Genomic DNA, 51,241 nt, shown 5'->3' with positions numbered 1-51,241 from the left:
AGACGCAGTGGTTGAGTGGACTCTACTACGCTGATTTCATCAGCTTTTACAGCCCTACTCAACTGTGCGGAGGTGGGACGACAAAATCGCATTCTAACGAATTACCGATCTCTGTCCCACTCTCCAGCCACCTTCACTGCATCTGCTTCTTAATGACTATATTGTAGCCAGAAATAATACTGGCTTGATGCACAGCCCAGTCTGGTTTTTTCGATTTCTTCCTTAGAAATTTTTTGCGCTATTTGTGTCTTTTGTTTATGGTTGAAGAGATTTGTTTTCATAGTGGGCCTCCTTATTATCTGAATATTATTTTTGATTTGTTTTTCCTTACACCTATATGATATAAAAATCCCCGTCCCGCTACCATCGAATAACCTTTCATTTTAAGCTTTAAACTTACATTTTTGTCATCTTAAATAGAAAATTTGACGATTGATAGTTCAGTTGCTCTATTCTCTACAATTTCCTAGAAAAACAGCAAAAAGACCAAGGCATCTACCTTGGTCTTTCATGCGACAACTTTAGTTGTCAAGATTAATCTTCTAGAGACTTAATCTTCTTTTTTCTTTAGTTTTGCTACAAGACTAGCTACTAAGCCTAACAGTCCCATTCCTGCCAGTGCTGCTAGCTGTGCAGAACGGTTCCCTGTGTTTGGCAAACGACCACTGTCGGTTTGACTTGCTTTTCTAGCTTCCGATTTTGTTTCTTCAGCCTTTGTTTTTGCTTCTTCAGCTTTTGCCGGTGCTTGAGCAGGTCTTTCTGTAGCTGGCTGAGTCGGACTTTGACCTTTCTCAACTTCTACAATCCGTGTTTCGCCCTTACCAGTCTCTTCTGGCTTTTGAGGAGTCACATGGTGATTATCAGGTGATGGCTGAGGCGTTTCTTTCTTCGTTCCGACCAGTACGATTCGATCTGTCGGAGCTTGGAGAACTTCTCTTAGTTTCTCTTCTCGCTTACCATCTGGATAAACTTCTGTGAGAACTCGTTCCTGACCATTTTGGCCTGCTTGAGCCACACGCTTTTCTCCTAGTTTGAGCGTCGGATCCTCTTTTTCAACTGTTTGGAAATTGAGCTCTTGTTCGAGGACTTCTAGACTTGGCAGTTCTTCTTGGACAGCAGCTGCAGTTTTCCCAGTCACTGATTTTTCCCTGGTCAATTGGATGCGGTATTCCTTGACCTGCTTACCATTTTCTAAAACAAGGCGCACCAAGACTGGCAAATGGTCATCTCCACTATCCACAACCGTCGAAGCTACTTGGTCACTTTCTGCTACTGTAATCTTCGGACGTTGACCTGTATAAGTCACTTGATAATTCTGACGCTCTTGAGAGAAGTCTGGCAGTTCTTTTCCATCTACCAAAATCTTAGAATTTGTACTTTCCTTAGCCAATTCACTTGGTGCCAAGAAGGTCATTTCCGTCAGAGCAACTCCATTCTTGTCATCTTTTCTTTCCATCCGCCATCTCATCGCTTTCGACTTGACAGCGTTAAAGCTTGCCGTAAGTTCAGTACCCGCCTGGATTTCTTGGTTGATGTTATATGGAACAGCTTCCCAGTTGTCAGGGTTGTTAAACGGATGATTCGGCTCGTAGGCTTGGTAGTTTGAGTAATAGACAGGAGCATCAAAATCCGGTCCAACATAGCGCTCTAAAACAAGTTTAGATGGTGCATCTGTTCCGCTATCGGAAAAGAAGCGCAGTTTGGCTTGAACGGCCGTCCGCTTGACAATCTTGCCTTGATTCTTGAAGATAACACCTGCTGAGACTTCTGGATTCGCTGATGGAGCAGCAGACCAATTGGTCCAACGACGACTGTCATCATGATCCCCATCATTGATATAGTCCACACGGTCATGAGAACCTGGGTCAATATCATTGGTTGCTGAAGCAAAGGCTTGATTGCCATTTTCATCATAATATGGATTGTCTGACACAGACGCGCCTTGCTTATCGATCACTCGGACAGAGAGTTCGACTGGTAGATCACTACCTAGAAGGCGCCCTCGAACAGTGAATTCACCAGCTTTTGCCAGATTTTCAGCCGGAACTGGCTCCCACTCAACAGTTAGGTCTTTGACTTCATAGTCTGATGTACCAGTGAAGTAAACAGGAACCTTGTTTGGCAAGTCTAGGCTTTGACCTAGGTGAAGCAAGCGAGACTGTTTCACCGCTGCTACTGGCTTGCGAGCCAGCAAGTCTTTATCATTTGTAAAGTAGAGACGGTATTCCCCGAGGATATCCCCATTTTCTGCCTTCACGACAACACGGACAGGATCTCCCTCATGGACACCTGGCACGACTGTTGCCAGACCATTATTGCTGACACTAGCAGTTACTGCTGGTACTTTTCCGTCGTTAGCTGGGAGATAATAGTCAGTCAAGCTTGGGTTAAAGTTTGGCAAGTCTTGACCAGCCACTTGGATACGAGTTGCTGCCTCTTTCGCTGCAGCCACTTGTTTAGAGAAGATTTGGACTTCTGTGATCGAGGTTCCCCACTTGTCATCCGCTCTCACCATACGAATCCGAAGGGCATAAGTATCTACTTTATCAAAGTTAAAGTGATTCATTTCCCCAGCTTTGAGCTGATCAGGAGCTTTAAGATTGGTCACCGGTTTCCAGTTGGCATTATCATTGAAGACATGCTCTTCGCTTTCGACAAAGCTAGGATTCTTAGGTGCAGTCGGCACGGTCTTGCCAGCATAATACTCGATCACGTAGGATTTCGGAGCCCCAACCCCGTGATCTTCGTGGAAAGCTACATTCAGATTGTCAACCGCTCGCTTGGTCATAATACCAGAATCTCCAAAGAGAACGCCCACTGAAGCCTCATCTTGACGGTTCCAGTTTGTCCAACGATTGGCTGGTTGGTCAGTGTAAGAAATCACCTTATCATTGACATAAGATACTAGGTCACTTGGATTAGAGTCCGAAGCAAAGGCCAGTGGCAACTCTGAACCTGTCCATTGGTCAGAAATATTGGCTCCATTTTCAGTCTTAGCAGAGACACGGACATGGAGTTTGGTTGTCAACTGAGTGCCTTCTACCTGACCAGTGACTGTGAAGACGCCTTCTTTTTGATATTGACTTGGCGAAATAGAGTCCCATGTGACTTTTGCTGAGGAAACTTGACCATTTGAATGGTAAGTTCGGACACTCTCTAGCAGGTGTGGTGCTTCCGCAAGTGGAGTTGTCACGCTGACTTCCTCTACTGTGACAATGCCTTCCACAGACACCTTAGCACGCGCTTCCTGCTCAATACCTTCAACTTTTCCGACTACTTCAAAAGTGTGGTAGCGATCAAGTTTTTCTTTTTCGACAGCCTGCCAAGTAACCTTGTGAACTTTAGGAAAGCCTTTATCGTACTCAACCGTCACAGTTGTTGGCAGTTTTGGTTCTTGATGCAAGTCTGTTACCACATGGACTGGGCGAACTGCTTGAACCACTTTCTTCTCCGTATTGGCTTGAATCACTAGTTCCACTTGCCCTTCAGCACCGTCATACTCGGCTTTCAAAGTCACATTTCCTGGCTTGTGTAGTTCCAAGCTTCCTTTACGAACGGCAACTTCTCCTTCACCTTTCGTAGAGAAGGCCACCTTATCTGCCTGTAAAACTGCCTGAGTGCCATCTTGATAGTGAGCCAAAACAGTTAATTGGACAGTCTGGTCTTCTTTGAGCTTATCAGCTTCTGCCACTTGGAGATTCAAATGATCAATTTTCGGTGCTTCTTCTAGGAATTGCACTGCATAAGTTTGCAGGGCTCCGCCATCTTTGGGCTGAACATAAATATTTGCGCGCATACCGTTTGAAGCACTGGCTTGAACCACAGTCACATCCGCATTTTCAGCTGTAGCTGCTACTGAAGGGAGCTGCGCTCCATAGGAAAGGCTCTGATAATGGACTGGTTTTTGACTAGTCAGGTCCGATACTGCCTCACCACCCACAGTCACTAGTGGCGTCACAGGTCCAGCGGCTTGCCCTTCTTCAACGAGCAAGGTAGCAGAAATGGTATCGCCTGCTAGATGGCCGGTCATTGGAATACGAGAACCTGCCACAGACAATTTAGCTTGATCTTCTGGCGCGATTTCCCATTTATCTACATCATAATGTTCAACACTGCCGTCAGTTAGAGCAAGCGGAATCGACTTATCTACACTGCTCAAGTCCGTTCCTGGAGCTACTCGTTTAATAACTGGCAATTCTCTTTCAACAGCTAAAACCTCCACACGTGCTTCTACTTGGCGGCCATCTGCCTCTCCTTTGATGGTTACAATACCTGAATGGCTAACGTCTGCTTGTGACCAAGTCACAGGACGTTCTGCACGACTACCGTCACTGTAAACAAAAGGAACTGTCGCGGGCAAGCTTGGAGCTTGTCCCAAAACTGTGCGAACTTGTGGCACTTCCGTACCCAAAACAGTCTTTTCTTTCTGCTCGTCCTTGCCAGTAAAGACCGTCACCTGGTCTGATTTTAATAAACCAGAATGGGCAGTCAGCGTAAATTTACCTGCTTGGTCTGTTGATTTGACAATGGCAACTCCCTTACCGTTAAAGGCTTTGCGGATCCAAGAACCGTCTGCTTGTTCCTTGTAACGTTCACGACTAGCTTGCTCACCATTGTCTACACCGACAAGCTGGCCTTGTCCATGCAACTGGAAGCGAACCAGGTTATTGGCCGTTAGCACGACATTGCCGTCACGGTCAACGATTTCATAGTAGATATAGGTCAAGTCTTTTCCATCTGCTGCGATAGCATGCTCTTCCTTGACCAAGCGTACACCTGCAGGCTGACCTGCAGTGACAATCTTGTCGCGGGCAATCTCTTTACCTTGATCGTCACGGGCTACAGCTTCCAAAGTGCCTGGCTGATAAGCCACTTTCCACTCAAGGTAAAGTTCTTGAGGATTTGCCCCTTCTTGATAGCTGCGACCGTCGCTGGTTTCTTTTTTATTAAATTTCTTGACTCCCAAAGATTGGTTGTTCAAGTACAATTCAACACTAGCAGCATTAGAGTATGCACGGACTGGTATTTTATTTTCAGCATCTGCAACATTGTCTGCCAAGTCTTGATTTTCCCAGTTCCAATGAGGAAGCAGGTGAACCATAGGTTTCTTCTTGGCTGAAACCCACTGACTTTGGTAAAGGTAGTAGTCATTTTTCGGAATGCCCGCCGTGTCCACTATTCCGAAGTAAGAACTTTTCACAGGTGTGTTGTTTTGGTTGTGCCAAGGAGTTGGCTCACCGATATAGTCTGTACCTGTCCATATAAATTGTCCTGCATAGCCCGCATTGTCTCGGTCAAAGGTCCAAGAAGCGGTTGCCGTTTTACCCCAGCCAACACGGTCATTTCCATAGTCAGACTGCTCATAGTTGCGCCAAGACTGATTGCTTCCAACCCATTCTTGCTCTGGATGGAAATAACTGCCACGCGTACGAGTAGCCGAAGAGGTTTCAGAACCATAAATCAACCAGTTTGGATGTTTGGCACGTAAGGCTTTGTAATTATCTTCTGAATAGTTAAAGCCAACTGCATCCAGTTCATCTGCGATCTTTTCATGGCCACCACTACCATCACCAAAGCGGAATTTGTCAGCCCCCATCGTGACATAGCGAGTCTTATCAACTGACTTGATGACCTTGACCAGACGTTTAACAGTCGCTAACGAATGAGCATCGCCATTTGCTTCACCGATTTCATTTCCGATCGACCACATAACGATGGCAGGATTATTTTTTCCTCTTTCAACCATGGTCCGCAGGTCATAGTCAGACCATTTTTCACCCTTTTTAGCTTCTGGGTGAGTCGCATCTTTTTCAAAGAAACGTCCGTAGTCATAAGGCTTCTTGCCTCCATACCAAGTATCAAAAGCCTCTTCTTGGACCATCAGACCCAGCTCTGCCGCAATCTGCAAAGTCTGTTCGCTGGCAGGATTGTGGGTCGTACGAATGGAGTTGACCCCCATTTCTTTCATTTGCTTGAGGCGACGATACTCTGCCTTATAGTTTTCTTCTGCTCCTAGAGCCCCGTGGTCATGGTGCAAGGATACTCCGTGGAACTTGACCTTCTGGCCATTGAGAGAGAAGCCTTCGTTTGGCGTCCAATTGTAATAACGATAGCCAAACAAGTCTTTCTTCGCATCGACTAGCTGCCCATCACGATAGACCCGTGTTACCAATTCATACAAGGCAGGCTTGTCATTGAACACAGTCCATAATTCCGGTTTTTCTACTTCTAAGCTTGCCTGGATGGTACTGCTTTCGTGGGCTTTTATTTTTTGGCTAGCAGTGCGAATAAGGTCTGTAACTGCCTCACCACCACGTCTGACAATCTGATACTCCGCTGTGATTTCATGGTCTTTATCGTCTGTATTGACAATCTTACTCGTCACATGAGTAGCAACCTTACCGTCTTGTTGTTTCTCAAGTTCTGGCGTTAAGATAGTTGTACCATTTTTCTCAACATGAACCTTATCTGTCACTTGCAAAGTCACATCACGGTAGATCCCGCTTCCTGAATACCAACGGCTGCTTGGTTGCTTGTTGACAACGTGCACAGCGATGACATTTTCTCGACCATCTTTGTGGAGGTATTTAGTAATATCGTATGAAAATTGGTTATAACCATTTGGATAATGCCCGACCAGTTGGCCATTGACAAAGACCTGCGAATCCATGTAGACACCATCAAATGTAAGGCGAACATTTTTATCAAGATCTTTTTCGTCTAATTTCAGAGGCTTACGATACCAAGCATCTCCACCATTGAGCTGGCCACCTTCATTCTGTGCAGGCGACTCATAGTCAAAATCAAAGTGGATACTCCAGTCATGGGGCAGGTCTAACTTTTTCCACGATGTGATATCCGTCTCAGCTTGGACAGCTTCCTTAGCATTAGCATTTAATTTAAAGTGCCAATTCTGATTAAAATTCACTTTTCTGTCTTCGATCATTTGGCTCACTTCTTCCTTGGTCGCAGATTTTATCTCAGGCTGCGCAGCTTTCTATTGAGTAGCTTCTTGGCCATTCTCTTTTGCTCCATTTTGAGACGCTGCTGAAATGTCCTCCGTCGCTTTAGCAAGCTGAGGGCTTTCTTCTTTGTTCTCCTCCTGAGAATGCACAACAGGCTCAGCTGCCTGACTTGTCACTGGTTCAGCAGCCACTTCTTCCTCAATGGGCTTTTCCTCCACAGGCTTTTCTGCAGCAACCAACGCAGTTGTCTCCTCGGCATAAACTGGACTTGCTCCTGCAACACTCGCTCCAAATAAAAGGAAGCACGTCCCAATAACTATCGAGCAAACACCAATAGAAAACTTTCTTATGCTATAAACTCTCTTTCGATTCCAATGATCCTTCTTTTTCTTTTAGTAACCGCTTCTATTTTTCAAGGAAGCGCTTTACTTTTTTATAATCGTTTCCCTCCTATTTTATAAAACAAGATAGCTTATCTCAATAAGGCAAGAAGCATTTTTATATTTTTGAGCGTTTTTCCTAAAATTAGGAGAAAAACAAACTTTATCGAACATTCCTATAAAAAAGATGAGTCATTGTCACCCATCCTTTTCCTATAGATTTATCATACAAATAATCCGTACTTAGAGTTTAGCCAGATATTCCTTCACAAGTTTGATGTCCACTTCCTTGCCACCTCGGTCAATATCGCAGATATGCGGCAGCCCATATTTTTCGATAATCAAAGCTGTCGCCCCGCAGAAGGTCCGTCCATGCTTCACCGAATCTCCATTATTGACAAAGCCTTTAATCAGGCTTGAGTGTTTCTTTATGAAGCGCTTGGTGGACCAGGGGATTTTCCCAGCCCCTGCATTTCGAGTAATGAGAATGCAGGGTTCTTCCAACTTTTCCTTGATGGTTTGTGTCGGATAGCCCAGCGATTCTGCAAATCGCTTCCCAACTCCCGTTACTGAATCATAAACTATTATCATTTCCTCTCCCTACTTTCTCAAAAGAAGTACTGCCAGAAAAGCAGCAAAGCCTACAACCGCCACATCCGATATCAGTTGTAAGAGAATTGCCAAATCAGGCATACTGTGAATATAGAGCAAGATACTGATCACCGTCAAGGCCAAGACCACCAGCTTGAGAACTACCGCCACGCCTGGTATCACAAGCAATCCAACCAAGATACAAATAAGACAACCAATCAGAAAAGACTGAAAGCCCAAACTTAGGCCAAAGCCAAATTCCATCCCACCATAACCAATGGTCAAAAAACCAATCACAACTAGGCAAAGACCAAAAATAGCCCTTCCACTCAACATATTTCCACCTTGTTTCATCATTATTTCCTCACTTTCTCATTTGAATGAATGAATTATGATATTCATTTATAACTTCTCAAAAAAAATATTTTTTCCAATTCACTTCCACCAAGACTTTATATCACACAAATCTACCTCCTTATCTGAATGAATATTTTTACAAATTCATTCACACCATCTTCCAAGAAAAGGAAATTCTTATTTAGCAAAAATTCCCTTTAAAAAATATTTCACCAAAGTCTCGATACTCTCAAAATAACCTGGAAAATCCTGCTCTGTCACATGCATGTCAATGTAGTAGAGCAAATCATAAGCCTTCATGATTTGGGCGACTTCCTCCTGTGAAAAGCCCTGCTCCTGCAAGCGCTGGCTGAAAGTCTGAATCAGAAACTGGTGAAAGGCATTAGCCGAGCGGCCAGCATCCTGATTATAGTAGTCGTGCAAGATCTGAGAAATCCCCGGCTTGCTCCACTCAGCCAAAATTTTGTTAGGTGAAATCAATTCAAAAGTGACTGCAAAAAGCTGTTCTACGACTGCCTCTGGCTCACCTTGCCAATCCACGCGCTGCATGGTTTCCTCACGTATGCGGTTATTCTCCGCCACATAGACCTCTAAAAAAATAGCTTCCTTGGACTCATAATACTTATAAAAAGAGCCAACAGCCATGCCAGCACGCTTGGTAATATCTGAAATATTCGTCTTTTTATAGCCTTTCTCAGCAAACACCTGCCTAGCCTCAGCCAATAATTCAGCTTTTTTGTCCATGACTCTCTCCTATCCTGAATGAATTAAATTTTCTGTTCATTCACATTATAACACTTTAAAAATATTTGTCAAGAAAAGCGGAAATCGTACTTTGAAAGGAAGACGACAGTTTGAGATAATAGCTCCTTTGTTAAATAAAAAAACAAGCAAGTTCTCGTTAAACTTGCTTGCGTCTTGGATACATTAGTGTTGTTTACGATTTTTCAAAGCTTCGTTGATTTTCTTAGTTTTGATCATCGAATCGACGGAGATAAGAAACCAAACCAAGAGGTAAATCAAAACAAAGTTTAGCCAGAAGAACCAGCCGAAAAGCATATTTCCCCAGCCATTGCAGATCACAGCCAGACAAACGATGGTCGCTGTCACTACAAAGTGGCAGAAAAGTAGGAAAGGAAATGGAAAGCGATCTGTCGCATCAAAGATATAGCTTGCTACTCCGATTAAGGCGCTGACAAGGAGAACACTGAGAATAGAGCTAGGAGTCAACGAAAATGTTTTTCCTGAGAACAGACCTACCAGCAGAAAGACCAAACTACCTGTTCTCAGACCATCCTGCATACCGATAAGAATTTTTTTAAAGGTCATGATTTTCCTCCTAAATTCCCAAATAGTCCATAAGCAGCTTGACATAGCGGCGACTGACGTCGGTTTTGAGCTGATTGGTCAGCTTAGCAGTCATATTGCCCGAAAAGCTATCCGACAAGGATTCCAGATGATCGATGTTAATGACTGCATGCCGCGACACCTGGATAAAATTGCGACTATTGAGACGATTTTGAAAGCGAGTCAGCGTTTCTGTCGTTGTATAAACGCCCTCGGTGCTGTAAATCATCAGTGTTGTCTGATTGATATCGGCTAAGATAATATCCTCTGTCTTGAGCATGACCAGCTTATCATCCGACTTGATAGGCAGGACGCCACTTGGACCAACCTTGAAGTTTTCCAGATAGTCTAGGACGGTCTTGGCCTCACCAGCTAGCTGATCCGCTCTCACGACCACCAGCGGGTCTTGAGAGGAAATCTGAGCATCTTCTTCAAATCTTGTCTGCAAACCTAAGCCTCCTACTTTCTTTACTTGAAGCTCATCCGTCGATTCAGCAGCCAATTTTGACCTAGCCAGAACAGGGCTGCTACCGTGAGCACTACTCCAACTATATAGTATGTTTCTTGGCTTGTCAAGAGCTTTTGCCATTCGATACGGATACCTAGGAGCTTCTCAAATTCTTGCTGGAGCTGACTCTGGTCCGCAAAAACTTCAGTCAGAGAATCCTTCATCAGGACCTGTCTGAAAAGGGAAGCCATGTAGGTTGAGGGAGTCAGTTTCATGAGATTTTGAGCTAGGCTAGGCAGAGTCCCAATCGGAATATAGGTTCCTACTAGAAAACCAGAAGCCGCACCGATGACCGTCGCGTATTGCCCCAAGGAATTCACTGATTTAAAATAAGGAACAATTAGCGCATTGAGGAGGCTAGCCAGCAAGCTATTGAGCAGCATGAGGCCGACTAGCTGGGGAATCAGTGTCCAGTCAAAGGAAATCTTGTCTGCTAGGATAAAGTAGGTCAGCATGACAGCAAACATGAAGACTTGCATGACAAAGCCAATCACAAGAGCACTGATCAAGTAGCTAAATTGCAAGCCCCATTGCCCCAAATCTGTGATAAAGAGGTCAGCGGTCACCTTTCTTTCTCGGTCTTCAGTTTGTTGTGAAAAAGCTGATAGGGTGGTTGTCAAGGCGGTGACAGCCAGTGTTCCGCTAATCAACCAAAAGTCGAGCAGTTCCGCCGCATGGCTACTGTCTGACCAAGAGCCTTTCATGTTGTTCTTTAGAAAAACTAGATATAAAACAAAGGGAATAATAGCTCCAAAGAGAGAGAGAACCACCCCACTATGATTGCGAAAATAAAGTAAAAAGTTTCGTTTGATCAACATTAACATTTAACGTACCTCTCTTCCTGTCAGAGCCATAAAGGCATCATCCATTGTCCCTGGTTGGAATTCAAATTGTTCAATATAGGAGCCAAGCTGCTTCAGCAAAGCCAATGCTTCTTGGGTCGTATCTGGATAAAAGAAAAACTCATTTTCCTTAGCTTGCTCCCATTCGCAGCGAGTCTGCAAAGCGACCTTCAAGCCCTCTGAATCTGGGGTCAGAATCCGCAAAACATTGCGGGCATAGCGCTCCTTGATCTGGTCAGCAGAGCCTTGCGCAATGACTTGACCATGGTCTACGATGTAAATCTTATCCGCATCATCGGCTTCATTTAGATAGTGGGTGGTCAAAACTACGGTCATCTTTTCCTTCTGCTGCAGGTCTTTGAGCAGCTTCCAGATACTTTCTCTAGTCTGGATATCCAAGCCTGTCGTCGGCTCATCTAGAAAAAGTAAGTCGGGACTGTTGAGCAGCGCACGGGCAATGTCCACCCGACGCTTTTGTCCACCAGAAAGGGTCCCGTAGCGTTGTTTTGCAAAGCTAGCCAGTCCTAGTTGCTCGATCAATTGCTCAATCTTACCAGTTTCCACCTGCTTGTACTGCTTGGCACGGATTCGCAGATTTTCAACTACTGTCAAATTGGCATCTAGCACACTATTTTGAAAGACTACGCCCAGCTTGGTTTGTTCTGCATAAATGATTTGTCCTGATGTCGGCTGCAAAAGCCCAATCAACATCTGAATTGTTGTCGATTTTCCTGCTCCATTTGGCCCTAGAATGGCTGTGAAACTGCCTGACTCAATTTCTAAATTCAGGCCATTTACTGCTACCTTGTCTCCATAAACTTTGGTCAGATTTTTTACTTGGACTAACATGATCTTTTCTCCTGTCTTAACTTCTGAGACTATGATAGCAAGTCTTTTTTAAAAAATCTCGGCTTTTTGGACAAGCGGTAAAATGAGGGAGATGAGAGGTAAAAATCCAGACATCAAAAAATCCCTGACCATCAGGCCAGGGATTTGCTCTTAGCGGGCGACAATCTTGCGGTAACTGCGAGAAGTTAGTAAGAATACTAAAATATAGGTCAGGAGGAAGACGCCGCAAGTTGCAAGTGTTGTCTGGATTAAGAGAGGAAGATTGGTCACTCCCAATAGAGCAACTATCAAGCGCAGCATATGAAAGACTGCTGCTATATGTAGAAAAGCAAAGATGAGAGGTAGGAAGAAAACAGTCAAAATCTGCTTGCGAATGGTACTTCTGGTTTGCTTTTCATCTAAACCAACCTTTTGCAAGATGATAAAGCCATCACGGTCCTCATAGCCTTCAGAGATTTGCTTGTAGTAAATCACAAGAACAGCTCCTAGAAGGAAGATAACTGATAGGAAGACTCCGATGAAGAGCAAGGTTCCAGTAAGTTCCTGATAGCTCTTTTCTGCGCTATGACGATCACTAGCCATTGCGTAGCTACCATCTTGGGCCTGTTCCTGATCCAAAGTGTCCCTCAGTCCCAGCTGGACTTGCTCGACAAATGTCTTACTACCCTTAGTCTCCGAAGCAACTCCAATGTAGTAATAGTGTGCAACATTAAGCCCTACTTCTTTACTATCATTGACCACCATATAGAGGCCCTGTTCCATGGCCACGTCGTTTGGATTAGGGATTTCCCCATGCGTGAAATTCGACGGTAAAAGCTGCTTAATCTTCCAGTCTTTACCATTTACTCGGAGAGGTTTATCCTTATTTAAGGAAACATTTTTTCCATAGACAAGAGTTTCATCATCTGCCAAGTCTATCTTTTTCCCTGTCATTTTTTCATAATCCTGGCGATTGATAACTGTAATCGTGCCGGCAGACTTGGTCAAGATACTTGGATCCGAATCCAGCTCGCTTTGCGCTGGAACCGTGATATCATTTCCAGCTAGTTTCATGATGAAGGCTGATTGATAGAGATAGGTAGTATAGCTTGGCTTCTTCAGACCTGTATCCTGAGCGACCTGCTGAACCTTGTCCAACAGAGCCTCCTTCTGATCGGTCGATTTCGGAAGGACGACGCTGACATTGTAATCCTTTGGATGCAAGGTAGTAATATAATCCTGACCTCCAACATAGATATTGATTGTACCGACCAGAGTCACCAGGAGCATAGTAGATAGAATGGAGATAGTTGCCAATCCTGCTGCATTTTTACGCATCCGCGAGATAAGATTGGAAACGGAAATGAAATTCTGCGTTTTGTAATAGTAGCCTTTGCGCTTTTTGAGAAATTGCAATAGTGTAATCGAACCGGCATTAAAAAGCAGATAGGTTGCTAGGATAACCATGATCACAGCTACAAAGAAATTGCCGATAGCAGCGACAGGTTTGGTAACGGTCAAAGCCATGTAATAAGCCACTCCCATGAGCAAGAGCCCCAGCAAGGTTTGCACCCAAAGGAAGCGTCCCTTCTTCTCGCCTGCTTTCTTTTCTTTCATTAGGTTAAGAGAGCTATAGCGTAGAAGGCGGGTCGAGTTGAGCAACAAAATCACCGCAAAAGCGACACCCAGACTGGCCAGAGTCATCCAAACATTCTGCCATTGGAAGGTCGAGGCAAGAACGGCCGGCATTCCCATCAATTTCAAAAGAACGGCGTAGAGCATCTTATCTAAAGCTAGACCAGACAAGATACCTAGACCAACTGTAGCTAGATAAAAGACACAGAGTTCAAAGAAGGTCATAAGCAGCAGGTGACGCTTTTCCATCCCCAGCACGCTATAAACACCGAGCTCCCGCGAACGGTTCTTCATGACAAAGCTATTGGCATAGGTGATAAGGATGAGCACCGCAATCTGAATGACCTGGATACCAAATTGCAAGGTCATGCGAGCTGCTGTACCACCATAAGAGGTCTCCATATTTGGACTGTGAGCCAGTGAGACAAAACTATACAGAATCGCTGTCGCCAGTACCGTCGCCAAGGCAAATGGATAATACAAACTGCGATTTTTGATCAGATTTGATAAAGCCAGTTTACTCGTTAGTTTGAACATAGTTGCCCACCTCACTTGCCATAACTGTCAGAGTATCAGAAATCTCTTGGAACATCTGCCGCTCGGTCTTGTTGCCGCGGAAAATTTGATTGTAAAGAATCCCGTCCTTGATAAAAAGTACCCGTTTAGCGCGACTAGCCGCTGAAGTCGAGTGGGTCACCATGAGAATGGTCTGGCCGCGGTCGTTGATATCGTCAAAGACATCTAGGAGAGCAGCCGAAGACTTAGAATCCAGCGCTCCTGTTGGCTCATCCGCCAGCAAAATCTCAGGCTCAGTGATAATAACGCGGGCTACCGCCACCCGCTGCTTTTGACCACCAGAAATTTCATATGGAAACTTCTCTTGGAGTTTATTTATCCCCAGCTCATTGCAGGTTGTGACCAGCTTTTGCATCATCTCGGTAATGGGACGGCGAGATAGAACCAGAGGCAGGAGAATATTATCCTTGACCGACAGGGTATCTAGCAGGTTGAAATCCTGAAAGACAAAGCCTAGCTTTTCTCGGCGGAAGCTGGAAGCTTGGCTATTTTTGATAGTTGCCGTGTCAGTTCCATTGAGGAAAACACGGCCTTCGGTCGGCTTGTCCAGCATAGCTAGGATGTTGAGCAGGGTGGATTTCCCAGAGCCTGATTCTCCCATGATGGCGACATACTCGCCTTTTTCTACCGTAAAGTGAATGTCCTTCAGTGCCTCTACTTGGCTACCCTGAAAGCGAGTCTTATAAATCTTTTTCACGTGTTGTACATCTAATAAGGTCATCATGATCTCCTTTTCTATAATTCCATTTTAATACAGAAACAGCTTTATTTCCATATTTTACTAATTTTTAAATGCCAATATTTTTATCTCTGCACTAGATATGCAATCAGTGCGATGATCCAGAGATGGGCTGGGTAAAAGATATAGAAGAAATACTTGCCCCACTTGCCATTATAGCCTCGCTCGCCATTGTAGAGATGGAGGAAGGGCAAGACGGTAATAAAGGCCCAGTCTGAATTGTAGAGCATCATCGAAATGGTGGCCCCCATGGTTGGGTAAATTTCAATGCTCAGACAGAAGAGCAGAAAAGCCAGAACCATGTAAGAGAAAGTTCTAAGAGCAGGCTGATTGCGGAAGATATAGCTAATCAGCATCAAAGGAATAATGGTCATGCCGCCTTCTGTCAAAAAGACTCCCGCCAAACCAATTAAGACTGCCGCTCCAATCCGCAAATAGCGCTTCTCATCCATAACCTCTTTACTATTTTTTGAAAGGTCAAATACAAGATTAAGCACCAGAACGCCACAGGCTAGGCTGAGAAAGATATTATTCTCAAGATGAATCCCCTTGCTATGAAAGAGCATGGTCAGAATGGTATTGCCCAGCTGCATGATAGCCGCCCAGATAAACAAGCGTGCATTGTAGGCCAAGCGATTGCGCGTATGCAGAAAGCCTTCTACTGCGCTAAAAGCAAACCAAGCAGCTACACAGCGGGTCAGCAGGTGAAAAATCCCGTCCCAGCCCGTCGGCAAAAGCCCTGGAATCTTACCAATATGATCAAAGACCATGAAAAAGGCCATGAAAAGCTTGAGTTGGAAAGCATTTAATCCTCTTGTTTTCATTTCATGTCTCCTTGTCTTCTTTATACATCTATCTTACAAAAAAAGAAAGGTCGGTACCATAACCTAACCTTTCAATTTCACTGGCCAACCTTACAAATTTGTAAGAATGCCTTATTCAAATATCATCTTCTTCTCTGAAAAGCTAATCATGACAGTTGTTCCCTGTCCGACCTGCGAAGCGATGCTAATCTGATGCCCTAGCTCATCTGCGATTTTCTTGGACAGATAAAGTCCCAAGCCAGACGATTGCTGGGTCAAACGACCATTATAGCCCGAAAAACCTCGCTCGAAAACCCGCAGCAAATCCGCATCCTGAATGCCCAAACCGCTGTCTTTGATATAAAGCGTATCCTCCTGAAAATAAATCTCAATCCCGCCTTGACTGGTGTATTTCAGACTATTTGACAGCACTTGCTCCAAAATCACGACAAACCATTTCCTGTCTGTGATGATGGTTCGGTCCAGATCATGCAGATTGAGGCTCAAGCCCTTTTGGATAAAGAAAATCGCATACTTCTTGACAATCTCCTTGATCAAGTCTTCAACATTTTCCTTTTTCAAGATCAAATCCTCGTGGAAACTCTCCAGACGAAGATACTGCAAGACGATATTGACATAGGACTCGATCTTGAAGAGCTCTTGCTCCAGCTGGTTCTTGACCTTCTTGTCCTCAATCTCTCCGACCAGCAATGAACTAGCTGCAATAGGCGTCTTAATCTGATGAGCCCAGAGCGTATAATAGTCCATCAGGTCATTTAACTTCTCCCTCTCCTCAATCGCACGGTTCTTCTTGTCCATTTCCAAAAGAGCTAGTTTCTCAAAAAGGAGAGCCTCTAAGGCTGTCTGAGGCCGACCTGAGGCATAAAAGAGCTGGTTACGATATTCCTTATAGGCACTAGCTAGATCCATTCCCAAGAAAAAGCTAGCAAGGAGAAAGGCTAAGAGCAACTGATACTCTAACAGACTGCGCCCATCCTCGAAAATAAAGGCAAACATCCCCATAATCGAAAATACAATCAGCAAGAGCAACAAAATGAAGCGACGGGAGTACAGATGATGCTTCAAAAAGAAAAATTTATCCTGCATGTCCATTGGTCAAACCATACCCTATCCCTTTTTTCGTCTCAATGAAATGCTTCAGACCGTGCTCCTCCAACTTCTTGCGCAGGCGGGCAACATTGACGGACAAGGTATTGTCATCAATAAAGAAATCGCTGTTCCAGAGCTCCTTCATCAAGTCATCACGCGCCACGATGCTACCAGAATGCTCAAATAGCACCCGCAAAATCTGAAATTCATTCTTGGTCAGCGTTACAAGCTCGCCCTCATAAACCAAATCCATGGATTTAAGATTTAAAATCACGCCCTGATATTCCAAAAGACTTTGATCCGTCCCAAACTCATACGAACGCCGCAGCAAGCCTTGAACCTTGGCCAGAAAGACATTATTATCAAAGGGCTTGGTCACATAGTCATCTGCGCCCATATTGATGGCCATGACAATATCCATAGACTGGTCACGCGAAGACAAAAACATAATCGGCACCGTTGAAATCTTCCGAATTTCCTGGCACCAATGGTAGCCGTTAAAGAGAGGCAGGCCAATATCCATCAGCACCAGCTGAGGCTCCTCCTTGACAAATGTTGTCAAAACCTGCATAAAATCCTCAATTGCCACAACCTGATAGCCCCATTGCTCCAGCATTTTTTTGATCATTTGACGGATGACCGCATCATCCTCGACCAGTAAAATCTTGTGCATTTCATTTCCTCACTCATTTTTCTTACTGCTATTATATCAAATTCTCCCTTAAATCACAGAGACTTTTTTGATCTGAGATTCATCTTATTTTCAGAAAGTTTCAAGAAATCCTTCAAGAAGTGTTGATAAAGACAGAGTAAAAAGATAAAATAACACTACATTCAGAATTATCTGAAAATTCATTTTTTATAATAAGGAGATTATTATGCTAGAACAAACTCAGACATCTACCTGGCAGTCCAAACTAAAAGCCCTAGGTCCTGGGATCCTCATGGCCTCTGCTGCTGTTGGCGGCTCTCACATTGTTTCCTCTGCTCAAGCAGGGGCCAAGTATGGCTGGGCTCTGATGGGACTGGTCATCTTGGCCAACCTCTTCAAATATCCCTTCTTTCGCTTCGGTGCTGAGTATACCTTAGAAACTGGTCACAGCTTAGTTGAAGGCTATGCACAAAAAGGAAAAGTCTACTTAGGCATCTTCTTCGTTTTAAATGTCTTCTCCGCTTTAGTCAATACAGCAGGAGTCGGGATTCTCTGTGCTGCTATTATCGCCAGCGCCTTTCCAAACGCCCTTGGACTCAGTATTACTCAATGGTCTCTGATTCTCATCATCCTGATCTGGGCAATGCTACTCTTTGGTGGCTACAAGTTCCTCGATGGCCTTGCCAAATGGATCATGTCCGCTCTAACCTTTGCAACTGTTATTGCAGTCATCGTTGCCATTATCAAGCATCCTGAGTACGGAGCAGACTTCGTTGAAAAGACACCTTGGCAGATGGCTGCCTTGCCTTTCATCGTTTCTCTAATGGGCTGGATGCCAGCTCCAATCGAGATTTCAGCAATCAACTCCCTCTGGACTGCTGAGAAAGGAAAATCTGTCAATATCTCTGTCACAGACGGTCTCTTTGACTTTAATGTTGGCTATATCGGTACGGCCATTCTGGCTATCTTCTTCGTCGCTATGGGCGCTCTCATCCAGTATCCAACTGGTCAAGCAGTTCAAGATGCTGGTGCTGCCTACATCCAGCAATTCGTTGGGATGTACGCATCCGTTCTTGGCGACTGGTCACGGATTCTGATTACTTTCATCGCCTTTCTCTGTATCTTTGGTACGGTTATTACCGTTATCGATGGCTATTCCCGTGTAAATGCTGAATCCCTACGCCTCCTTCTCAATGAAGATAAGACTTCTCAAAAAACTCTGCATATCTGGATGACAGCTACAGCTATTATCGGTGGCGTTATCATCTACTTCTTCCAAGGTAGTGTGGCTCTCATGCTTCGTTTTGCCATGATTGCTTCCTTCCTGACTACTCCATTTTTTGCTCTTCTAAACTATCTTCTCGTTACGAGCGAGAATAAACATCTGAGCAAATGGCTAAAAGGTCTTTCCATCCTTGGTTTGATCTTCCTCTTTGGCTTTGCCTTATTCTTTATCTACGCCATCCTCATCGGTAAGGCTTACTAGATCAAAAGAGCTGGAAATACTGAAGAATATCTTCAGGTTTCCGCTCTTTTCTTTTTCCCTTCCTAACAATCTACGTCCACTTATGCTATACTGGAAGAAGATAGAATATGGAGATAAATATGGGAATAATTTTTGATTACCTAGACCAAGTAGCTTACGACAGTATCTACGACACCCCCTTTAACGAACTGGATATGCTGATGCTGACGGAGATAACTTATCTGCCTTTTGACCAGATTGTGTCTGACCAGATGTCCCCTGATTGTACTTGCCGCTTGTTTGAAGCTGCTGAAAAAGTGCCCCAGGATTTGTCCATGTTGGTGACTAAAAATCGTCTGAAACTCTTGGAAAAAGCAGCCAGCTCCACCCGCTTCAAAAATATCAAACTCATGGGTTATGTCAATGACATTGATCCTGATGTTCAAAAGCAGTTTGCAGCTATGATTTTCAAAATCAAGCCTGATAGCTATGTCCTGACCTTCCGAGGAACCGATGATTCCATTATCGGCTGGAAAGAGGACTTCCACATGACCTATATGGATCAGGTCCCAGCTCAAAAAACAGCGGTCAATTATCTGCGAAAAGCCATGAATGCTCTGCCTGGTCAGTTCATCCTGACAGGTCACTCAAAGGGCGGCAACTTAGCTTCCTACGCTGCTAGTCAAATCGAGCCAGAATACCAAGAGCGGATCCAGAGTATTTACAGCTATGATGCTCCTGGACTGAATCACTCGATCATCACCAGTCAAGGCTACCAAACTATTTCAAACAAGATAAAGCGCTACATTCCACAGGGCTCTATCGTCGGAATGATGCTCGAAACGCCCAAGCAGGCTCAGATTGTCAAAAGTACAGCTATCGGCGGTCTGGCCCAGCACGATACCTTCTCTTGGCAGATTGCTGACCAGACTTTTGTCCTACTGGACAACCTCAATCCAGATAGCCTTCAAATGGATAAAACTCTGAAAAACTGGGTGGATAGCGTTTCTGATGAGGAATTAAAAGACTTTTTCGACCTCTTTTTTGGCCTCATCCTGGATGCTGGTATCAGCTCCATCAATGACCTCACCAAGCTGGAAAATTTCGACAAAATCTTGGCTGTTTTTGAAAATGCCAATGCTCTCACAGACCAAGAGCGGGAAATGCTGACGCGCCTGGCCAAACTACTGGTAGACATGCGCTACCAGTCTTGGAAAGACGACATGAACCTGCTGAAGCCTAGCAAACTTGTTCAAGAGGTTAAGGAAAATCTATCTGAATTGACTAAGAATCTTCCTTTCACAAGCAATGATCCCGCTCAAACAGATGAACCAAATGAGCAATAAGCTATAAATACAGCACTTGTAACTCTCTAATATAAAAGAAAAACACTCCTGTCTAAATCTAGAAAACTAGACTCAGGAGTGTTTTATTCTAACAAATAGGTTAATTTTCTAAAATTGGAAGCAGCATGTAGTATGATGGACAGTCAGTCTCTTGACGGCTTGTTTTTTCTTTGTTAGAATGTAACAAATATATTTACAACTAAGTAGTGATAAAAATCAGAAAGGAAACCATCATGAAATCTATCAAAGGAATCGCCCTTATTGCTGTCAGCATAATCCTGACCATCTATGCTTGGGCTTCAGCTGGGATGACCAACTTTATCGTACCCGGTCTGGCCTTAACTACCCTTTCGCTGACCTTTTTACTTGCGACTCGGAACGCCCTATTGGAAAAATGGTTCCATGGCATCGAAAAGATGTATGCTTATCATAAGTTTACAGCTATCTTTTCCGTCGTCCTGCTTGCTCTCCACAATGTTGCTATGGGTGGCAGCCTCTGGGGCTCTCATCTGGCGGCCCAGCTTGGGAATGTCGGCATCTATCTATTTGTCAGCATTGTTCTGGTGGCCTATCTTGGCAAGCACATCAAATATGAGGCTTGGCGCTGGATTCACCGTTTTGTGTATCTGGCTTATATCTTTGGTCTCTTCCACGCCTATATGCTGATGGGCGGTCGACTCCTGACACCGACCTTGCTAGGCTTCGTAGTCGGATTCTACGCTATCATCGGTTTAGCTTCTGGCTTTTACATCATCTTCCTCTATCAAAGTTTGGCCTTTCGCCATCTGGGAAAAATTCTGCAGGTCAAACGACTGAACCACGACACCGTGGAGTTGAAGATCCAGCTTAGTCAAAAGCTAGACTATCAGTATGGTCAGTTTGCCTTTGTCAAGATTTTCCAAGAAGGATTCGAAAAAGCGCCACATCCTTTCTCTATCTCTGGTGGCCATGACAATATCGTCTACTTTACCATCAAGAACTCTGGTGATCACACTAAAAAAATTTATGACAAAATCCAAGAGGGAACCAAGGTCTCTATTGACCGAGCTTATGGTCACATGATTCTTGACCAAGGGCAGGAAAAACAAATCTGGATTGCTGGCGGGATTGGCATTACGCCCTTCATCTCCTATATCCGTGAAAATCCTAATCTGAATCGTCCAATCAGCTTCTACTACGCTTATACTGGAGCAGAAAATGCTGTTTACCTAGACCTCCTCACAGACTACGCGGCCAAGAATCCGCAGTTTAACTTTCATTTGGTTGATAGTAAGGTCTCTGGCTATTTGGACTTCAAGAATTATCCTTTGGACGACAAAACCACCGTCTTCATGTGCGGACCTGTCAAGATGATGGATAAACTAGCCAACGAATTTAAAAAGACCAATCCTAAAGCAGATCTGGTCTATGAAGGTTTTAAGTTTAAATAAGAATTGGCATATCTTAGAACAATTATACAACACTGCCTCCTTATCCTCATTGCCATCAAATCGCTAGCCTAAACGATCTAGGAACTTCTAAATAAGCTAGATGAAAAGCAACTCAGTGAAGAATCTTCTTTTCTAATCTTATTACAGCAAAAGAATTTGGGACAAAAAGATTTCAATTTTTAAAAATCTCAATTATTAAGCCCTTCAAATCTATAATTAAATGCGAAAAGCGAACAAAGCAGAATTCTGATTACCAGAAAACTAGTTTTGTTCGCTTTTTATATTTGAGGTCGGACTTTTGTCCCAGACTCTTTTCATTAAATAAGATAGACAACAATATTAGCAATTAAAAGCATAAGCTACAAATGTCTCTACCCAATCAAACTTCCATTTGGGACTTTCTCGTCCACAGTTAGGAGAGTCAGTTGGTCGCCGTACTCGGCTGATAGAATCATACCTTGGCTGATGCGGCCCATCATTTTGCGCGGCTTGAGGTTGGCTACGATTTGGACTTTTTTACCGACCAGTTCTTGCTCGTTTGGATAGTATTTAGCAATACCAGAGAGGATTTGGCGGTCTTCGCCGTCTCCTGCATCCAAGCGGAATTGGAGCAGCTTATCAGAGCCTTCAACCTTAGAAACTTCTTTGACTTCTGCGACACGGATTTCCACCTTATCGAAGTCGTCAAACTTGATTTCTTTGCGGTTAAGTTTGAGCTCGACTTCTTCTGGCTTCCATTCTTTTTCAACCGCAGGTTTGTTGCCTTCCATTTGTTCTTTGATATAGGCAATTTCTTCTTCCATATCGAGACGCGGGAAGATTGGCGTCCCTTTTTCTACAACTGTCAGACCTGCCGGGAGCTGGTCAATTGCTAGATTTTCCAGTGAAACTGCTTGAGGCAAGCCGAGTTGACTGAGGACAGCCTTGCTGGTTTCCATCATGAAAGGCTCAATCATATGCGCCACAACACGAAGGCTGGCTGCCAAGTGGCTCATGACTGCTGCCAGTTCTTTGACCTTAGCTTCATCCTTGGCCAAAACCCAAGGAGCGGTTTCATCGATGTATTTATTGGTGCGGGAGATGAGCGTCCAGACTGCTTCTAGGGCGCGTGGGTAGTCCACTGCATCCATGTGTTTGTAGTAGTCAGCGATGGATTCAGCTGCCACTTGAGCCAGAGCTCCGTCAAAGTCTGTCACATTTTCTTCATAGGCTGGCACCTGACCGTCAAAGTACTTGTTAATCATAGAAACAGTACGGTTGAGCAAGTTGCCTAGGTCATTAGCTAACTCATAGTTGATACGACCCACATAGTCCTCAGGTGTGAATGTTCCATCAGATCCCACCGGAAGACTGCGCATGAGGTAATAACGCAGAGCATCCAAACCATAACGCTCTACCAGCATTTCCGGATAGACCACATTGCCCTTAGACTTGGACATCTTGCCATCCTTCATGACAAACCAGCCGTGAGCAATCAAGCGGTCGGGCAGCTTAATATCCAGCATCATGAGCAGAATTGGCCAGTAGATAGAGTGGAAACGCAGAATGTCCTTGCCCACCATGTGGAAGACTGTTCCATTCCAGAATTTATCGTAGTTAGCATGATCATCTTGACCGTAGCCAAGGGCTGTCGCATAGTTGAGAAGAGCATCAATCCAAACATAGACAACGTGTTTAGGATTGGATGGCACAGGCACGCCCCAGGTAAAGGTCGTCCGAGATACGGCCAAGTCTTCCAAACCAGGTTCAATAAAGTTTCTCAACATTTCATTGAGACGGCCGTCTGGCGTAATGAAGTCGGGCTGTGATTTGAAAAATTCTACCAAGCGATCTTGGTACTTGCTTAGACGAAGGAAGTAAGACTCTTCTGATACCCATTCCACTTCGTGTCCAGATGGAGCGATTCCGCCCGTCACATTTCCTGCTTCGTCACGGAAAACTTCTGCCAGCTGGCTTTCGGTGAAAAATTCCTCATCAGATACAGAATACCAACCTGAATATTCACCTAAATAGATATCATCTTGAGCTAAGAGTTTTTCAAAGACATCCGCTACAACCTTTTCGTGGTAGTCATCAGTTGTCCGGATAAATTTATCGTAAGAAATATCCAAGAGCTGCCAGAGTTCCTTGACGCCAACCGCCATGCCATCGACATATGCTTGCGGACTGATACCAGCTTCCTCAGCTTTTTGCTGGATTTTTTGACCGTGCTCATCAAGACCAGTCAGATAGAAAACATCGTAGCCCATGAGGCGCTTGTAGCGAGCCAAAACGTCACAGGCAATGGTCGTATAGGCAGACCCGATATGGAGCTTGCCAGACGGGTAATAAATAGGTGTCGTAATATAAAACGGTTGTTTTGTAGTCATTTTTTAATCCTTTCAAGGCTAATGAAACCTTTTTTGATAACACTTCATTATATCATATTTCCTAGCGATTGAAAGAGAGGACTCTTCCATCCTCTAACCTTTTTTATAGCCTTACAATCACTTTGCTATAAATCAACTCTATCTTTTGGTATAATAAACTCAGGAAATTTCTACTAGAAAAGGACATTTTATGAAACTCATCTCTTGGAACATTGACTCTCTAAACGCTGCCTTGACCAGTGATTCTGCCCGCGCTCAGCTCTCTCAGGCTGTCCTTCAGACCTTGCAAGCAGAAAATGCGGATATCATCGCTATTCAGGAAACAAAGCTATCTGCTAAAGGCCCGACTAAAAAACACCTTGAAATTTTAGAAGAGCTCTTCCCAGACTATGAAAACACTTGGCGCTCCTCTCAAGAGCCAGCTCGCAAGGGCTATGCAGGAACCATGTTCCTCTACAAAAAAGAACTGACGCCAACCATGACCTTCCCAGAAATCGGCGCTCCATCAACCATGGATGTCGAAGGCCGCATCATTACACTGGAGTTTGATGACTTCTTCGTCACTCAGGTCTACACACCCAATGCTGGCGATGGTCTCAAACGCTTGGAAGAACGTCAGGTCTGGGATGTCAAATACGCTGAATACTTGGCAGCACTGGATGAACAAAAACCAGTCCTCGCAACTGGTGATTACAATGTAGCCCACAAGGAAATCGACTTGGCCAATCCTGCCAGCAACCGCCGTTCACCAGGCTTTACCGATGAAGAACGTGCCGGCTTCACCAACCTGCTGGCTAAAGGCTTTACCGATACCTTCCGCCACTTGCACGGCGATATCCCTAACCAATACACTTGGTGGGCGCAACGCAGCAAAACCTCTAAAATCAACAATACTGGCTGGAGAATCGACTACTGGCTGACCAGCAACCGCATAGCTGACAAGGTAACCAAGTCTGATATGATCGACTCTGGTGCACGTCAAGACCATACGCCGATTGTCATGGAAATTGAACTTTAAGGAGGAATCCGATGGACTATCAAGCTGTCATTCCTGAATTTGTGGTTTCTGACATCGAACAATCACGCCACTTCTACTGCGACTTACTGGGCTTCTCTGTCGAATACGAGCGTCCCGAAGAGAAATTTCTCTTCCTCTCACTTGAAGACTGTCAGCTCATGTTAGAAGAAGGCAGCGCAGAAGAATTAGCACAACTGACCTATCCTTTCGGGCGCGGTGTCAATATTTCCTTTGGCATTGAGGATGTTCCTCAGCTCCACCAAAAACTGCTGTCAGCTGACTATCCCATCCATCGTCAACTGACAAAAAGAGAATTTCGCGTAGGAAATAGCTTTATTTATCCTCATGAATTTGCGGTTTTGGATCCAGATGGATATTTTCTACGATTTAGTGAATAAGAAGAGTCTGGGACAAAAGTCCGACCTCAAATATAAAAAGCGAACAAAACTAGTTTTCTGGTAAACAGAATTCTGCTTTGTTCGCTTTTCGCATTTAATTATAGATTTGAAGGGCTTAATAATTAAGATTTTTAAAAATTGAAATCTTTTTGTCCCAGACTCCTCAATTGTCTTTGGATTGTCGAGCAAGACGCAGTGGTTGAGTGGGCTCTACTAGGCTGATTTCATCAGCTTTTACAGCCCTACTCAACTGTGCGGAGGTGGGACGACGAAATCGAATTCTAACCAATTACCGATTTCTGTCTCACTCTCTATTTACAAGTAAATTTATCAAATCCATCTATACTATCAGAGAGTATTTTGTAGTGGAAAGTGTCCAAAATTCTGCTCCGTCAGTGCAGGATTGCCCAGCTGATAGACCTTGTCAGCCTGCTGGGTCAAACTGTCCCATGGCTCCTTGCCAATACGGCTGACCAGTTCAACTTTTCCCTTAAGCTTGGACAAATGCTGGCGTCCCTGCTCAGAAAATCCTAAGATATGGATTCCTGATGGAAGCTCTTCTTGTCTAGCTCCGACTAGGATATAGGTCAGCAGACGTCGGACCCTAGCCTTGGTGTAGCGCTTGGTCGCCACCTGCTCAACCAGCTCTTCCATGGTCACACTGTTTTTTAAGGCCTCTCTAATCCGAACAGCCAACTCCTGATTGACCTGATAGTAGTCCGTCAAATCCTGACAGGTCACTATCTGGTAACGAAGGTAAGGAAAGAGATCTGACCAAGTCACCTTGGGTGTAGTCTCAAGCAGCTTATAGCTTGGAGTAAATTTTTTGAGAAAGTCTGGCTGATCCAGATTCTGGCGAAGAGCAGTTGCGGAGGCGAATTCTTGATTAGCTGATAAGGAATGGTAGCCGGCTCCCTGACGTTGAATTGGACACAGTTTTATATCCTTTCCCGCCGTAGCCTTGGCATAAGCTAAGCCCAAGATATGGTTGGGCGTAGAGCCTGAGAAATTGAGCCCAGCAAATTCCTGCCACATGGCCTGAGTCTTCTGAGGATAGGATAGGGAGTCAGGCAGGTCAGCCAGATAAGCCTCCATCTGCTCAGCCTTTTGACCATAGACCCTCGAAATACCCTCATAGTCCAGCACTTCCTCGGTCCCAAAAGTCAGCTGTTCGACTCCTAGCCTCTCTAAGATGTCCACTGCCCCCATAGCGAAAAAGTCTGCCGCCTGAACGCTGACCAAGAAAGGCAGCTCAAGAACCAGATCCGCTCCAGCTTCCAAAGCCATCTGTGCCCGAGTCCACTTGTCCACGATAGCCGGCTCCCCTCGCTGAACAAAATTACCACTCATAGCGATAATTTTCAGACCAGAAGCCTGCTCCAGCAGATATTTGTGCCCATTATGAAAAGGATTAAACTCTGCGATAATACCAGTGATTGTCATCTCATTTCTCCGCCACAAAGAACCAGCGTCTACTTGTTTCTGTCGGCTCCTTATCCTCAAAGTCCGCGTAAACCTTGACATTCTTAAAGCCAGCCTGCTCCAGCAAGATATCATAGGTCAGAATCTCATAGGTCCGCTCCTCATGCACCTCGTCATGGCGCGTGAAGCGCCCATCTTCGTCTTGGACAAAGAAGGTCAGCTCATGCACGATGGAATGAGGCGGTTCGTCCGCATAAGAATCCCAGACCATGGCAAAGGTTTCAGCATTTTCATGATAAGAATAGCCTGGAAAAGCCTCGTCAATCTGGTAAATCGAGTGCACATCAAAGATAAAGCGGCCGCCCTCATTTAGATGCTGGTAAACCTCAGTAAATACTTGACCGACATCGACTTCGTCCTCCATATAGCAAATCGAGTCCGAATAGCAAGTCACCAAATCAAACTGACCGACGCCACTCAAATCCAGCATATTGCCCTGGATAAAAGGAATGTCCAAACCAGCCTCTTTGCTACGTTTCTCTGCCAAATCCAACATTTCCTGACTCAAGTCCAACCCCGTCACATCAAAACCTGCCTGCTTAAAATAAATAGACTGAATGCCCGTTCCACAGGCTAGCTCCAGCAGCTTTTTCTTATCCTTTGGAAAATGCCGCAGGCTGAAATCCGTCCACTTCTCATACAAAGAATCATCCATAATCGCATCGTAAACCGACGCGAAGGTTTCATAAGTTGCCATACTTTTCCTTTCAAAAATAGCCCAGCCAGCAGGCTGACTGAGCCGAATTTTGCTTTCTTGCCTCAGGGCAAAAAATCACTTGTTTTTTTCTTCCAATAAGGCTGCAACATCTACACCAGTTGCTTCGTGCCAAAGTTTTTCCAGATTGTAATGCGCCCGCATTTCCTCAGAAAAGACATGGACAACGATGCCGCCCAAGTCAAGGAGAACCCAGCCACCAGCTGCGTCTCCCTCAACATGACCAGCAGAAACTCCAGCCGCAGCAGCTTTCTCACGGATATTTTCAGCTACCGCATCCAGCTGACGACTGTTCATAGAGCTGACGATGACAAAGTAATCTGTTACAGTAGTCAGACCTTGCAAGTCCAACGCCACAATATCTTCTGCACGCTTTTCATCGGCCGCCTTCACGACCAGTTCCAATAATTCTTGTTCTTTCATAGTTCCTCTTTAATTTTCTTTTATTTCCTTCAGATATTCTACAAAGGCATTGTAAGTCTCCAGGGTCTGCGGGTAGATAGGGATTCCCTTGTGAGCCAAATGCTCCACCGTCCTTGCTGTTTCATAGGCCACAGCTTGATTGAGCGACTGCTGAGCCAGCTCCCTAGCCTTGTCCACTCCCGGAAAATCCCGGTTGTGCTCAATATAGTCGGCGACATAGACGACCTTGTCCAGCTCAGACATGGTGCCACTGCCCACTGTATGAATCTCGATGGCTCGGAGAATCTCTGCATCTTCGATGCCTAGGTCTTCCTGAATCTTGTAAATGCCCACCATGCCATGCCAGACGTTATTCCCCCAGTTTTTCAGGTCAGGATCCAGCTGGTATTTGTCAATCAAGGCCAGAAATTCCTCATCCGAGACCTTTTTCGCATAGTCGTGTAGAAGCCCTGCCAGACCCGCTTTTTCGACGTCAAGACCGAAGCGCTCCGCTAATTCACGGGCAGCTTTTTCCACACCTAAACAATGTCGCAGGCGTTTCTCGGGCATGACTGTTTCCATCTTAGCCAGTAAGGCCTCACGGCTCATGCTGATATAGCTTTCATAGGTCATAGATAAAGCCCTTCTTTCTCAATATAGTCTAAGACTGGCTGAGGTAACAGGAAATTAGGAGTCCGTCCCTGAACCAGAAAATCCCGTACCATACTGGATGAGATGTCCATGAGAGGCACATCTACCCAGATAACTGGATAGGAAGTTCCCGCCTTGTAGCGCGGCCGCTGAACACCGACAAACTGAACTAGCTCAACCAGCTCATCAATCCGGTACCACTTGGGCAGATAGTCCACCATATCTGCACCGATGATAAAATAATAGTCCGTATCTGGATGTTGCTCTGTCAGCAGCTTCATAGTGTCGTAGGTGTAGGAAATTCCCTTGCGCTCCAGCTCAATGGTTTCAATCCCTAGGCCTTCAATGCCCTCGATAGCCAGCTCCAGCATCTTCAGCCGATGCTTTTCATCGATGGTCTCTTTCTTATCCACATGGGGCGGCTCGTACTCTGGCATGAGCAGGACCTGATCCAAGCCTAACTGTTGGCGGACCTGATCCGCTACGACCAAATGAGCATGGTGGACAGGGTTGAAATTCCCACCTAAAATGCCAATCTGCTTGCGTTTTTTATCTTTAGCTTCTGGTTCTAATTCCACCTTGGTAAAGGGGGTCAGTAATTCAATAGCCATAGGCTGATATCTCCACAGAAATTTTTCCTTAAATTTGTTTCACTTTAACAGAGAGTTTGCGATTTTCCTTCTTACTAGACTGCTTGTAGAGAATCAAGATCCGGCCAATCTTCTGCACCGTATCCACTCCGATTTCTTCTTCCAAAATCTCAGCAACTTCATGGATATTCTCATCTGTATTCTGCAAGAGCGTAACCTTGATCAGTTCTCGCGCATCCAGTGCCTGACGAATGCTGGTTTTAATCTGGTCATTGAGACCGTTTTTTCCAATCTGAACGATGGGCTTGAGTGAGTGGGCCTGACTGTTGAGAAAGGCTCTTTGTTTACTTGTTAATGCCATAGTTTTCCTTATTCTTTTAAAAATAGCAGAGCTTATACTCAAAGAGTATTAGTCTTGCCCGCACATGAGATTTCTTTCCAAATCAAATGAATACCGTTTCTTTTGAAAATCTTGGACATAGTACCTCATCTTTGTTTTCCCTTTTTGAATAATGCTATGTCCTTCCGCTTCCAGCAGCCCTCTTTGTACTTCAAGGCCTCCAGGATACTTCGCATTGACTTCCCCGCCTGACTTGAGCACTCGCCAATAGGGGATTTTGGCATCTTCCTCAGACCAAGCGACAATCAAAGCAGCAATACCTGAAAAAAATGGAGCACTATTATCCTGTCCAAAGTGAGTACGCAAATCAGCCAAGGTAACCACTTTGCCGTATGGTATTTGCTGAATAGCTTCCACATATTTTTCTGGTGTGATAAAAGTTGACTGGGTCATACATCCTACCTTTCTTAGATAATCGCCTTGCGCAAGACCACGTCCACTCCTTTTGGAGCCCAAGCCGCAACCTTGGCTCTGTCATTGACGCGAATCCAACCCAGACCAGAGAAGACGATATCTGTCTTGTCCTTGATGGTAAATTCATGCTTGACCAAGGCTGGAAATTCTTCCTTTTCCTTGCCAACTGGCGGCACTAAGAGACTGCCGACATGCTTGTCATAAAAGCCGCTAGCACCTTCCAACTTGGTCCGGTGGAGCTTAAGCTCATTGTCAAAATAAGCTGTGAAGCCCTGCTTGTCACCTGCCACAAAGTCAAAGCGACCTAAACCACCCAAAAAGAGAGTTTGCTCTGGATTGAGCTGATAGGTTTTGGGCTTGATTTCCTTTTTGGGGCTGACATATTTGAGATTCTTAGCAGAAAGATAGTGAGCCATTTGATGACGATGGATGATGCCTGGTGTATCATAGATATGACTGCCATCCGCCAAAGGAATCTCGATTTTATCCAGAGTCGTGCCTGGGAAGCGCGAAGTCGTAATGACATCCTTATCACCCGTAATTTCCTGAATGATGGCGTTAATCAGAGTGGACTTGCCCACATTGGTCACGCCAACCACATACACATCACGTCCCTTGCGGCAATGCTCAATCTTATCAATCAAGTCCTTAATAGCCTGCTTGTTTTGAGCAGAGGTTAGGACCACATCGACTGGACGCAGGCCTTCTTCGTGAGCCCGCTCCGTCAGCCATTGGGTCACCTTGCTATCCTTGACCGACTTAGGCAGAATGTCCTTTTTATTCCCAACCAAGAGCACATCATTTCCTGCGACAAAACGAGGCAGGCCGGGGATGACCGAGCCATTGAAGTCAAAAATATCGACAACATTGACGACCAAAGCGTCGCTATCTCCAACCTCATGCAGAAGCCGCAGAAAGTCATCATCCGTCAGCTGAACATCGCTGATTTCATTATAATGGCGCAGGCGGAAACAGCGCTGGCAATAGAGTTCGCCTGTCTCCAAGCCTTTTTCTAGAGCCGACTGGGGCGTATAGCCTAACTGGCTCTTGTCTTCTGTCTGAATAGTGGCTCCACAGCCGATACAGAGAAGTTCTTCCATTCTTTCTTAAATTCCTTTTTTGTATTGAATTGGGCCGTATTTTTCAGTGATTTTCTTGAGCACACGGCGTTCACGCGCCCGATTGATCTGGGTCTTGATAGAGTCATGCTCGACCAGCGGTTTGACCAAAATCGAACGAATCCCAGCCCGATGCGCTGCCCGAATATCCGTCATGAGCTGATCGCCCACCATGACCACTTCATTTTTTTCAAAATGAAAAAGCTTGAGCGCTCGGTCAATGCCCCAAGTGAAAGGCTTCATAGCCCAGTAGATATAGTCAATTTCAAACTTTTCAACAGCCCGCTTGACCCGTTTTTGATTGTTATTGGACACCACGATAATCCGAATGCCTGCATCTCGCAAATCATGAAGCCACTTCTTCATCTCTGGGGTTCCATCAGGATTATTCCAAGCAATCAAGGTGTTATCCAAATCCACCAAAACCGCCTTGATGCCCTGTCTTTTCAAACTCTCTACTGTCAAATCGTAAACCGCCTCGACCGCAAAGTCGGGCATGTAATCTTCAATCGCCACATCTCTCTCCAAAAATCGTATTCGCACTATTATAGCATAAAATGGGCTTTTTGGCACCTATAACCCCATTTCTTCCAAGAGCCATTGGGAGATTTTCCCTTCTCTATTCTCCAAATAAACGAAAACAGCTTCCCAAGCGGGAAGCTTCATTTTAAAATGGGCAAAATTCATGCTCATAAGACCACTATCTATTTTTTTCACTCTCTAACTTTTTTTCATAAAGTTTTTGAAGTTTAGAAATAATACCGGTAGCACCCTCTGCTTCATCTTTTTTTATGTGAAGAACCTTAGAAAATTTCTGAAAATCCTTCTCCTTAATACCTGGTGCAATGCGAATGTCAACAGATTCCCATTCACTATCTTTCTCTTCGTAACCTACTAAAGCAACTAAAAATGATTTCCCCTCTATATGACCACCTGAAAAAAAATACGCTGTAGCACTAAAAAGACCATCGTGATATTGAGGATTAGCTTCTGCAAACAGTATAACATCTTCTTTCTTAAGTTCTCCATCAACACTAGATAAGGGTTGCTCATCTTCAATCTGTAAGCTCATTTCTACTGGAAATAACCAAAAGGATTGGTTATAACTTGAATCTGGACTCATAATTTTGCCATAGCTATTCACAAACTCTGCGACTCCTCCCAAAAGGAACAAAGAGAAATAACTAACTATAAATAGTAAAGTACATTTTTTTTCGAAATATACGTTACAGATTAAGGAAGAAATAATTAAAAATAATACAAAGAAAATAATTGTATGAGGGTGAAAAAATGTTCTTATGAGATTCTCATATGCAATCTCCCACAGTTTTTGATGATATAAGTTTAGAAATTCTTCCACTATAACTCTCCTAACTCTTAGAATTTTTAGTCCGAGCACAAGCACTTTCCTTGATTTTTGAATACTCATAGATTATTGCTCGCTAGTCACATCATTATATCATCTTTCATACTTTTTAGCACCTATAGCTTCAAAGCTTACAAAAAAGGCAAAAGATGCTATAGTAGATATAAGAATAATTCTCTTGGAGGTGCCTATGGCAAGCAAGGATCGAGAAATGAAAACTGTTTCTCCCTTTTTGCAAAAAATCATCAACTGGTCGTCCATCATCGGAGCTGTGGGGACAGTGGCCTTTTGCATCTGGGCCTACTATGCAGGGATTCTCCAGTCCAAGGAAACCTTGTCTGCCTTTATCAAACAAGCAGGCGTCTGGGGACCACCTCTTTTTATCTTCCTGCAAATCTTGCAGACTGTCGTGCCCATTATCCCTGGTGCCTTGACCTCTGTTGCAGGCATCTTTATCTACGGGCATATCGTCGGCACCATCTACAACTATGTCGGCATCGTCATCGGCTGCGCCATCATCTTCTATCTGGCTCGCACCTACGGACCAGCCTTTGTCCAGTCCGTCGTCAGCAAGCGGACCTATGACAAGTATGTGGGCTGGCTGGATGAGGGCAATCGCTTTGAGCGTTTCTTTATCTTTATGATGATTTGGCCCATCAGTCCCGCTGATTTCCTCTGTATGCTAGCCGCCTTGACCAAGATGACCTTCAAAAAGTATATGCTGATTATCGTGCTCTGCAAACCCATCACCCTCATCATCTACACTTACGGACTGACCTATATTATTGATTTCTTCTGGAAATGGCTCGCAAAATAAGAACCACAGGCATTAAAAATCGCTCAAGCTATCAAGCTTGGGCGATTTGTTTATTCTGAAGATGCTGATGTTGCGGGGTGATCGGCAGATGATGCTGACGGTGTCGGAGCTGGCGTAGATGCAGGCGCAGAACTTGCTGGCGGTTCACTGCTAGCGCTCGGCTCAGGAGCGGTCGGTGTCGAACTACTATAGTTAGCACCGCCATAATTGCTCTCCGTTGGTTGATTGTAAATCGGCTGCTCGTCATGCTGATAAGTTGTTGAAGAGCTAGAATTAGAAGAGCGCAAGCTTCGGCCTCCCATCAGATCTTCATACAGTACGGCATTGGTTTTCAGAGTCTTAACTGAAGACAAGCCCAACGTTTTCCGAATCAGATTTTGCATTTCCAGCAAATGATCAGACGTAACCAGCTGATAGCTACCGCCATCAGCCAAGGTAGCATCTTCCCCGCGCAACTGTTCAGACTGAATGCTTCTAAAGGCGTCTTTGTAGCCCAATAACTGAGGGATACTTCCCGCATCCAACGCTACATTGGTCTGCATATTCTTGCTGACTGCTCGCAAAATAGCTTGATAATGACTGATACTATTAAGGCTGAGCACCTTCTCAACGACCTTTCGGATCACCTCACGCTGACGTTTCTGACGACCGTAGTCACCCTCTGGATCCTGATAACGCATGCGGGCATAGACCAGAGCTTGGTCTCCATTGATCAAATGCTTGCCTGGCTCGACAGTTGCAGTATATTCCGGTTCATTTTCTTCGATGGAAATCGGGAAATCAAAAGTATTGTTGACTTCAATACCGCCAACTGCATCGACTAGCTGAACCAGTCCTTGCATATTGATCATCACATAGCGGTCAATATGGATATTCATCATTTTCTCAATGGTCGCGATGGCCAATTCTGCACCGCCATAAGCATAGGCTGCATTGAGTTTTGCTTCTGTCGTTTCGCCATTTTCATCGATTTGAGTCAGAATATCCCGCTCCAAACTCATCATGACCGTCTTTTTAGTCTGAGGATTGACAGATAGGAGGAGCATGGAGTCGCTATTTCCCTTCCAGGTATCAGACCGCGAGCCGCTTCCTGTATCTACCCCCATCAGCAAAATCGTCAAGGGCTTGGTTTCCGCAATAACGTTCGTCTCATTCCCAAACCCCTTGTAAGTATGGGACAAGGCGTCCGTTGACTGATTGTAAATAGTCCAAGCATAGCCTCCTACTCCAATAGCTGTGACAAGCAACAGGCTCAAAAACATTCGTACAATTTTTTTAAACATATTTCATCAATCTATCAGTTTTCCCATCAGGTAAACATCTAGAAATATCCCTTCTCTTAAATAGGCCCCTCTTTTTTGCAGGCCTTCGATTTCAAATCCTAATTCTTTATAGAGATGAACAGCTCGTTCATTTCGAACCTGAACAGTTAGTTCCAAACGGCGAAGACTACTTCCATTTTCTGCCCAGTCCACAGCTTCTTCTAGCAAGATACGACCGAGGCCTTGATTCCAAAAGGCTTTTTTGACAACGATAAAGACTTGCCCAATGTGGCGAATCCGCTCATGAAAATCCGCTGTGATACTGACAATCCCAGCGATTTCATTATCAAGCAAGGCTAAGAGATAAAACTGATTATCCGACTCAGCTTGGCACTGAATGAACTGAGTCATCTGATCTTCATCCATCAAAATCCCAGCCTCATCCAAAGTCATGTAGTCTGACTCGGCTCCGACTTGATTTAAAAAGCGAATCAAGTCAGCGGCATCCGTCTTTTCTGCCTCCCGCAAGGCCAATTCAAACTCAGCCATGTAGCAATTCCTCCAGCAGTTCCTGAGAACGACGCCCTTGACTTTCAAAGACTAGCTCGCGGCCATCTTCTTTCTTTAGAAGGGTCAGCTTCAGATAATCATCTGGTAAACTCTCACCTAGCAATTCTCCCCACTCGATGACCGTAACTCCCTCACCAAAGAGAAAATCATCCAAATCAATCGAATCTGGATCTTCACCAATCCGATAGACATCTAAATGATACAGTGGCAATCGTCCTTCATACTCCCGAACAATCGTATAGGTCGGACTTTTGATCATCTGCTTGATGCCCAGACCTTGGGCTAAGCCCTTGGTAAAAGTTGTCTTGCCCGCACCCAAGTCTCCTGTCAAAACCAAAACATCTTGCTCCTTAAGCAAGCTTCCGAGACGCTGCCCCCATTTGATTAATTCTTCTTCATTATGACTAAACATTCTTTTATTATACCAGAAGATTTGCGTTTGCGCTCAATTTTCTAATAGAGGAAGCAAAATGTTTGAAAAAAATTAGATAGACCTCCAAATCTTTTATCGAAAACAAGCCACTCACTTCTATCAAAAAGAAACTAAGATCATTCACAAATATTTTTCTCGCATAAAAAAGAAGCTGGAAGATTTCCAACTTCTTAATACTGATTCTTAAGAAAGAGCCAGGCTGATAAAGTTAAGGATGAAGAGCAGGTTTAAGATCCAAATCATTGGATGCACATCCTTAGCTTGACCTTTGATAACTTTCACAAGAGCATACATGATAAATCCTGCTGCAATCCCGTTCGTGATACTGTAAGTGAAGCCCATGAAGATAGAGGTGAAGAAAGCTGGGACAGCTTCTGCCATATCATCCCACTGGATATTTTTCAGACTGCCAAGCATCATGATCCCAACAACAATCAAGATTGGTGCAGTTGCTGCTGTTGGAACGATTGCCAAAAGTGGACTAAAGAAGCTAGATACCGCAAAGCAGACCGCTACAACCAAAGCTGTCAAACCAGTCCGTCCGCCAGCTCCGATACCAGCTGCAGACTCTACATAAGTAGTAACGTTAGATGTTCCGGCGATTGCACCGATAGTCGTACCGATTAAGTCTGAGTACAAAGCCTTGTCCAAACCTTCTGACTCATGGTTTTCACCAGAGCTTGCGACGATACCCACTTTTTCACCAGTTCCGATCAAGGTACCGATAGTATCAAAAATATCAGTCAGAGAGAAGGCTAGGATAGCCATAAATGTTTGAGGCAGACGAGCCGTATCAGCAAAGAGAGCTCCCAAACCTTCTGGACCAACTGCCACCCCGAACACTTGTCCAAGTTCTTTCAGAGCTGTTGACAGATTGTGCTGACCGAAGTCAATCGCAGACAGGTTTACCAAGCCAACAGCAATCGCTACGACTGTTGTTGTAAAGATAGACAAGATAATGCCGCCTTTGATGCCCTTGATTACAAAGAAAACTGTAATCGCTAGACCAAGTAAAGCGAGTAAAACTGCTGGATTATTAAAATCAACTAATCCCGGAGTTGCAGCTGAGTTTGCTGTAATAGCAGCTTTGGCTTGGTCAGCTCCCTTACCGGCTACTACATAGTTGCCTGGATCGATTGAAAACTTCAACAGTCCGGCATTTTTAATCCCTACATAAGCTAGGAAGACACCGATACCAGCGGAAATAGCTGAACGCAAAGCTGATGGAATAGACTCGATAATAGCCTTCCGAATCTTGGTCAGGGTAATGAAGAGTGAGATCAGACCACAGATGAAGACCATACCCAGAGCCTCTTGCCAAGTATAGCCCAGACTAAAGACAACCGTGAACGTAAAGAAAGCATTGAGACCCATACCCGGCGCCTGTGCGTAAGGGAGGTTGGCATAAAAGGCCATCATGAGTGTTCCAGCAACAGAACCGATGATCGTAGCCAGAAAGACACCTTGAGCTGGCATACCCGTTTGCGACAGCATGGCTGGATTGACAAAGAGGATGTAGCTCATAGCAAAGAAAGTTGTTAACCCAGCGAGAACTTCCGTACGAACATCCGTACCGTGCTCTTTGAGTTTAAATAATTTATCCATTATAGATAATCTCCTAAATTGTTTTATGGCAACTGTATAAAAGAGAACTCCTTATTTTCTTTAAAACAGTGCTGCTTATTCGTTATTTACGAACAATACTATGATTATACTCAAAAACATTCACTTTTTCAAGTCCATTGCTCCAAAAATTACTTTAAAGTGTCTTATTTTTTATTCTCTCTGCTTAAAAAGAGCAAAGTCATGATTTGGATAAAGGTAAATCCAAGGATAAATACCAGACGATCCTTCTGAAAGGTCTCCAGTAGCTTTTGGACAACTAGCTGGGGCCGCGTCACCAGATCCCAGGAGTTGAGGCGGTCATAACGGCCGATATAAATGGCTAGACTCGACAGATAAGACAGAGCCGCAACTGCAAGCATATCCAACCACCAAGTCCACTTCCAGCGCTCACGCAAAATATTCCAGCTTTCAATCCCGCAGTAAATGCCAAATAAAATGCTCGGCACAAAAGCCATAAATAGGCGCATGCTAACAGGGTTCCACAGAGTATCTCCCACCCAAGTCATGTGCACCAAGTCTGTCAGCATATAAAAAGTATTAGGATAAAAGGCCAGCCAAACCACCAACAAAAGTGGATAAAGCCATTTCTGCTTCTTAGATATCGTCGTTAAGACAGCAGCGTCATAGGCAATTAAGGCCAGAATCATATTCCAAATCAGGTCTGGCCCCTGAGCCGTAATCCCCTGAATATACACGACAAATGCAATCAGTAGGAAAAAAATGTGAATTAAAATTGGTTTACGCATACAAGATCCTCCCCTTTACTTTAACTCTCTTCGCTCATAGACTATCAGCAGACATCTTTCGTCTTAGCTATTGAGAAAACATTATACCACAACTTGTGGCATTTATTCTTAATTCTGTTATAATAGTCTTTACAATACTTCGCGAGACTGTATGAGGAAAAAGAATGACAAAAAAAGTAATTGCCGTAGATTTGGACGGAACCTTGCTCAATTCTGAGAGTAAGATTTCTGATTTTACCAAAGAAACTATCCAAAAAATATCGGCTAAAGGACACAAGGTCATCATCACCACTGGCCGCCCTTACCGCATGGCTCTGGACTTCTATAAGGAATTAGAGCTGAATACTCCCATGATAAACTTCAACGGTTCTCTGACCCATATCCCTGAGAAAAGGTGGGAATTTGAGCAATCCTTGACCGTAGACAAGTCTTTCTTGCTGGATATGGTCCAACGAAAAGAAGAAATCGAAGCTGACTTCATCGCTGGAGAATACCGCAAGAAATTTTACATCACCAATACCAACGAAGAAATCGCAGATCCCAAGCTCTTTGGCATTGATAATTTTAAGCCAGAAAATCAATTTCAGGCCCAGCTGGTCACTAAAAATCCAAATGCTATCTTGCTGCAAACACATGCCACAGACAAATACGCTCTAGCCGAAGAGATGAATGCCTTTTACCAGCATGAACTCTCCATCAATACCTGGGGCGGTCCTCTCAATATCCTTGAGTGCGGCCCTAAAGGTGTTAACAAAGCCTTCGCCCTCCAGTACCTGCTCAATATCCTCAATGTCGATCGCAAGGACCTGATTGCTTTTGGTGACGAGCACAATGATACTGAAATGCTGGAATTTGCGGGAACAGGCTATGCCATGAAAAACGCCAGTGAAACCCTGCTGCCTTATGCTGACCAACAGCTTGAACTCACTAATGACCAAGACGGTGTAGCTCACAAGCTAACTGAGCTCTACTTATAGAAATCAAAACAAATCAAACAAACACAATTTGAACCGCACCTCAACTGCCAGACTCTTTCTGTCTAACTGTTGAGATGCGGTTCATTTTTTAAGGTAAATTTTTCTACTTAACCAACGCTTCTATTCTACTTTTCCACCTTCGACAACGAGGTCATCCGCTTTTGCAGCATCACCGTAGGTTGGGTGAAGAGTTTTTTCATAAGCTTTGTGGAAGAAGTTTTCCTTGCCCAATTTTTCAATGTCTTTATTGATGAAATCAAGCAACTCTTTGTTTCCTTTTTGGACTGCTGGTGCGATAGTATCTGGGTCACCGAGAGAAGAAATCCCCACTTCATACCCTTTATTTTCAAGAGCCCAAGCTAATACTTCGGTATTGTCAGTTGAAAAGGCATCTCCACGTCCATCCAAGAGAGCTTGATAAGCGTCACTGTATTGGTCATATTTTTGAAGTTTGACTTCTGGGTGATTTTTCTCAAAGTATGTTTCAGCAGTGGTTCCCTTGGTTACAATCAAGGTCTTGCCTTCAAGCTGTTTAACATCTGTAATGACAGCTTTCTTAGGAGATACAACACCCAGTGAAACCTTCATATATGGAAGGGCAAAGTCAACTTGTTTCTTACGCTCGTCTGTGACGGTAAAGTTGGCAAGGGTGATGTCCACCTTGTTAGAAATCAAGTATTCCGCACGGTTAGCAGCATCAACAGAAACGTATTTCACCTTAACACCGAGGTCTTTAGCCAACTGATTTCCCAGTTCGATGTCATAACCTTGGTAAGAACCGTCGTTGTCTACATAACCAAAAGGTTTCTTGTCTCCAAATACAGCAATTCGAAGTTCACCACTTTTTTTGATTTCATCAATGGTGCGAGCTTTGGCGGTAGTTTTGCCAGATGAAGAAGTAGCATTTCCGCCTGAGCCACAAGCTGTGACAAAGATAAGGGCAAAGGCAAGTGCCAAAACAGTTAAGAGTGATTTGAGTAGTTTCATAAGAATCTCCTTTATAAATATGAGCCAAATTGGCTGAAGTCAAAAACGTTTAAAAATTCTTGTGCTCGTTTGGTTTGTGGATTGGTAAAGAAAGAATGAGCCGTTCCTTCTTCAGCAATCTTCCCTTGGTCGAGGAAGATAATCCGATCTGCAATGGCTTGGGCAAACTGCATTTCGTGGGTCACCAAGATCATGGTACGACCTTCTTGAGCTAGGTCGTTGATGAGTTCAAGGACCTCACGTACCATTTCGGGGTCCAGAGAAGCTGTCACCTCGTCAAAAAGGATAATTTCTGGATGCATGAGCAGGGCACGAACAATGGCAACCCGTTGCTTCTGTCCACCAGACAATTGGCGAGCGAAGCTGTGTTGTTTATCGAGCAGTCCGACGCGTTCCAATAATTGTAGGGCTTCTTCCGTCACTTCTTTCTTATCCCGTCCTTGTGCTTTGATAGGACCTAAGATAAGGTTCTGCAAAACGTCCAGATGGGGAAAGAGTTCATAACTTTGAAAGACCATGCCAATCTTTTGACGAACCAAGTGAAAGTCTTTCTGGTTTCCAATAATGGACTGGCCATCCAGAAGAATATCTCCACCCTGAATGGTTTCCAAGCCATTGAGACAGCGAAGGAGGGTGCTTTTCCCACAACCAGATGGTCCTAGAATAACCACTACTTCCCCTTTTTTGATTTCTAGGGAAAGTCCTTGGAGGATGGGATTGTCTCCGAAGGATTTTTTTAGATCCTTGATTTCTAATATGGTATCAGACATTTAGTTCCTCCAGTGTTTTTCTAAGTGAGTGGATAGCTTGGAAATAGGGAAGCAAACTGCGAAATACAGAACCAGTATGGTGCCGTAAATCCAAAAGGAGGCGGTTGGAATGGTCAAACGATTGCTATCGATGATTTGCTGCCCTACTTTTGTGACTTCAACAACCCCAATCAAAACAACTAGAGAAGTCGTTTTAATCATCCGAGTGACCAAGTTGATGGCCTGCGGAAGCAGTCTTCTCAAGACCTGCGGGATGATGATATGGTAGTAAAGTTGGAAGGTCGTTAAGCCCAGCGCCTGTCCGCTTTCAAACTGATGTTTAGGAAGGGAAGTGATAGCTCCGCGCACCAAATCTCCCATCTCGGCCGTTCCCCAAAGGGTAAAAACGATAACGGCAGATGTTTCTCCCGATATATTGATATTAAAGTTTCGAGCCAAACCGAAATAAACAATGAAGAGCAGCACCAGCTGGGGCATGATGCGGATAAATTCTAGATAAAAGCGTGTCAAAAAACGAACGACTCTAGAATGAGAGGTCATGATGATTCCCATGACCGTACCGAAAATCATGGATAAGAGAACAGAGAGGATGGAAATACCAATCGTAACTCCCAATCCCTGTATAATCCGCAAAAGATTATTTCCCTGAAAGAGTACTTGTATTCCCGAATCCTGCATGGCGGAGCCTCCTTTCTATCCAACTGAAGAACAATGATATAGGTAGGAGCATGATAAGATAGGCCACTACCAACATAGCCAGTGCAATGTCTGTCTCATAGTAAAGCCCAATCAAGTCCTTGGCAACATACATGAGGTCGGCTAGAGCAACTGCAGAAAAAACTGAGGTTTCCTTTATCAAGAAAATTACATTGGCACTGAAGGACGGCAGAGCCACTGCTGTGGCTTGTGGCAAGACCACGTAGCGAAAAACTTGAACGGGTGTCAGACCGATCGCTAAGCCAATCTCATGCTGGGTTTGACTAACTGCTTCTAGCCCGCTTCGGAAGGATTCTGCCATATAAGAGCCTCCTAAAAAGATGAGACCAAGGGTGGCGCAGACCTCTGAGGAAAGGACAATCCCAATCCGAGGAAGCCCGAAGTAGAGAAAGAAGAGTTGGATCAAAAGAGGCGTATTTCGCGACAATTCAATATAAGCTGTGGCTAGCTGTGCCAAAACAGGGATACGATAATGCCGGATAATACTAACAAGTAAACCAACTAGAAAAGCTCCCAAAATGCCCCAAATTGCGATATGAAGGGTTAGAAAAAATGCCTTTTGATATAATGGTAGATATTGTTCAACAATGGACCAATCCAAAAGAGAACCTCCCATCTAGGAATAATACAGCTATTGTAGCACTAAAAGACATGTTTGGATAATATGTATTTTCTATCACAATGATAAAAAATATTTATCGTCTCTATTACAATCTGAAACTTCCAGACAAAATTTTTGAAAATGACATGAAAAAGAGTTAAGATGTTCCTGTAAATCAAAAAAGTAAACGTTTACTTTTATCAAGGAGGACATTTTATGTCATACAAAACAAGCAATGCCGAAGGCCCTGTGGATTTTATCAATACCTATGATCTAGAGCCTATGGCGCAGCAAGTCATTCCTAAAGCTGCTTTTGGCTACATCGCGAGTGGAGCTGAGGACACGTTCACTTTACGCGAGAACATTCGAGCTTTTAATCATAAACTCATTGTTCCTCATACGCTCTGTGATGTGGAAAATCCAAGCACTGAGATTGAATTTGCTGGAGAAAAGCTGTCTTCACCAATCATCATGGCGCCTGTTGCAGCCCATAAATTAGCAAATGAGCAAGGGGAAGTCGCTACTGCGCGTGGTGTACATGAGTTTGGCTCTCTTTATACAACCAGCTCCTACTCCACTGTTGACCTTCCAGAAATTTCTCAAGCCCTCCAAGGGACTCCACACTGGTTCCAATTTTACTTCAGTAAAGATGACGGGATTAACCGCCATATCATGGATCGTGTCAAGGCAGAAGGCTACACAGCCATTGTCTTAACTGCGGATGCGACTGTAGGGGGCAATCGTGAGGTCGATAAGCGCAATGGTTTTGTTTTCCCAGTTGGCATGCCGATCGTTGAAGAATACTTACCCGAAGGTGCTGGTAAGTCCATGGACTTTGTTTACAAATCAGCTAAACAACGCTTGTCCCCACGAGATGTTGAGTTTATCGCTGAATACTCAGGTCTCCCTGTGTATGTCAAAGGTCCTCAATGCCGTGAAGATGTCGAGCGTTCGCTTGCCGCAGGTGCTTCTGGCATCTGGGTAACCAACCACGGTGGTCGCCAAATCGACGGTGGACCAGCTGCCTTTGACTCACTTCAAGAAGTTGCTGAAGCGGTTGATAAACGTGTGCCGATTGTCTTTGACTCTGGTATTCGCCGTGGCCAACACGTCTTTAAAGCCTTGGCTTCAGGAGCAGACTTGGTAGCCATTGGACGTCCTGCTATTTATGGTTTGGCTCTTGGTGGTAGCGTCGGTGTTCGCCAAGTCTTTGAACACCTAAATGCTGAACTAAAAACCGTCATGCAACTATCTGGAACTCAGACCATCGAAGACGTCAAACACTTCAAACTACGTCACAACCCATACAACCCAACCTTCCCAGTTGACCCTCGTGATTTGAAATTGTATTGATAAATAAAATAATTTATAACAATTTATAATGAAAAACCACACCCCAAAAGTTAGACATAAAATCTAACGATTGGGGTGTGGTTTTTAATCAGAGTGTATCTAAGCTGGCTCTATGGCATGGATTAGACAAAGCCTCTGGTAAGTTTGACTTGTTTCTCTAATATTTATTTCTTACTTTCTATTAAGCCTTTTCTTGCTCTAGTGGGACGACGACTAGGGTCTTGCCAAGGCTTGCTAATACTTTCAATACCGTATCCAATTGAGGGTTGGTCTTTCCTGTCTCCATTCGAGCGATGACAGGTTGACTGACCCCACTGAGTTCTTCAAGCTTCTTTTGGCTAATGCCTTTTTCATGTCTGGCCTCGATCAGCTCTGTCATAATCGCTACCCGCAGATCACTTTCTAGGATTTCTTCCTTGGTGAAAAGCTCTGCTCTTGCTTCTTTCCAATTACTACCGATGGCACTATTCTTCATCTTTTAGCCCTCTTTCTTTCAAATCTTGCAACTCTCGTTTGGCTTTCTCAATTTCCCGTCTAGGTGTCTTCTGCGTCTTTTTAACAAAATGATGCAGTAAGACAAAGCTTCCATCTATCCAAGCCACAAACAAAACCCGATCCCGTAAGGGTCGTAATTCCCAAATCTCTGCCTCTAGATGCTTGATGTAGGGCTCACCGGCACGAGTTCCCTGTTGACTCAAGAGCTCGATATAGTCATTGAGCTTGTTGAGTTTGATCCGGCTATCCTTGCTATTGAGACTAGCCAGCTCCTTCATATAGTCCAAAACTGGTTGATTCCCATGTTTATCTTTATAAAAATAAATAGTGTGCACAAAGCATCCTCTTTTCGAATTTATTATAACTCAAAAACTATCGAAAGTAAATACTTTTAAGTTATCAAATACTGATAAGCCCCTTTTGAAATATTCAAAAGGGACTCATTTATATAATTCGAAAATAGCGCCCTTATTGGTGCAATGAGGACAGTATTTATCTTTGTGAGAACTAATAAGATTAGCAAGGTTAGCGAAATAGACAACTATGCTTTGTAACCATATTTTATCAATACTTTTGTTTTAAACCTATGATAAAAAATCATAACTTCCGATTCGGTATAACTGCAATAGCAATACCCTTATAATCCTCAAAAGAACCTATAAAAACTAATTCTTCTTTTCAAGAAACTATAGTCTCTTGAGAGACCCTCATCTGGCACTTGTTTTTGACGACAAATGACCGAGGGGCGATGGTTCTTATAAATCGAAATGAAAAGAGGATTCGAGGCCTAGATTGCAATGATTCTATAGGAAAAGTGGCCGGCCGAGGCCTAGATTGCCATAATTCTATAGTAAAAGTGGCCAGCCGAGGCCTAGGTTGCCACGAAACTATAGGAAAAGTAGCTGGCCGAGACCTAGAATGCCAAGAAACTATAGGAAAAGTGACCGGCCGATGCCTAGGTCACTATAAAACTTCATTAAAGACTAATAACTAAGATATCGAGTAGCTTGATTTCAACTCAACTGATACACATCAGAGATCTAAAAATCCATCCCATCTGGATTAGGTGCTCCACCTTCCAAACCGCTGATATTTTTAAGAATTTCTAGGTCAGCTGGACTCAGTTCGATGTCAAAGCAGTCGAGATTGCTAGCAATCCGACTCGGAGTGACTGACTTAGGCAGGGGTAGAAAGCCTTCTTGTAGGCTCCAAGCTAGAGCGATTTGGGCAATGGTCTTGCCATACTTATCTGCTATCGCCTGCACAGCTGGATTTTGAAAGAGTTCGCCCTGGCCAAATGGTCCCCAAGCTTCAAGTAGGATATCATGAGCACGGCAGAAGTCCACTGCCTCTGTCTGATAGACACCTGGCGCTAGGCGGATTTGATTGACAGCCGGAATGATGCGCGCTGTTTCCAGCAGAGACTCTAGGTGATGAGGCAGGAAATTGCTGACGCCGATCGCTCGGATCTTACCAGCTTGGTAGAGGTCTTCCATAGCCCGCCAAACTTCTGCATTGCGCTTTTGCCAAGCTCTATCTTCTCGTAAAGGCTTAGGATTTGGCCAGTGGATAAGGTAGAGATCCAGATAATCCAGCCCCAATCGCTCCATAGAGCTGTCAAAGGCTTCCATGGCCTCTTCATAAGTGTGCTTGCTATTCCAGAGCTTGGTAGTGATGAAGAGCTCCTCACGTGGAATGCCGCTGTCTTTAATTGCCCGACCGACACTCTCCTCATTCTTATAGATAGCTGCTGTATCAATATGGCGATAGCCAGCCTTAAGGGCGGCCAAGACTGCCTGATAAGCCTCTTCTCCGTCCTGAGCCTTCCAAGTACCAAAGCCCAAGACTGGGATCTTGACGCCATTGTTAAGAGTATAATTTTGCATATCTGTTCTCCTTATTTTTTCTTTCTTTTGGACAATTTTGGCTTAAAGATATTTTCCTTGGTTGGAGCCATGCCTCGGCTGAAAAAGCTGTAAATGATAAAGGCCAGCCCAGCAATAAATATCAAGAAACGATGCAGTAATAATCCAAAGAAGAGGAACACCAAGCCCATTCCCATAAATTTATAATCAATCTTTTTCATCCTGTCCTCCTCATTTGTGATAACCCTATTATAACATCTTCTCTTTCATTGAGAAAGCCCTACCATCTGTTAAGAAAAATTTCTCAGAGACTTTCTAGTTGCGCCAACCATTCTAGCTTTGCCCAAGTCCCTCTAGCAAAACCTAGGGACAAAGCAGCAGCTCCACATTAAAAAGGACAGGTTACCCCATCCTTTCTAAAAATATAAGGAGACTCAATTAAAGAATACTGGAGGCAGCTTCAAAGCGCTTTTCGCCATCCAGATAAGTAGCAACCAGCTCCAAATCCTTGTCCAGCACGATAAAGTCGGCATCATAGCCTTCCTTGATCTGGCCACAGACATCGTCAATGTGGACGGATTTTGCTGGGATGAGACTGGCCATCATGACTGCTTGGTGAGGATTTGCGATGCCCCACTCAACCACATTTTTCAGACCGTCTTTGAGCTGCAGGATAGATCCTGCTAGGTTACCAGTCGATTTGAGACGAGCTGTGCCATTGGCTACCACCACTGGAAATTCTCCCAGCATGTAGTCGCCGTCTTCCAGCCCACCTGCAGTCATACAGTCTGTGATGAGAGCTACATGTTCATGACCCTTTTGCTTGAGCAAAATATCACAGGCCTTAGGATCTACGTGGTGGCCATCACAAATCAACTCTGCGTAAGTGTGAGGCAGCTCGTACATAGCCCCAACCATACCTAGTTCACGGTGGGTCAAGCCTCGCATACCATTGTAGGCATGCACCCAGACACTGGCTCCTGCTTCCACTGCTGCCTTGGCTTCGTCATAGGTCGCATTAGAGTGCCCCAAAGCGACTGTCACGCCTTCATCAGTGATGGTGCGGACAAATTCTTCCACGCCCTCGCGCTCAGGTGCCAAAGCAATCTTATTTAGCAGGCCATTGGCTGCCTTTTGCCAAGCACGAAATTCATCCATACGAGGGTCCTTCATGTAGGCTGGGTTTTGGGCACCCTTGTACTTTTCAGTGAAGTAAGGCCCTTCAAAGTAAAGACCACGAATCTTGGCACCACTTGCTTCTTGATAGCGCGCACCAATATTCTCCGTCACAGCTAGGAGTTGCTCGTAAGATGATGTCAGCGTGGTCGGCAAGAAACTAGTCACCCCAGTCGTCAAAAGCCCTTCACTCATGGTATGGAGGGTACCTTCGATGTTATTGTCCATGACATCGACCCCACCAAAACCATGGATATGTGTATCCACCAGACCTGGTGCGACAGAGTAGCCTGTGTAATCCACTACTTCCGCATCCGCAGGGACTTCCTGTACTAATTTTCCAAATTTTCCATCAATCACTTCTAAAAATCCACCCTTGCGAATCCCTTGAGGATAGAAGAACTGATCGGCTTTTATATACTTAGGCATTTGACTGCCTCCTCTTGTTCTATTTCTATTGACTCTATTATAACGCTTTCTATTTTATTTGTAAATGGTCTATACCTCTTTTTTAGAAAAATTTATTATATTATTTAAATCAAGAAAAGAGAGTGGGACAGAAATCGGTCATTCGTTAGAATTCGATTTCGTCGTCCCACCTCCGCACAGTTGAGTAGGGCTGTAAAAGCTGATGAAATCAGCGTAGTAGAGCCCACTCAACCACTGCGTCTTGCTCGACAATCCAAAGAAAATTGAGAGGCTAGGACTTTTGTCCCAGCCTCTTTCTGTCTTAAATTTGTTCCATCTGTACTTTCTCAGCCAAATTCATGGCGTGGTCAGCAACTCTGGTATAGTGGGAAATAATATCGATGAAGTTGACCCCAGCCTGAGGCGTACATTCTCCCTTGTTGAGACGGGCAATGTGAGTCTTGCGCAAGCTGCGTTCTAGCTTGTCAATAGCTGTATGCTTAGCTTCTAAAGTGTTGGCCAATTCCACATCATTTGTTTCCACAGAAGTCAAAGCTTCTTTGATAAAGTCCAAGGTCAGTTGATAAATGTTTTCCAACTCTGCTAAGGCAGCTGGTGAAAATTCCACTTTCTTACGGTGCAAGTAGTCTGTCAAATTCAACAAAGCTTCTGAGTGGTCACCGATTCTCTCCAAATCACGACTAGAGTCCAGAATGCTAGTCAAGACTTCACTCTCTTTTGGATTGAGCTGCTGACCAGAGAGGACAATCAGGTAGCGAGTCAATTCATCATCAATGGCATTGATAGCTTCCTCAGTCTTATGACCCTTCTCAGCTGATTTTTCTTCGTAGTTAATAATATAATCATAGGCCAATTCGAAAGATTTAGCCGCGTAGCCACCCAAGTGAAGGAGTTCCTTTTTAGCATTTCCCAAAGCCAGTGATGGCGCTTGGTCAATCAAAATCGTATCAAGGTAAAGAGATTCGTATTTAACAGTTTCATCTTCACCCGGAATCAACTTGGTAACCAAATATGCTAAAAAGCCAATAAAAGGAAACTGGATAATGGTATTGGTAATATTAAAAGTCCCGTGGGCAAAGGCAATGGTCATTTCTGGTGACAAATGCAAGGCTGTCTCAAACCACTGAATCAGCGATGTAAAAGGCAGCAGGAAGAGCATACAGATGACTGTTCCCACAACGTTAAAGGCCACATGGGCTCCAGCGACACGCTTGGCTGCGATATTAGCCCCCAAGGAAGCAATAATCGCTGTAATCGTCGTTCCGATATTGTCACCAAAGAGAACTGGTAAAGCTCCTTGCAAGTCAATGAGATTGCTGGCATAGAGATTTTGCAGAATCCCAATGGTCGCCGAAGATGCTTGAATGAGCAGAGTCAAGCCTGTTCCGACAAAGACACCCAAGACTGGATTTTTACTTAGCTGAACCATGTAATCTCGGAAGACTTGCAAGTCTTTGAGAGGCTCCATGGCTCCACTCATGAGATTGAGGGCGAAAAAGATCCCGCCGACACCAAAGAGGATGCGCCCGACATTGTTCACTGAGCGATTCTTAGTGAAAAAGAGGCAAACCGCACCTACAAAGAGCAAGGGCAGGGCGTAGTCACCCAACTTAAAACCAATGATGAAAGAGGTCACGGTCGTACCGATATTGGCCCCCATGACAATCCCGATAGCCTGACGCAGGGTCAACAGCCCCGCACTCACCAGACCGACAGTGATTACTGTCACACCTGAACTAGACTGGATCAGGGCTGTCATCCCGATCCCAACTAGCACACCTAAAAAAGGATTGCTCGTGTATTTATCAATGAAATAGCGCAGGCGGTCTCCCGCTGCCTGCTGCAAGCCGTCACCCATCATACGAATACTGTACAGGAACAGCCCCAAGCCTCCTAAAAAGCTAAATATAATTTCTTGCCAATTAATGGACATTTCTTTTCCTCCGAAAAATAAATAGCGGATAATCTCCTATACTATTTTAAAACATCCAGCCTAATCTCACAAGCCTTTTCTGAAAAAGAATCGAATTATTTTTTGCTCATTTTGAAACTTTTATTCTTATCACACTCAAGAGCAAACCAGAGCAAGTGACAAGGCCCGCTCACTACAAGAAAAGACAAGCAGGAAGAGCTAAATATTTTGAAATTTAGCTTGGTTCACCACTTTCTAGGATCAGGCTTAAAAGATAGAAATTATCTCAGTTTATTTCAGCACGATTCACATTCCACGCACACAAAGATTAAAAATCCCAGATAGCCTATGACTATCTGGGATTTGCTTTCCATCACTAAAATGTTGTTATCATTTTAGCTGGGTTTTAAGATTAGTCTTCCAAATTGACATCAGATGCTGATTCTTTCTTCTTTTTGTTCTTGAGAAAGGCTGATGCCCAAGTTGCTATTCCTAATCCAAGCGCTGCTAATGGATTATTGGCAGTTCCTGTATTTGGTAAAGCTTTAGTGTTTGGAGTAACCTTGACTTTTTCTGGTTGTGCAGGCTGTGGCTTAGGTGCTTGAGAATGATTTGTAGCACTAGATACAGATGCACTTTCAAACAGACTAGTAGAGATGCTTGCGCTATCACTCAGTGACACACTCGCGGATGTGCTCAATGAAGCAGAGACACTCATGCCCAAGTAGGCACTTGTTGAAAGTGATTCGTCAGAGATAGCATGGCTGGCACTGATGGAGCCTGAAATGCTTGCACTTGTACTCAATGAAGTAGAGATAGACTGACTATCACTTACAGAAGCTGAAGTACTTGCACTTACAGATGTAAGGTAGCTTGGCAGGTTAAACTCTGGCTTAGACTCGCTGGTTGGATCACCCATGCTATAGCTGAATGAGTTTGACTCCTGTGACACACTTGTACTCAAGCTGCTTGAAAGGCTATCGCTAAGTGATGTAGACGTACTTACACTTGCGCTTGCTGACTCTGACGCACTGACTGAAGCCGATACGCTGGTGCTTAAGCTTGCTCTTGCTGATAGAGATTCGCTTACGCTCAGCGATGCCAAATCATTTTCACTTGCCAAAGCAGACGCGCTAGCGCTCAATGATACTGAAGCGCTCTCGCTTGCTGAGGCTGATTGGCTACTGCTTACAGAAGATGATGCACTCTCGCTTGCTGAGATTGAAGCACTTAGGCTTGTGCTCAAACTTGTACTTGTTGAGTCAGACTCACTGATTGAAGCACTGTGGCTGGTGCTCAAACTCATACTTGCTGAATCTGAGGCACTGATTGAAGCACTTTGGCTCGTACTCAAACTTGTACTTGCTGAATCTGAAGCGCTAATTGAGGCACTGAGGCTGGTACTCAAGCTTGTGCTGGCTGAATCTGAAGCGCTAATTGAGGCACTGAGGCTGGTACTCAAGCTTGTGCTTGATGAATCTGAAGCGCTAATTGAGGCACTTAGACTTGTGCTCAGGCTCGTGCTTGCTGAATCTGAAGCACTAATTGAGGCACTGAGGCTCGTGCTCAGGCTCGTACTTGCTGAGTCGCTTGCACTGATTGATGCACTTAGACTTGTGCTCAAGCTGATGCTTGTTGAGTCTGAAGCACTGTGTGAGGCACTGAGGCTTGTACTCAAGCTGATGCTTGATGAATCAGACGCACTGATTGATGCACTTAGACTTGTGCTCAAACTTGTGCTTGCTGAGTCTGAAGCACTGTGTGAGGCACTGAGGCTTGTACTCAAGCTGGTGCTTGTTGAATCTGAAGCACTAATTGAGGCACTGAGGCTTGTACTCAAGCTGGTGCTTGCTGAATCTGACGCACTGAGTGAAGCACTTAGACTTGTGCTCAAACTTGTACTTGTTGAATCTGACGCACTGATTGATGCACTTAGACTTGTGCTCAAGCTGATGCTTGCTGAATCTGACGCACTGAGTGAAGCACTTAGACTTGTGCTCAAACTTGT

The 51,241-nt window shown here is 44.4% G+C and carries 48 protein-coding genes and 4 pseudogenes; 9 read left to right on the top strand and 43 right to left on the bottom strand.

What is annotated here, in order from left to right; translation table 11 throughout:
• Positions 1–149: 149 nt before the first annotated feature.
• The 16 genes and pseudogenes from RWS39_RS03715 to RWS39_RS03650 all read right to left on the bottom strand — a co-directional run bounded on the left by RWS39_RS03715 (position 150) and on the right by RWS39_RS03650 (position 17,354).
• The gene (locus RWS39_RS03715; protein ID WP_260470300.1) at positions 150–281 is read right to left on the bottom strand and encodes a hypothetical protein; all 132 of its coding nucleotides are present in this window, start codon (positions 279–281) and stop codon (positions 150–152) included.
• Positions 282–550: 269 nt separating this feature from the next.
• Positions 551–646: pseudogene (locus RWS39_RS09555) on the bottom strand (LPXTG cell wall anchor domain-containing protein); the annotation flags it as partial.
• 240 nt (positions 647–886) lie between these two features.
• A pseudogene (gene bgaA / locus RWS39_RS03710) lies at positions 887–6,970 on the bottom strand (LPXTG-anchored adhesin/beta-galactosidase BgaA); the annotation flags it as partial.
• A gap of 179 nt (positions 6,971–7,149) precedes the next feature.
• Positions 7,150–7,315: pseudogene (locus tag RWS39_RS09550) on the bottom strand (YSIRK-type signal peptide-containing protein); the annotation flags it as partial.
• 273 nt (positions 7,316–7,588) lie between these two features.
• A complete protein-coding gene (locus tag RWS39_RS03705; RefSeq protein ID WP_314480585.1) occupies positions 7,589–7,936 on the bottom strand; it encodes a class Ib ribonucleoside-diphosphate reductase assembly flavoprotein NrdI in 348 nt (115 codons plus the stop codon).
• 9 nt (positions 7,937–7,945) lie between these two features.
• Positions 7,946–8,293 (bottom strand): hypothetical protein, encoded by a 348-nt coding sequence (locus RWS39_RS03700; protein ID WP_314480582.1) that lies wholly within the window; start codon positions 8,291–8,293, stop codon positions 7,946–7,948.
• A 177-nt stretch (positions 8,294–8,470) separates the two neighbouring features.
• Positions 8,471–9,037 (bottom strand): TetR/AcrR family transcriptional regulator, encoded by a 567-nt coding sequence (locus tag RWS39_RS03695; protein WP_314480579.1) that lies wholly within the window; start codon positions 9,035–9,037, stop codon positions 8,471–8,473.
• Between the two features lie 183 nt (positions 9,038–9,220).
• Complete coding sequence (locus RWS39_RS03690) at positions 9,221–9,622, bottom strand: DUF3021 domain-containing protein (protein ID WP_314480576.1); 402 nt, start codon at positions 9,620–9,622, stop codon at positions 9,221–9,223.
• 10 nt (positions 9,623–9,632) lie between these two features.
• On the bottom strand, positions 9,633–10,088 hold the full coding sequence (locus tag RWS39_RS03685) for a LytTR family DNA-binding domain-containing protein (protein WP_314480575.1): 456 nt from the start codon (positions 10,086–10,088) through the stop codon (positions 9,633–9,635).
• Between the two features lie 20 nt (positions 10,089–10,108).
• A complete protein-coding gene (locus RWS39_RS03680; RefSeq protein WP_314480572.1) occupies positions 10,109–10,972 on the bottom strand; it encodes an ABC transporter permease in 864 nt (287 codons plus the stop codon).
• 218 nt (positions 10,973–11,190) lie between these two features.
• Positions 11,191–11,839: pseudogene (locus RWS39_RS03675) on the bottom strand (ABC transporter ATP-binding protein); the annotation flags it as partial.
• 150 nt (positions 11,840–11,989) lie between these two features.
• Entirely contained in the window at positions 11,990–13,990 is a 2,001-nt protein-coding gene (locus RWS39_RS03670; RefSeq protein ID WP_223367638.1) for an ABC transporter permease, read from the bottom strand.
• Positions 13,971–14,750 carry an ABC transporter ATP-binding protein gene (locus RWS39_RS03665; protein WP_048766503.1) on the bottom strand — a complete coding sequence of 260 codons (780 nt, stop codon included), beginning with the start codon at positions 14,748–14,750 and terminating at the stop codon, positions 13,971–13,973. Before RWS39_RS03665 ends, RWS39_RS03670 begins: the two co-directional genes overlap by 20 nt.
• 83 nt (positions 14,751–14,833) lie before the next feature.
• Complete coding sequence (locus RWS39_RS03660; protein ID WP_314480565.1) at positions 14,834–15,592, bottom strand: TraX family protein; 759 nt, start codon at positions 15,590–15,592, stop codon at positions 14,834–14,836.
• Between the two features lie 111 nt (positions 15,593–15,703).
• A complete protein-coding gene (locus RWS39_RS03655) occupies positions 15,704–16,684 on the bottom strand; it encodes a sensor histidine kinase (RefSeq protein ID WP_314480563.1) in 981 nt (326 codons plus the stop codon).
• Positions 16,668–17,354, bottom strand: coding sequence for a response regulator transcription factor (locus RWS39_RS03650; protein ID WP_037615348.1), 687 nt, complete (start codon positions 17,352–17,354; stop codon positions 16,668–16,670). Before RWS39_RS03650 ends, RWS39_RS03655 begins: the two co-directional genes overlap by 17 nt.
• 205 nt (positions 17,355–17,559) lie before the next feature.
• On the opposite strand from RWS39_RS03650, the gene RWS39_RS03645 reads away from it, so the two are divergent.
• From RWS39_RS03645 to RWS39_RS03635, 3 genes are all read left to right on the top strand, one after another.
• The gene (locus RWS39_RS03645) at positions 17,560–18,819 is read left to right on the top strand and encodes an NRAMP family divalent metal transporter (protein ID WP_061910052.1); all 1,260 of its coding nucleotides are present in this window, start codon (positions 17,560–17,562) and stop codon (positions 18,817–18,819) included.
• A gap of 119 nt (positions 18,820–18,938) precedes the next feature.
• Positions 18,939–20,144, top strand: coding sequence for a DUF2974 domain-containing protein (locus RWS39_RS03640; protein WP_314480559.1), 1,206 nt, complete (start codon positions 18,939–18,941; stop codon positions 20,142–20,144).
• 233 nt (positions 20,145–20,377) lie between these two features.
• Complete coding sequence (locus tag RWS39_RS03635) at positions 20,378–21,574, top strand: ferredoxin reductase family protein (RefSeq protein WP_314480557.1); 1,197 nt, start codon at positions 20,378–20,380, stop codon at positions 21,572–21,574.
• Between the two features lie 371 nt (positions 21,575–21,945).
• On the opposite strand, the gene metG is transcribed toward RWS39_RS03635, so the two are convergent.
• Positions 21,946–23,943 carry a methionine--tRNA ligase gene (metG, locus tag RWS39_RS03630; RefSeq protein ID WP_314480554.1) on the bottom strand — a complete coding sequence of 666 codons (1,998 nt, stop codon included), beginning with the start codon at positions 23,941–23,943 and terminating at the stop codon, positions 21,946–21,948.
• A gap of 190 nt (positions 23,944–24,133) precedes the next feature.
• Between metG and RWS39_RS03625 the strand changes: the two genes are divergently transcribed.
• Together RWS39_RS03625 and RWS39_RS03620 are read left to right on the top strand one after the other, a co-directional pair.
• Positions 24,134–24,961 (top strand): exodeoxyribonuclease III, encoded by an 828-nt coding sequence (locus RWS39_RS03625; RefSeq protein WP_314480552.1) that lies wholly within the window; start codon positions 24,134–24,136, stop codon positions 24,959–24,961.
• 11 nt (positions 24,962–24,972) lie between these two features.
• Positions 24,973–25,359, top strand: coding sequence for a bleomycin resistance protein (locus RWS39_RS03620; protein ID WP_314480551.1), 387 nt, complete (start codon positions 24,973–24,975; stop codon positions 25,357–25,359).
• 348 nt (positions 25,360–25,707) lie between these two features.
• On the opposite strand, the gene RWS39_RS03615 is transcribed toward RWS39_RS03620, so the two are convergent.
• From RWS39_RS03615 to RWS39_RS03570, 10 genes are all read right to left on the bottom strand, one after another.
• Complete coding sequence (locus tag RWS39_RS03615) at positions 25,708–26,802, bottom strand: nucleotidyltransferase (RefSeq protein WP_314480550.1); 1,095 nt, start codon at positions 26,800–26,802, stop codon at positions 25,708–25,710.
• Position 26,803: 1 nt separating this feature from the next.
• Positions 26,804–27,538 (bottom strand): class I SAM-dependent DNA methyltransferase, encoded by a 735-nt coding sequence (locus RWS39_RS03610; RefSeq protein WP_314480548.1) that lies wholly within the window; start codon positions 27,536–27,538, stop codon positions 26,804–26,806.
• Positions 27,539–27,613: 75 nt separating this feature from the next.
• The gene (rsfS, locus tag RWS39_RS03605; protein ID WP_002915774.1) at positions 27,614–27,979 is read right to left on the bottom strand and encodes a ribosome silencing factor; all 366 of its coding nucleotides are present in this window, start codon (positions 27,977–27,979) and stop codon (positions 27,614–27,616) included.
• A 9-nt stretch (positions 27,980–27,988) separates the two neighbouring features.
• Positions 27,989–28,591, bottom strand: coding sequence for a bis(5'-nucleosyl)-tetraphosphatase (symmetrical) YqeK (yqeK, locus tag RWS39_RS03600; RefSeq protein ID WP_314480544.1), 603 nt, complete (start codon positions 28,589–28,591; stop codon positions 27,989–27,991).
• Positions 28,588–29,220 carry a nicotinate-nucleotide adenylyltransferase gene (locus RWS39_RS03595; protein WP_005590993.1) on the bottom strand — a complete coding sequence of 211 codons (633 nt, stop codon included), beginning with the start codon at positions 29,218–29,220 and terminating at the stop codon, positions 28,588–28,590. Before RWS39_RS03595 ends, yqeK begins: the two co-directional genes overlap by 4 nt.
• A 28-nt stretch (positions 29,221–29,248) precedes the next feature.
• Positions 29,249–29,560 (bottom strand): ribosome assembly RNA-binding protein YhbY, encoded by a 312-nt coding sequence (yhbY, locus tag RWS39_RS03590; RefSeq protein WP_005590995.1) that lies wholly within the window; start codon positions 29,558–29,560, stop codon positions 29,249–29,251.
• A 48-nt stretch (positions 29,561–29,608) separates the two neighbouring features.
• On the bottom strand, positions 29,609–29,992 hold the full coding sequence (locus RWS39_RS03585; RefSeq protein ID WP_005590997.1) for an MGMT family protein: 384 nt from the start codon (positions 29,990–29,992) through the stop codon (positions 29,609–29,611).
• Between the two features lie 14 nt (positions 29,993–30,006).
• Positions 30,007–31,113, bottom strand: a complete 1,107-nt coding sequence (gene yqeH / locus RWS39_RS03580; protein WP_314480539.1) for a ribosome biogenesis GTPase YqeH — start codon at positions 31,111–31,113, stop codon at positions 30,007–30,009.
• 6 nt (positions 31,114–31,119) lie between these two features.
• Positions 31,120–31,647: a YqeG family HAD IIIA-type phosphatase gene (locus RWS39_RS03575; RefSeq protein ID WP_187423856.1), complete on the bottom strand. Its 528-nt coding sequence runs from the start codon at positions 31,645–31,647 to the stop codon at positions 31,120–31,122.
• A 184-nt stretch (positions 31,648–31,831) separates the two neighbouring features.
• Positions 31,832–32,491, bottom strand: coding sequence for a hypothetical protein (locus RWS39_RS03570; RefSeq protein WP_260471132.1), 660 nt, complete (start codon positions 32,489–32,491; stop codon positions 31,832–31,834).
• A gap of 196 nt (positions 32,492–32,687) precedes the next feature.
• Here RWS39_RS03570 and RWS39_RS03565 point away from each other — a divergent pair, with 196 nt between their 5' ends.
• Positions 32,688–33,314 carry a TVP38/TMEM64 family protein gene (locus tag RWS39_RS03565; protein WP_061911019.1) on the top strand — a complete coding sequence of 209 codons (627 nt, stop codon included), beginning with the start codon at positions 32,688–32,690 and terminating at the stop codon, positions 33,312–33,314.
• Positions 33,315–33,364: 50 nt separating this feature from the next.
• On the opposite strand, the gene lytR is transcribed toward RWS39_RS03565, so the two are convergent.
• The 5 genes from lytR to RWS39_RS03540 form a co-directional block, all read right to left on the bottom strand.
• Complete coding sequence (lytR, locus tag RWS39_RS03560; protein ID WP_314480534.1) at positions 33,365–34,597, bottom strand: glycopolymer--peptidoglycan transferase LytR; 1,233 nt, start codon at positions 34,595–34,597, stop codon at positions 33,365–33,367.
• Between the two features lie 6 nt (positions 34,598–34,603).
• Complete coding sequence (locus RWS39_RS03555; protein ID WP_314480532.1) at positions 34,604–35,125, bottom strand: GNAT family N-acetyltransferase; 522 nt, start codon at positions 35,123–35,125, stop codon at positions 34,604–34,606.
• A complete protein-coding gene (gene tsaE, locus RWS39_RS03550) occupies positions 35,118–35,558 on the bottom strand; it encodes a tRNA (adenosine(37)-N6)-threonylcarbamoyltransferase complex ATPase subunit type 1 TsaE (protein WP_314480530.1) in 441 nt (146 codons plus the stop codon). Before tsaE ends, RWS39_RS03555 begins: the two co-directional genes overlap by 8 nt.
• Positions 35,559–35,762: 204 nt before the next feature.
• Entirely contained in the window at positions 35,763–37,184 is a 1,422-nt protein-coding gene (locus RWS39_RS03545; protein WP_015605350.1) for an NCS2 family permease, read from the bottom strand.
• 164 nt (positions 37,185–37,348) lie between these two features.
• On the bottom strand, positions 37,349–37,951 hold the full coding sequence (locus tag RWS39_RS03540; protein ID WP_314480528.1) for a DUF1361 domain-containing protein: 603 nt from the start codon (positions 37,949–37,951) through the stop codon (positions 37,349–37,351).
• A 164-nt stretch (positions 37,952–38,115) separates the two neighbouring features.
• On the opposite strand from RWS39_RS03540, the gene RWS39_RS03535 reads away from it, so the two are divergent.
• Complete coding sequence (locus tag RWS39_RS03535) at positions 38,116–38,928, top strand: Cof-type HAD-IIB family hydrolase (RefSeq protein WP_061911031.1); 813 nt, start codon at positions 38,116–38,118, stop codon at positions 38,926–38,928.
• 120 nt (positions 38,929–39,048) lie between these two features.
• Here RWS39_RS03535 and RWS39_RS03530 read toward each other — a convergent pair whose 3' ends face one another.
• From RWS39_RS03530 to RWS39_RS03515, 4 genes are read right to left on the bottom strand one after another with little or no spacing between them, the layout of a single operon-like run.
• Positions 39,049–39,915 carry a cysteine ABC transporter substrate-binding protein gene (locus tag RWS39_RS03530; protein WP_314480524.1) on the bottom strand — a complete coding sequence of 289 codons (867 nt, stop codon included), beginning with the start codon at positions 39,913–39,915 and terminating at the stop codon, positions 39,049–39,051.
• A gap of 11 nt (positions 39,916–39,926) precedes the next feature.
• Positions 39,927–40,685, bottom strand: coding sequence for an amino acid ABC transporter ATP-binding protein (locus RWS39_RS03525; RefSeq protein WP_314480522.1), 759 nt, complete (start codon positions 40,683–40,685; stop codon positions 39,927–39,929).
• Complete coding sequence (locus RWS39_RS03520) at positions 40,686–41,363, bottom strand: amino acid ABC transporter permease (protein ID WP_125447662.1); 678 nt, start codon at positions 41,361–41,363, stop codon at positions 40,686–40,688.
• Entirely contained in the window at positions 41,323–42,003 is a 681-nt protein-coding gene (locus RWS39_RS03515) for an amino acid ABC transporter permease (protein ID WP_314480516.1), read from the bottom strand. The genes RWS39_RS03520 and RWS39_RS03515 overlap by 41 nt, the downstream gene beginning before the upstream one ends.
• A 216-nt stretch (positions 42,004–42,219) precedes the next feature.
• On the opposite strand from RWS39_RS03515, the gene lctO reads away from it, so the two are divergent.
• Positions 42,220–43,356 (top strand): L-lactate oxidase, encoded by a 1,137-nt coding sequence (gene lctO, locus RWS39_RS03510; protein ID WP_314042881.1) that lies wholly within the window; start codon positions 42,220–42,222, stop codon positions 43,354–43,356.
• Positions 43,357–43,537: 181 nt separating this feature from the next.
• Here lctO and RWS39_RS03505 read toward each other — a convergent pair whose 3' ends face one another.
• From RWS39_RS03505 to RWS39_RS03475, 7 genes are all read right to left on the bottom strand, one after another.
• On the bottom strand, positions 43,538–43,831 hold the full coding sequence (locus RWS39_RS03505) for a helix-turn-helix domain-containing protein (protein WP_125373894.1): 294 nt from the start codon (positions 43,829–43,831) through the stop codon (positions 43,538–43,540).
• Positions 43,821–44,186: a type II toxin-antitoxin system RelE/ParE family toxin gene (locus tag RWS39_RS03500; RefSeq protein ID WP_125373893.1), complete on the bottom strand. Its 366-nt coding sequence runs from the start codon at positions 44,184–44,186 to the stop codon at positions 43,821–43,823. The genes RWS39_RS03505 and RWS39_RS03500 overlap by 11 nt, the downstream gene beginning before the upstream one ends.
• 705 nt (positions 44,187–44,891) lie before the next feature.
• Positions 44,892–45,737, bottom strand: coding sequence for an aldo/keto reductase (locus RWS39_RS03495; protein ID WP_314480513.1), 846 nt, complete (start codon positions 45,735–45,737; stop codon positions 44,892–44,894).
• Positions 45,738–45,748: 11 nt separating this feature from the next.
• The gene (locus RWS39_RS03490; RefSeq protein WP_125388213.1) at positions 45,749–45,937 is read right to left on the bottom strand and encodes a hypothetical protein; all 189 of its coding nucleotides are present in this window, start codon (positions 45,935–45,937) and stop codon (positions 45,749–45,751) included.
• A gap of 217 nt (positions 45,938–46,154) precedes the next feature.
• The gene (gene nagA / locus RWS39_RS03485; RefSeq protein WP_125406180.1) at positions 46,155–47,321 is read right to left on the bottom strand and encodes an N-acetylglucosamine-6-phosphate deacetylase; all 1,167 of its coding nucleotides are present in this window, start codon (positions 47,319–47,321) and stop codon (positions 46,155–46,157) included.
• 301 nt (positions 47,322–47,622) lie between these two features.
• Complete coding sequence (locus RWS39_RS03480) at positions 47,623–49,254, bottom strand: Na/Pi cotransporter family protein (protein WP_314480511.1); 1,632 nt, start codon at positions 49,252–49,254, stop codon at positions 47,623–47,625.
• Positions 49,255–49,645: 391 nt separating this feature from the next.
• Positions 49,646–50,197, bottom strand: a complete 552-nt coding sequence (locus RWS39_RS03475; RefSeq protein ID WP_314480509.1) for an LPXTG cell wall anchor domain-containing protein — start codon at positions 50,195–50,197, stop codon at positions 49,646–49,648.
• 88 nt (positions 50,198–50,285) lie between these two features.
• Here RWS39_RS03475 and RWS39_RS03470 point away from each other — a divergent pair.
• Positions 50,286–51,241, top strand: a 956-nt coding sequence (locus RWS39_RS03470; protein WP_314480506.1) for a hypothetical protein, incomplete at its 3' end; no start/stop codon positions are given.

It is taken from the genome of Streptococcus cristatus (assembly GCF_963529205.1).
Classification (GTDB): Bacteria; Bacillota; Bacilli; order Lactobacillales; family Streptococcaceae; genus Streptococcus; species Streptococcus cristatus_O.
Note: the sequence above shows the minus strand (reverse complement) of the source record. Positions and strands in the feature narration are given on the sequence as shown.

Bases quoted from the DNA above. Each gene is read 5' to 3' on its own strand.
- RWS39_RS03715 (WP_260470300.1), bottom strand. From the start codon at position 281: ATGAAAACAAATCTCTTCAACCATAAACAAAAGACACAAATAGCGCAA.
- RWS39_RS03705 (WP_314480585.1), bottom strand. From the start codon at position 7,936: ATGATAATAGTTTATGATTCAGTAACGGGAGTTGGGAAGCGATTTGCA.
- RWS39_RS03700 (WP_314480582.1), bottom strand. From the start codon at position 8,293: ATGATGAAACAAGGTGGAAATATGTTGAGTGGAAGGGCTATTTTTGGT.
- RWS39_RS03695 (WP_314480579.1), bottom strand. From the start codon at position 9,037: ATGGACAAAAAAGCTGAATTATTGGCTGAGGCTAGGCAGGTGTTTGCT.
- RWS39_RS03690 (WP_314480576.1), bottom strand. From the start codon at position 9,622: ATGACCTTTAAAAAAATTCTTATCGGTATGCAGGATGGTCTGAGAACA.
- RWS39_RS03680 (WP_314480572.1), bottom strand. From the start codon at position 10,972: ATGTTAATGTTGATCAAACGAAACTTTTTACTTTATTTTCGCAATCAT.
- RWS39_RS03670 (WP_223367638.1), bottom strand. From the start codon at position 13,990: ATGTTCAAACTAACGAGTAAACTGGCTTTATCAAATCTGATCAAAAAT.
- RWS39_RS03665 (WP_048766503.1), bottom strand. From the start codon at position 14,750: ATGACCTTATTAGATGTACAACACGTGAAAAAGATTTATAAGACTCGC.
- RWS39_RS03660 (WP_314480565.1), bottom strand. From the start codon at position 15,592: ATGAAAACAAGAGGATTAAATGCTTTCCAACTCAAGCTTTTCATGGCC.
- RWS39_RS03655 (WP_314480563.1), bottom strand. From the start codon at position 16,684: ATGGACATGCAGGATAAATTTTTCTTTTTGAAGCATCATCTGTACTCC.
- RWS39_RS03650 (WP_037615348.1), bottom strand. From the start codon at position 17,354: ATGCACAAGATTTTACTGGTCGAGGATGATGCGGTCATCCGTCAAATG.
- RWS39_RS03645 (WP_061910052.1), top strand. From the start codon at position 17,560: ATGCTAGAACAAACTCAGACATCTACCTGGCAGTCCAAACTAAAAGCC.
- RWS39_RS03640 (WP_314480559.1), top strand. From the start codon at position 18,939: ATGGGAATAATTTTTGATTACCTAGACCAAGTAGCTTACGACAGTATC.
- RWS39_RS03635 (WP_314480557.1), top strand. From the start codon at position 20,378: ATGAAATCTATCAAAGGAATCGCCCTTATTGCTGTCAGCATAATCCTG.
- metG (WP_314480554.1), bottom strand. From the start codon at position 23,943: ATGACTACAAAACAACCGTTTTATATTACGACACCTATTTATTACCCG.
- RWS39_RS03625 (WP_314480552.1), top strand. From the start codon at position 24,134: ATGAAACTCATCTCTTGGAACATTGACTCTCTAAACGCTGCCTTGACC.
- RWS39_RS03620 (WP_314480551.1), top strand. From the start codon at position 24,973: ATGGACTATCAAGCTGTCATTCCTGAATTTGTGGTTTCTGACATCGAA.
- RWS39_RS03615 (WP_314480550.1), bottom strand. From the start codon at position 26,802: ATGACAATCACTGGTATTATCGCAGAGTTTAATCCTTTTCATAATGGG.
- RWS39_RS03610 (WP_314480548.1), bottom strand. From the start codon at position 27,538: ATGGCAACTTATGAAACCTTCGCGTCGGTTTACGATGCGATTATGGAT.
- rsfS (WP_002915774.1), bottom strand. From the start codon at position 27,979: ATGAAAGAACAAGAATTATTGGAACTGGTCGTGAAGGCGGCCGATGAA.
- yqeK (WP_314480544.1), bottom strand. From the start codon at position 28,591: ATGACCTATGAAAGCTATATCAGCATGAGCCGTGAGGCCTTACTGGCT.
- RWS39_RS03595 (WP_005590993.1), bottom strand. From the start codon at position 29,220: ATGGCTATTGAATTACTGACCCCCTTTACCAAGGTGGAATTAGAACCA.
- yhbY (WP_005590995.1), bottom strand. From the start codon at position 29,560: ATGGCATTAACAAGTAAACAAAGAGCCTTTCTCAACAGTCAGGCCCAC.
- RWS39_RS03585 (WP_005590997.1), bottom strand. From the start codon at position 29,992: ATGACCCAGTCAACTTTTATCACACCAGAAAAATATGTGGAAGCTATT.
- yqeH (WP_314480539.1), bottom strand. From the start codon at position 31,113: ATGGAAGAACTTCTCTGTATCGGCTGTGGAGCCACTATTCAGACAGAA.
- RWS39_RS03565 (WP_061911019.1), top strand. From the start codon at position 32,688: ATGGCAAGCAAGGATCGAGAAATGAAAACTGTTTCTCCCTTTTTGCAA.
- lytR (WP_314480534.1), bottom strand. From the start codon at position 34,597: ATGTTTAAAAAAATTGTACGAATGTTTTTGAGCCTGTTGCTTGTCACA.
- RWS39_RS03555 (WP_314480532.1), bottom strand. From the start codon at position 35,125: ATGGCTGAGTTTGAATTGGCCTTGCGGGAGGCAGAAAAGACGGATGCC.
- tsaE (WP_314480530.1), bottom strand. From the start codon at position 35,558: ATGTTTAGTCATAATGAAGAAGAATTAATCAAATGGGGGCAGCGTCTC.
- RWS39_RS03545 (WP_015605350.1), bottom strand. From the start codon at position 37,184: ATGGATAAATTATTTAAACTCAAAGAGCACGGTACGGATGTTCGTACG.
- RWS39_RS03540 (WP_314480528.1), bottom strand. From the start codon at position 37,951: ATGCGTAAACCAATTTTAATTCACATTTTTTTCCTACTGATTGCATTT.
- RWS39_RS03535 (WP_061911031.1), top strand. From the start codon at position 38,116: ATGACAAAAAAAGTAATTGCCGTAGATTTGGACGGAACCTTGCTCAAT.
- RWS39_RS03530 (WP_314480524.1), bottom strand. From the start codon at position 39,915: ATGAAACTACTCAAATCACTCTTAACTGTTTTGGCACTTGCCTTTGCC.
- RWS39_RS03525 (WP_314480522.1), bottom strand. From the start codon at position 40,685: ATGTCTGATACCATATTAGAAATCAAGGATCTAAAAAAATCCTTCGGA.
- RWS39_RS03520 (WP_125447662.1), bottom strand. From the start codon at position 41,363: ATGCAGGATTCGGGAATACAAGTACTCTTTCAGGGAAATAATCTTTTG.
- lctO (WP_314042881.1), top strand. From the start codon at position 42,220: ATGTCATACAAAACAAGCAATGCCGAAGGCCCTGTGGATTTTATCAAT.
- RWS39_RS03505 (WP_125373894.1), bottom strand. From the start codon at position 43,831: ATGAAGAATAGTGCCATCGGTAGTAATTGGAAAGAAGCAAGAGCAGAG.
- RWS39_RS03495 (WP_314480513.1), bottom strand. From the start codon at position 45,737: ATGCAAAATTATACTCTTAACAATGGCGTCAAGATCCCAGTCTTGGGC.
- RWS39_RS03490 (WP_125388213.1), bottom strand. From the start codon at position 45,937: ATGAAAAAGATTGATTATAAATTTATGGGAATGGGCTTGGTGTTCCTC.
- nagA (WP_125406180.1), bottom strand. From the start codon at position 47,321: ATGCCTAAGTATATAAAAGCCGATCAGTTCTTCTATCCTCAAGGGATT.
- RWS39_RS03480 (WP_314480511.1), bottom strand. From the start codon at position 49,254: ATGTCCATTAATTGGCAAGAAATTATATTTAGCTTTTTAGGAGGCTTG.